Source organism: Nocardia sp. PLKS1-43 (assembly GCF_059510335.1).
The window spans coordinates 56,873-113,136 of sequence record NZ_JCAJZQ010000018.1; the positions used below are offsets into that span (position 1 = coordinate 56,873).

54 protein-coding genes and 3 pseudogenes (2 of these 57 running past the window's edge) are annotated in these 56,264 nt (G+C 66.9%); 37 read left to right on the forward strand and 20 right to left on the reverse strand.

Annotated elements, in window-relative coordinates; all coding sequences use genetic code 11:
* The 6 genes from AC5WS7_RS37590 to AC5WS7_RS37615 form a co-directional block, all read right to left on the reverse strand.
* Positions 1-701, reverse strand: partial view of an SAM-dependent methyltransferase gene (locus AC5WS7_RS37590; protein ID WP_495959417.1) — the 5' portion only. Its footprint begins 106 nt before the window's first position; only the first 701 of its 807 coding nucleotides appear in the window; its start codon is at positions 699-701; its stop codon lies off the left edge, out of view.
* Positions 698-1,060, reverse strand: coding sequence for a hypothetical protein (locus AC5WS7_RS37595; RefSeq protein WP_495959418.1), 363 nt, complete (start codon positions 1,058-1,060; stop codon positions 698-700). The genes AC5WS7_RS37590 and AC5WS7_RS37595 overlap by 4 nt, the downstream gene beginning before the upstream one ends.
* Entirely contained in the window at positions 1,057-1,725 is a 669-nt protein-coding gene (locus AC5WS7_RS37600) for an HAD family hydrolase (RefSeq protein WP_495959419.1), read from the reverse strand. Before AC5WS7_RS37600 ends, AC5WS7_RS37595 begins: the two co-directional genes overlap by 4 nt.
* A gap of 200 nt (positions 1,726-1,925) precedes the next feature.
* The gene (locus AC5WS7_RS37605; protein WP_495959420.1) at positions 1,926-3,080 is read right to left on the reverse strand and encodes a cytochrome P450 family protein; all 1,155 of its coding nucleotides are present in this window, start codon (positions 3,078-3,080) and stop codon (positions 1,926-1,928) included.
* Positions 3,081-3,222: 142 nt separating this feature from the next.
* Entirely contained in the window at positions 3,223-4,317 is a 1,095-nt protein-coding gene (locus AC5WS7_RS37610; protein WP_495959421.1) for a methyltransferase, read from the reverse strand.
* Positions 4,318-4,469: 152 nt separating this feature from the next.
* The gene (locus AC5WS7_RS37615; protein WP_495959422.1) at positions 4,470-4,691 is read right to left on the reverse strand and encodes a hypothetical protein; all 222 of its coding nucleotides are present in this window, start codon (positions 4,689-4,691) and stop codon (positions 4,470-4,472) included.
* 78 nt (positions 4,692-4,769) lie between these two features.
* Here AC5WS7_RS37615 and AC5WS7_RS37620 point away from each other — a divergent pair, with 78 nt between their 5' ends.
* From AC5WS7_RS37620 to AC5WS7_RS37630, 3 genes are read left to right on the forward strand one after another with little or no spacing between them, the layout of a single operon-like run.
* Positions 4,770-5,315 (forward strand): hypothetical protein, encoded by a 546-nt coding sequence (locus AC5WS7_RS37620; protein WP_495959423.1) that lies wholly within the window; start codon positions 4,770-4,772, stop codon positions 5,313-5,315.
* Entirely contained in the window at positions 5,312-5,851 is a 540-nt protein-coding gene (locus tag AC5WS7_RS37625) for a DUF6879 family protein (protein ID WP_495959424.1), read from the forward strand. Before AC5WS7_RS37620 ends, AC5WS7_RS37625 begins: the two co-directional genes overlap by 4 nt.
* Entirely contained in the window at positions 5,848-6,699 is an 852-nt protein-coding gene (locus AC5WS7_RS37630) for a helix-turn-helix domain-containing protein (RefSeq protein ID WP_495959425.1), read from the forward strand. The genes AC5WS7_RS37625 and AC5WS7_RS37630 overlap by 4 nt, the downstream gene beginning before the upstream one ends.
* A gap of 17 nt (positions 6,700-6,716) precedes the next feature.
* Here AC5WS7_RS37630 and AC5WS7_RS37635 read toward each other — a convergent pair whose 3' ends face one another.
* The gene (locus AC5WS7_RS37635) at positions 6,717-7,943 is read right to left on the reverse strand and encodes a helix-turn-helix domain-containing protein (protein ID WP_495959426.1); all 1,227 of its coding nucleotides are present in this window, start codon (positions 7,941-7,943) and stop codon (positions 6,717-6,719) included.
* A 337-nt stretch (positions 7,944-8,280) separates the two neighbouring features.
* On the opposite strand from AC5WS7_RS37635, the gene AC5WS7_RS37640 reads away from it, so the two are divergent.
* The 3 genes from AC5WS7_RS37640 (at position 8,281) to AC5WS7_RS37650 (ending at position 10,459) form a co-directional block, all read left to right on the forward strand.
* A complete protein-coding gene (locus tag AC5WS7_RS37640) occupies positions 8,281-8,496 on the forward strand; it encodes a hypothetical protein (protein ID WP_495959427.1) in 216 nt (71 codons plus the stop codon).
* Positions 8,497-8,570: 74 nt separating this feature from the next.
* Positions 8,571-9,113 carry a hypothetical protein gene (locus AC5WS7_RS37645; RefSeq protein WP_495959428.1) on the forward strand — a complete coding sequence of 181 codons (543 nt, stop codon included), beginning with the start codon at positions 8,571-8,573 and terminating at the stop codon, positions 9,111-9,113.
* Between the two features lie 467 nt (positions 9,114-9,580).
* Positions 9,581-10,459, forward strand: coding sequence for a tyrosine-type recombinase/integrase (locus AC5WS7_RS37650; protein WP_495959429.1), 879 nt, complete (start codon positions 9,581-9,583; stop codon positions 10,457-10,459).
* Positions 10,460-10,602: 143 nt separating this feature from the next.
* Here the strand turns inward: AC5WS7_RS37650 and AC5WS7_RS37655 are convergent.
* Positions 10,603-10,740 (reverse strand): annotated as a pseudogene (locus tag AC5WS7_RS37655) (alpha/beta hydrolase domain-containing protein); the annotation flags it as partial.
* A gap of 206 nt (positions 10,741-10,946) precedes the next feature.
* Between AC5WS7_RS37655 and AC5WS7_RS37660 the strand changes: the two are divergent.
* Together AC5WS7_RS37660 and AC5WS7_RS37665 are read left to right on the forward strand one after the other, a co-directional pair.
* Positions 10,947-11,207, forward strand: a pseudogene (locus tag AC5WS7_RS37660) (AMP-binding protein); the annotation flags it as partial.
* A 203-nt stretch (positions 11,208-11,410) separates the two neighbouring features.
* Positions 11,411-12,153, forward strand: a pseudogene (locus AC5WS7_RS37665) (SDR family oxidoreductase); the annotation flags it as partial.
* 343 nt (positions 12,154-12,496) lie between these two features.
* Here the strand turns inward: AC5WS7_RS37665 and AC5WS7_RS37670 are convergent.
* The gene (locus AC5WS7_RS37670; RefSeq protein WP_495959430.1) at positions 12,497-13,432 is read right to left on the reverse strand and encodes a TetR-type transcription factor C-terminal domain-containing protein; all 936 of its coding nucleotides are present in this window, start codon (positions 13,430-13,432) and stop codon (positions 12,497-12,499) included.
* A gap of 127 nt (positions 13,433-13,559) precedes the next feature.
* Here AC5WS7_RS37670 and AC5WS7_RS37675 point away from each other — a divergent pair, with 127 nt between their 5' ends.
* Both AC5WS7_RS37675 and AC5WS7_RS37680 read left to right on the forward strand, forming a co-directional pair.
* Complete coding sequence (locus tag AC5WS7_RS37675) at positions 13,560-14,768, forward strand: acyl-CoA dehydrogenase family protein (RefSeq protein WP_495959431.1); 1,209 nt, start codon at positions 13,560-13,562, stop codon at positions 14,766-14,768.
* An 11-nt stretch (positions 14,769-14,779) separates the two neighbouring features.
* Positions 14,780-15,787 (forward strand): phosphotransferase family protein, encoded by a 1,008-nt coding sequence (locus AC5WS7_RS37680; RefSeq protein ID WP_495959432.1) that lies wholly within the window; start codon positions 14,780-14,782, stop codon positions 15,785-15,787.
* Positions 15,788-15,915: 128 nt separating this feature from the next.
* Here AC5WS7_RS37680 and AC5WS7_RS37685 read toward each other — a convergent pair whose 3' ends face one another.
* From AC5WS7_RS37685 to AC5WS7_RS37700, 4 genes are all read right to left on the reverse strand, one after another.
* Positions 15,916-16,530 carry a TetR/AcrR family transcriptional regulator gene (locus tag AC5WS7_RS37685; protein WP_495959433.1) on the reverse strand — a complete coding sequence of 205 codons (615 nt, stop codon included), beginning with the start codon at positions 16,528-16,530 and terminating at the stop codon, positions 15,916-15,918.
* 286 nt (positions 16,531-16,816) lie between these two features.
* Positions 16,817-18,049 carry a cytochrome P450 gene (locus AC5WS7_RS37690; protein ID WP_495959434.1) on the reverse strand — a complete coding sequence of 411 codons (1,233 nt, stop codon included), beginning with the start codon at positions 18,047-18,049 and terminating at the stop codon, positions 16,817-16,819.
* The gene (locus AC5WS7_RS37695) at positions 18,046-18,276 is read right to left on the reverse strand and encodes a ferredoxin (RefSeq protein WP_495959435.1); all 231 of its coding nucleotides are present in this window, start codon (positions 18,274-18,276) and stop codon (positions 18,046-18,048) included. The genes AC5WS7_RS37690 and AC5WS7_RS37695 overlap by 4 nt, the downstream gene beginning before the upstream one ends.
* 1 nt (position 18,277) lies before the next feature.
* Positions 18,278-19,144: an SDR family NAD(P)-dependent oxidoreductase gene (locus AC5WS7_RS37700; RefSeq protein WP_495959436.1), complete on the reverse strand. Its 867-nt coding sequence runs from the start codon at positions 19,142-19,144 to the stop codon at positions 18,278-18,280.
* 438 nt (positions 19,145-19,582) lie between these two features.
* Between AC5WS7_RS37700 and AC5WS7_RS37705 the strand changes: the two genes are divergently transcribed.
* Positions 19,583-20,338 carry a 3-hydroxyacyl-CoA dehydrogenase gene (locus tag AC5WS7_RS37705; RefSeq protein WP_495959482.1) on the forward strand — a complete coding sequence of 252 codons (756 nt, stop codon included), beginning with the start codon at positions 19,583-19,585 and terminating at the stop codon, positions 20,336-20,338.
* A 242-nt stretch (positions 20,339-20,580) separates the two neighbouring features.
* Here AC5WS7_RS37705 and AC5WS7_RS37710 read toward each other — a convergent pair whose 3' ends face one another.
* Positions 20,581-21,750 carry a thiolase family protein gene (locus tag AC5WS7_RS37710; protein ID WP_495959437.1) on the reverse strand — a complete coding sequence of 390 codons (1,170 nt, stop codon included), beginning with the start codon at positions 21,748-21,750 and terminating at the stop codon, positions 20,581-20,583.
* Between the two features lie 195 nt (positions 21,751-21,945).
* Here AC5WS7_RS37710 and AC5WS7_RS37715 point away from each other — a divergent pair, with 195 nt between their 5' ends.
* Entirely contained in the window at positions 21,946-23,604 is a 1,659-nt protein-coding gene (locus AC5WS7_RS37715) for an FAD-dependent oxidoreductase (RefSeq protein ID WP_495959438.1), read from the forward strand.
* A 64-nt stretch (positions 23,605-23,668) separates the two neighbouring features.
* Here AC5WS7_RS37715 and AC5WS7_RS37720 read toward each other — a convergent pair whose 3' ends face one another.
* Positions 23,669-24,820 carry an acyl-CoA dehydrogenase family protein gene (locus tag AC5WS7_RS37720; RefSeq protein ID WP_495959439.1) on the reverse strand — a complete coding sequence of 384 codons (1,152 nt, stop codon included), beginning with the start codon at positions 24,818-24,820 and terminating at the stop codon, positions 23,669-23,671.
* 43 nt (positions 24,821-24,863) lie between these two features.
* Positions 24,864-26,033, reverse strand: coding sequence for an aromatic ring-hydroxylating oxygenase subunit alpha (locus AC5WS7_RS37725; RefSeq protein WP_495959440.1), 1,170 nt, complete (start codon positions 26,031-26,033; stop codon positions 24,864-24,866).
* A 122-nt stretch (positions 26,034-26,155) separates the two neighbouring features.
* On the opposite strand from AC5WS7_RS37725, the gene AC5WS7_RS37730 reads away from it, so the two are divergent.
* On the forward strand, positions 26,156-27,169 hold the full coding sequence (locus AC5WS7_RS37730; RefSeq protein ID WP_495959441.1) for a GNAT family N-acetyltransferase: 1,014 nt from the start codon (positions 26,156-26,158) through the stop codon (positions 27,167-27,169).
* A gap of 328 nt (positions 27,170-27,497) precedes the next feature.
* Here AC5WS7_RS37730 and AC5WS7_RS37735 read toward each other — a convergent pair whose 3' ends face one another.
* Complete coding sequence (locus AC5WS7_RS37735; protein WP_495959442.1) at positions 27,498-28,580, reverse strand: lytic transglycosylase domain-containing protein; 1,083 nt, start codon at positions 28,578-28,580, stop codon at positions 27,498-27,500.
* A 288-nt stretch (positions 28,581-28,868) separates the two neighbouring features.
* Between AC5WS7_RS37735 and AC5WS7_RS37740 the strand changes: the two genes are divergently transcribed.
* From AC5WS7_RS37740 to AC5WS7_RS37785, 10 genes are all read left to right on the forward strand, one after another.
* The gene (locus AC5WS7_RS37740) at positions 28,869-29,876 is read left to right on the forward strand and encodes an ABC transporter ATP-binding protein (protein WP_495959443.1); all 1,008 of its coding nucleotides are present in this window, start codon (positions 28,869-28,871) and stop codon (positions 29,874-29,876) included.
* Between the two features lie 584 nt (positions 29,877-30,460).
* Complete coding sequence (locus AC5WS7_RS37745; protein WP_495959483.1) at positions 30,461-31,255, forward strand: MlaE family ABC transporter permease; 795 nt, start codon at positions 30,461-30,463, stop codon at positions 31,253-31,255.
* 86 nt (positions 31,256-31,341) lie between these two features.
* Complete coding sequence (locus tag AC5WS7_RS37750) at positions 31,342-32,130, forward strand: MlaE family ABC transporter permease (protein ID WP_495959484.1); 789 nt, start codon at positions 31,342-31,344, stop codon at positions 32,128-32,130.
* Positions 32,131-32,134: 4 nt separating this feature from the next.
* Positions 32,135-33,223, forward strand: a complete 1,089-nt coding sequence (locus tag AC5WS7_RS37755) for an MlaD family protein (RefSeq protein WP_495959444.1) — start codon at positions 32,135-32,137, stop codon at positions 33,221-33,223.
* The gene (locus AC5WS7_RS37760; RefSeq protein WP_495959445.1) at positions 33,220-34,230 is read left to right on the forward strand and encodes an MlaD family protein; all 1,011 of its coding nucleotides are present in this window, start codon (positions 33,220-33,222) and stop codon (positions 34,228-34,230) included. Before AC5WS7_RS37755 ends, AC5WS7_RS37760 begins: the two co-directional genes overlap by 4 nt.
* Entirely contained in the window at positions 34,218-35,240 is a 1,023-nt protein-coding gene (locus AC5WS7_RS37765) for an MlaD family protein (protein WP_495959446.1), read from the forward strand. The genes AC5WS7_RS37760 and AC5WS7_RS37765 overlap by 13 nt, the downstream gene beginning before the upstream one ends.
* Position 35,241: 1 nt before the next feature.
* The gene (locus AC5WS7_RS37770; RefSeq protein ID WP_495959447.1) at positions 35,242-36,339 is read left to right on the forward strand and encodes an MlaD family protein; all 1,098 of its coding nucleotides are present in this window, start codon (positions 35,242-35,244) and stop codon (positions 36,337-36,339) included.
* Complete coding sequence (locus AC5WS7_RS37775) at positions 36,336-37,343, forward strand: MlaD family protein (RefSeq protein ID WP_495959448.1); 1,008 nt, start codon at positions 36,336-36,338, stop codon at positions 37,341-37,343. Before AC5WS7_RS37770 ends, AC5WS7_RS37775 begins: the two co-directional genes overlap by 4 nt.
* Positions 37,340-38,296, forward strand: coding sequence for an MlaD family protein (locus tag AC5WS7_RS37780; RefSeq protein ID WP_495959449.1), 957 nt, complete (start codon positions 37,340-37,342; stop codon positions 38,294-38,296). The genes AC5WS7_RS37775 and AC5WS7_RS37780 overlap by 4 nt, the downstream gene beginning before the upstream one ends.
* 57 nt (positions 38,297-38,353) lie before the next feature.
* Complete coding sequence (locus tag AC5WS7_RS37785) at positions 38,354-39,043, forward strand: hypothetical protein (RefSeq protein WP_495959450.1); 690 nt, start codon at positions 38,354-38,356, stop codon at positions 39,041-39,043.
* Positions 39,044-39,487: 444 nt separating this feature from the next.
* On the opposite strand, the gene AC5WS7_RS37790 is transcribed toward AC5WS7_RS37785, so the two are convergent.
* The gene (locus AC5WS7_RS37790) at positions 39,488-40,453 is read right to left on the reverse strand and encodes an esterase/lipase family protein (RefSeq protein WP_495959451.1); all 966 of its coding nucleotides are present in this window, start codon (positions 40,451-40,453) and stop codon (positions 39,488-39,490) included.
* Positions 40,454-40,619: 166 nt separating this feature from the next.
* Positions 40,620-41,219 carry a TetR/AcrR family transcriptional regulator gene (locus tag AC5WS7_RS37795; RefSeq protein WP_495959452.1) on the reverse strand — a complete coding sequence of 200 codons (600 nt, stop codon included), beginning with the start codon at positions 41,217-41,219 and terminating at the stop codon, positions 40,620-40,622.
* Between the two features lie 86 nt (positions 41,220-41,305).
* On the opposite strand from AC5WS7_RS37795, the gene AC5WS7_RS37800 reads away from it, so the two are divergent.
* From AC5WS7_RS37800 to AC5WS7_RS37825, 6 genes are all read left to right on the forward strand, one after another.
* Positions 41,306-42,490: an aromatic ring-hydroxylating oxygenase subunit alpha gene (locus AC5WS7_RS37800; protein ID WP_495959453.1), complete on the forward strand. Its 1,185-nt coding sequence runs from the start codon at positions 41,306-41,308 to the stop codon at positions 42,488-42,490.
* 6 nt (positions 42,491-42,496) lie between these two features.
* Positions 42,497-43,270, forward strand: coding sequence for an enoyl-CoA hydratase/isomerase family protein (locus AC5WS7_RS37805; RefSeq protein ID WP_495959454.1), 774 nt, complete (start codon positions 42,497-42,499; stop codon positions 43,268-43,270).
* Positions 43,267-43,911 carry a hotdog domain-containing protein gene (locus tag AC5WS7_RS37810; RefSeq protein WP_495959455.1) on the forward strand — a complete coding sequence of 215 codons (645 nt, stop codon included), beginning with the start codon at positions 43,267-43,269 and terminating at the stop codon, positions 43,909-43,911. The genes AC5WS7_RS37805 and AC5WS7_RS37810 overlap by 4 nt, the downstream gene beginning before the upstream one ends.
* A complete protein-coding gene (locus AC5WS7_RS37815) occupies positions 43,908-45,158 on the forward strand; it encodes a CaiB/BaiF CoA transferase family protein (RefSeq protein ID WP_495959456.1) in 1,251 nt (416 codons plus the stop codon). The genes AC5WS7_RS37810 and AC5WS7_RS37815 overlap by 4 nt, the downstream gene beginning before the upstream one ends.
* Positions 45,159-45,357: 199 nt before the next feature.
* On the forward strand, positions 45,358-46,899 hold the full coding sequence (locus AC5WS7_RS37820; RefSeq protein WP_495959457.1) for a class I adenylate-forming enzyme family protein: 1,542 nt from the start codon (positions 45,358-45,360) through the stop codon (positions 46,897-46,899).
* A gap of 271 nt (positions 46,900-47,170) precedes the next feature.
* Complete coding sequence (locus AC5WS7_RS37825) at positions 47,171-47,929, forward strand: SDR family oxidoreductase (protein ID WP_495959458.1); 759 nt, start codon at positions 47,171-47,173, stop codon at positions 47,927-47,929.
* A gap of 71 nt (positions 47,930-48,000) precedes the next feature.
* On the opposite strand, the gene AC5WS7_RS37830 is transcribed toward AC5WS7_RS37825, so the two are convergent.
* Positions 48,001-48,837 (reverse strand): glucose 1-dehydrogenase, encoded by an 837-nt coding sequence (locus AC5WS7_RS37830; protein WP_495959459.1) that lies wholly within the window; start codon positions 48,835-48,837, stop codon positions 48,001-48,003.
* 120 nt (positions 48,838-48,957) lie between these two features.
* On the opposite strand from AC5WS7_RS37830, the gene AC5WS7_RS37835 reads away from it, so the two are divergent.
* From AC5WS7_RS37835 to AC5WS7_RS37870, 8 genes are all read left to right on the forward strand, one after another.
* Positions 48,958-49,767, forward strand: coding sequence for an enoyl-CoA hydratase/isomerase family protein (locus AC5WS7_RS37835; RefSeq protein WP_495959460.1), 810 nt, complete (start codon positions 48,958-48,960; stop codon positions 49,765-49,767).
* A 45-nt stretch (positions 49,768-49,812) separates the two neighbouring features.
* Positions 49,813-50,850 carry an LLM class F420-dependent oxidoreductase gene (locus tag AC5WS7_RS37840; protein ID WP_495959485.1) on the forward strand — a complete coding sequence of 346 codons (1,038 nt, stop codon included), beginning with the start codon at positions 49,813-49,815 and terminating at the stop codon, positions 50,848-50,850.
* Complete coding sequence (locus AC5WS7_RS37845; protein ID WP_495959461.1) at positions 50,847-52,334, forward strand: acetyl-CoA acetyltransferase; 1,488 nt, start codon at positions 50,847-50,849, stop codon at positions 52,332-52,334. The genes AC5WS7_RS37840 and AC5WS7_RS37845 overlap by 4 nt, the downstream gene beginning before the upstream one ends.
* Before the next feature lie 108 nt (positions 52,335-52,442).
* A complete protein-coding gene (locus AC5WS7_RS37850) occupies positions 52,443-52,757 on the forward strand; it encodes a hypothetical protein (RefSeq protein WP_495959462.1) in 315 nt (104 codons plus the stop codon).
* On the forward strand, positions 52,754-53,203 hold the full coding sequence (locus AC5WS7_RS37855) for a Zn-ribbon domain-containing OB-fold protein (protein ID WP_495959463.1): 450 nt from the start codon (positions 52,754-52,756) through the stop codon (positions 53,201-53,203). The genes AC5WS7_RS37850 and AC5WS7_RS37855 overlap by 4 nt, the downstream gene beginning before the upstream one ends.
* Entirely contained in the window at positions 53,200-54,381 is a 1,182-nt protein-coding gene (locus AC5WS7_RS37860) for a thiolase C-terminal domain-containing protein (protein WP_495959464.1), read from the forward strand. Before AC5WS7_RS37855 ends, AC5WS7_RS37860 begins: the two co-directional genes overlap by 4 nt.
* A gap of 15 nt (positions 54,382-54,396) precedes the next feature.
* Positions 54,397-55,842 carry an aldehyde dehydrogenase gene (locus AC5WS7_RS37865; RefSeq protein WP_495959465.1) on the forward strand — a complete coding sequence of 482 codons (1,446 nt, stop codon included), beginning with the start codon at positions 54,397-54,399 and terminating at the stop codon, positions 55,840-55,842.
* Positions 55,843-55,873: 31 nt separating this feature from the next.
* Positions 55,874-56,264, forward strand: partial view of a CaiB/BaiF CoA transferase family protein gene (locus AC5WS7_RS37870; RefSeq protein ID WP_495959466.1) — the 5' portion only. 2,027 nt of this gene lie beyond the right edge of the window; 391 of the gene's 2,418 nt are visible here — the first part of the coding sequence; it begins with the start codon at positions 55,874-55,876; its stop codon lies beyond the right edge, outside the window.

The following is a 56,264-nucleotide window of genomic DNA, read 5'->3' on the forward strand; positions in this document are numbered from 1 at the left end:
TCGACCAGCGCTTCGAGTTCATTCTCGGTGCGGAAGACGCATTGTGCTGTGCTGCTTTCGGTGTCGGTGCGCAGCTGCTGGATGAATGTCTCGTCGCTGTGGGCGGCTCCGTGGGTGAAGGCGATGTAGCTGCCCGGTGCCATCACCTGTGCGACGCGCGCGATGCACTCGCCGGGCTGCTCGTCATCCAGGATGTGGTCCAGGACACCGATGAGCAGAAGCGCGATCGGCTGGTCGAAGTCGATGCCCGCCTCGGTGTGTAACCGGGGCAGGAGTGTGTGGTCGGGGTCGCGGAAGTCCGCGAGCATCGGTGTCACACCTGCCACGTTCGTGTAGACCGCGTTGGCGTGGGCGTAGACGACCGGGTCGTAGTCGAGGTAGGCCATACGCATGTGCGGAGTGATCGGGGTGACCGCGTCGTGGATGCTGGGTGTGGTGGGGATTCCCGCGCCGATGTCGATGAACTGTCGTATCCCTGCTTGGGCGGCCACTGTGGCTGCGTGGGTGAGGAATTTGCGTTGGAACCAGGCCACGGTGCGGCTTTCCGGAGCGAGGGCGAGCATGCGCCCGGCGACGGCGCGGTCCGCGGTGTAGTTGTCCTTGCCGCCCAACAGGTAGTCGTGGATGCGGGCGGCATTGGGTTTGGTGGGGTCGATGCCTTCGGGTGCCGGCCGAGCCTGTCGAGTACTCGCGGGGCTCATCCGAGTGCCTTGGCTCGTATCCACGAGGTGAACGCGGGGTCCACGCGTCTGGTCGTCCCGATGTGGGGGCTGTCCGCGCCGGGAGCGGGGATCACCTCTGGTGTCGGGTTCATTCGTGCGTGCTGGTCGAGGAGCAAGGGCTGGCGGCGGGTGCAGGACAAGGACAGCATGCGCAGACCGAGGCTCAGGGGCGGCGCGGCCGGCAGGTGGATCACCGGGGCGACGCTGTCGCACTGGTGGGCGAGGTGCTCGGCCACGACTGCGGCTCCGGCGGCGGTGCGCGCGGGCGGGTGCGCCGAGGCATGGGTGAGTGTTGCCCGCTGGTCGGGGTGAGGAGATCGGTGCGGTGTGTGTGTCATCGATCCGCCAGGTTCGGGTCTGCTGGTATTCCGGCGGCGTGAGCGACGAGGTGGAGTCTGCGCTGGCGGGGGTCGGTCAGCGGCGGAACGAGCAGGGTTGGCATGCCGACCTGAACGGCTGCCCCTTCGCGTGCGACGCGGTCTCCAACCATCAAGGTCTGCGCGGGCTGGGTGCCGAGCGTCTCGAGCATCAATTCGAAGATGCCCGGATGCGGTTTCTGAACTCCGCGCTCACCGGACAGCACGAACGCATCGACGAACTCGGCCACCCCCGCGTCGGCGAAGGTAGGCCGGATGTCGACGTGGATGTTGCTCAGAACGCCTATCGCGCAACCATTTCCGGCCACAGCGGCGAAGGTGTCGATGACATCGGCGGCGAAGATGTTGCTGCTGGTGTCCGAATCCACCGCGAACAGCGCATCAGCCAGCTCATCGTCCAGCCCGGCATCGGCGAACACCGAGTACAGGGTTTCCCGATGTCGCGCGGGGCTGGTATTGCCCGTCGGGTCCTGCAAGCGGTTCGGTTCCCCGGCTGCGGTGTGAATGCGCTGCCACAACAGTGCGGACGCCTGGTCACCGTAGTCGCGTCCGGCCCGCCGGAGTGCTTCGCGTGCCCATTCGTCGCCGACGAACTCTGTGGTGAGCGTGCCCCGAAAATCGAACACGACCGCGCGAATACCGCTCGCGCGGCTGGCGTCCTGGGACGCGAGGCGGGGTGACCGGTCTCGGGTGGCGTTCGGCGGGGTTCGGGGTGTCACAGAGCGTGGCCTTTCGATCGCTGATTCGATGCTCGGTGTCGGTCGAGGGGTAAGTGGGCGACCGCACCCCTGGTAGATTCGCCTCGGGGCGCCCGGGCCAGGGATGCTCATGTCGTCGCCGGCACTGCGGGGAGGATGGGAGGTGCTGGTATTCGGGGCGGCATCGTGTACGGGGGGAAGGTGACGTGTAGTCCTTCCAGGGCTCGCTGGAACGATCCCGAACGCCACGTCGGCTCACCTGCGGGTTGGATGTCCGGGAGAACGTCGAGCAGTTGTTCGACCGCGTCTTGCGCGATCAGGTAGGCGATCGAGGTGGCCGGGCACATGTGCGGGCCCGCTCCCCACGCCACGTGCGCACGATTCCCGATCCGATCGCCCTGAATGGCTGGGTCGTTGTTGCACGCGGTGATACCGATCAAAACCGGCTCGTCCACGGGCAGCCACACATCGTCGAACAGGGTCGGCGTCGTCGGATACCGAGCGCAGAAGGCCCGCATCGACGGGTCGTAGAACAACTCCTCGTCCAGAGCGTCGCGGACCAGCATGCTCCCGCCCAGCACCCCACCGCCGAACCTGCCGTCGACCATGGTGCGGCACAGCGTGTTGGTGATGAGATTGACCAGGGGTTGGATGCCCGCGCCGTAGCAGGACATGAACGCGCCGACCAGTTCGGGATCGGTGAGGTGGTGGGGGTGGCGGATCATCGCCGAGGCGATGTCGTGGCCGAGGTGACCGGGTTTGACTGCGGCGAACTGCTCGAAGGCTGTTTTGGCTTGGGTTGTGCCGCGCACGGATTCCTCGCCGATCGCGTTGAACCGCAGCGTCATGCCCTCGGCGATCTGTGCGGCGAGATCGTCAGGGCACCCCATCAATCGGTTCAGGACGGTGAACACGAGCGGGAACGAGTAGTCGTACAGCAGGTCGGCTTCACCGTGCGCGCTGAAGGATTCGATCAACGACAGCGCCGCGTCTTCCACCTCCGCGTGCAGACGATTCGGATCGACACGATCGAGCGCGGCCTTGATCGGCTGACGCACCCGCTTGTGCTCCGGGCCATCACAAAACCGGGTCGAGGGGTAGTAGCCGAGCATCGCCAGGACCGGCTCCGAGGGCGGGATCGTCTGCTGCCATCGCCGGGGGTCTGCCGGGAAATGCTCGGGGTCGTGCAGAATTTTCAATGCTGCCCGATATCGGACTGCCATCGTGGCGTTGATGCCCGGTGCGAGTTCCACCGGCACCAACGACTCCCCGGAGTCATACATTTCCTGATAGTAGTGGTGCGGGTCGGCCGCGAATTGGTCTGTGTACAGCTTTATTCGGGGGACACCACCGAAGGTGAATGCCGTCATGAATTCTCCAAAACTGACGAGAATCGAGGAAATGATCCCTTTACGAAAAGGGCTTTCAGGCTGCTTCGGCTTCGATGATCGACAACGTACCGAGAGCCGGTGGAGTGAGGCGGACGATCCGCAATCCTGCCGCGTCGAGGAGGTGTTCGAATTCTTGTGTGGTGCGTTCGCGGCCGGTGACGATGGACAGCATGACGATGTCCAGCACCTTGGATTGATCGGGTTCGTTGCCGGGCGGCACGATCATGTCGTGGATGATGACCCGCCCACCGGGAGCCATGGCGCGCCGACAGTTCCGCAGAATCTCAAGGCAGCGCTGGTCGTCCCAGTTGTGCAGGACGTACTGGATCATGTACGCATCCCCGACTGGCATTGAATCGAAGAAGCTGCCGCCCACCACTTCCCAGCGGCTCGCATCATCGAGTTCTCCCAGTCGGTGCTTCGCGACGACCACGGGAAGATCGAACAACACGCCGTGAAGCTGCCGGTGTCGTTGCAGGATCATCAGCAGCAGTGAGCCCTGGCCGCCGCCCACATCCACCACCGTGCCGGTCTCGGGTAGCCGGCATTCTCGGGCGAAGTTCGCGCTCTCGATCACCGAGTACTGGCCCATGCCCGTATGGAACTCCGCGCCGTCGGAGGGGTGTGAGGCGAAGTAGTCGAACAACGACTCACCGAACACTCGATTCACCGCGGGCTCACCGGTCATCACCGCCTGCAGGAGTTCACCACCCGCACGGTAGATGGCAGGTGTCGTGGCCGCCAAGATCCCTTCGCGCACCGAGAATCTCGCATCCGAGCGCAGCGACGCCCCGCGTTCCATCAGCACGAAAACCCCGGATTCGGACTCCCGGAAAATTCCGCGGGTGGCCAGCAGCCGCAGCACCCTGTACAGCGCGTGTTCATCGGCGCTGACCCGCTCAGCCAAATACCCGACCCGCATCGGCCCGTCCGCCAGCAGATCCGCCACTCCCAATTGCGCCACCACGCGCAGGCAGCAGGCGTACACGTAACTGTTCGCTTCGGCGGTGAGGAACCTCGCGGACTGTCGATCCTTCGCCAACTCTTCGGCGAGGGCTTGTCGCATCCCTGGGACCGGCGTCGAATTGTGCAGCAGCCCGCCACAGAGCGGTCCCGAGAAGATACCCATATCGCTCATTCCTTCCAAAAGACATTTCGCGCAGCGGCAAACCGCCCCGGCAACACGCCGCTCCGGGGTGTTCGAAGGCAGCAGACATCAGCTCCCGACGACCACCAGGCGCGCGGGAATTGGGTTACTGCGCAAGATATTTCGGTGTTCCCCTACGGGGCGTCGGACGGGCCGTTCACGGTCGCCAGCCCCCACCGGATGGCCTCGGTGGTCGCGGAGGCGAACTCCTCGACACTGTTGATGACGCGGCCTTCGTGAAGATCAAGGCCGAACGACGTCGCGGCCGCCCCGGTGGTCTCGGCGATCAGGGCGTGCGCGGTGGCTTCGATCGCCTTCTTGTGCTCGACCAGAACCCACCGGTTCACCGCCGGCACATGAACCACCCACCGGACGCCGCAGCAGTGGACCCACACCAGGTATCGACGCACAGCCCTTCACTCCCCTCACCGCAAATGGTTGATGAGCGCTCAGCACCAGAAACAAGCCAAATATGCTGTCCCGAGCCGACTTTCACTGGTGCCGAGCGCCTGACCATCGACGCTAAAGGGTCGGCTCGGTGGGCGGCCATGTTTTTGCTCGGATTTGCTTCTGGCGTGCCCGATCCGTTGACCAGTGGCGATGAGACCAGCCACGATGACATCGTTCGAGCAAAATCGCGCATCATGAGATCAAGGACGGTCGCCATGCGTTTACGATGCCTCGGTGTTGGCAGTCAGAATGGAACGTGTCCAACGCTTTTCGCGTCTGATCGGGAAACGTACGTCATCCAGGGGTGGCGTACGGAGCCAGACCACACAGTGATCGAAATCCCGCACATGCTGCTGGGCTTTCTGGAATACGGCACCTGCCTGGGCACGCCACTCACCGATACCGGGCGTGGCACCTTCACACTCAGCGGCACCCCGGTGACCGATCTGGAAGCGCTGCAGCAGATGGATCTGCCTGGTCACGAAACCGCCATCGAAGTGCCGATCGGAAAGGAAATCCGCCCCGTATGAAGCTGATCCAGGGCGAGGACTTTGTCGACCTCTTCCGCGCTGGTGACTGGCAGCGGGCCTTCCACCTGGAAACCCAGGACGAGTACCTCGTCGCCGACGAGCACGAACCGTTCCGCAAGTTCCTGGCCGGCGAGCCCGACGACTACGAATGGTGCCGTTCCTGGGACGACCTGATCCGCGACGTCACCAGTCGCGGCAAGCACGTGCACAGGGTTCGGCTGGTCAGCATTCCGCACGTGGACTACACCCGGTTCGGCCTCACCGTAGCGCCGCTGAACATCAAGGCGGGTGAAGAGATCAAGTGGCTGCCGCGGCCCTTGGTCGATCCGGCCGAGCTCACCAGTGACGATTACTGGCTGTTCGATGACTGTCTGGTCGTTTTCGTCAGCTTCAAAGACGACGGTGACTTCGGTGGGTTCGCCGTTACCGAGGACCCGGTGATCGCGGCTCACCTGGTGGCGGTGCGCGACAAGGTGTGGAGCGCTGGTATCCCGCACGCCGACTATGTGGGAAGCGACTACGCTGCTGCCAAGTGACCAGCTCCAGCGTTCGTGATGCCAGAGAGGCGTTAGGCGGTCGTCTGCGCGACATCCGCAAAGACGCGGGCCTCTCTGGCGTCCGATTGGCCGAGCTGGCCGGGTGGCAGCCCTCGAAAATCTCGAAGATCGAAAGCGGCAAGCAGACGCCGACAGAAGCCGACATCCGCATCTGGTGCCGCCACTGCAAAGCCAGGCAGCAGATCCCCGACCTGATCGCCACCCTGCGCAACGTCGAAGCCGCCTACGTCGAGTGGAAACGCATCGCCGGAATCCGGCGCAAGCAACAGCAACTGCACACCCTCGAAGAGGGCACCCGTCTGACGCGCTGGTTCGAACCGGTCATCATGCCGGGCCTGCTCCAAACCCCGGACTACATGCGCGCCATGCTCACCAAAGTCGCTGCGTTCTACGGGCACGACGAACCCGTCGACGACGGGATCGCCGCCCGACTGGAACGCCAGCACGTCCTTCGACATGGCAACCATCGCTTCAATTTCGTTCTGGCCGAACAAGTTCTGTACACCACCGTCGGCTCAGACGACGTGATGATCGGTCAGCTCGACCACCTGCTCAGTGTGATGCGGCTGCCGAATGTCGTGGTTAGCGTTATCCCGCAGATGTCGGCCTACCAGGTGCCGACGACAAATTTCGTCATCTTCGACCGCAACGTCGCCAGCGTCGAAACGATCTCGGCCGAGCTGACCATCAGCCAGCCGCGGGAACTAGTGCTGTACGAGCAGGTATTCCAGACGCTCCTGGACCAAGCGGTCGTTGGTGAGACGGCACGGGCTCTGATCGGTAAGGCGATGGGGCGGCGACAGCCACGTCCCCGTAGTGAACCATGACCCGCCGCCCTCGACGGTCAGCTGATCGCCATCAGCTCCAGGAACTTCCCAACTTCCGGCACTTGGGAGTGCGGTCGCGCGGTCTCGGCGATGGTGCCAAGTTTCTGTTGCACCCGGGTCGAACCAATCTGGCTGATCGCGTCGAAGTGCTCGTTCAGGACGTGGCAGCCCTCGGCGATCTCGTTGGCATTCACCAAGTTTCGACCGAGCAAGACGTGCCACTCAGCTTGTTCGCGCGGCCATGCGTCTGAGCCGTCGATTGCTTCCTGAATCTGTTTCGACGCAGCACGGTGCTCACCCAGGTACATGTGCATCAGGCCCGTCATGCCGCTGAGCAGCGCATCTGGTAAATAGACCCACTCTGGGTCGAATCCTCTCGCCGACTCATACGCCCGATGCGCCCGACTGAGCGAATTGGTAATGGCGGACTTATTGAGGTTTGGATCCTGCATGCCGAGCGCGTCGGCTTCTCGAATCGCCATGAGCGCGCGAAGTTTTGGGCCGCCATGACTCATCGCCGTGCGTGAGGCGGTTTGTGCGTACTGCACTGCGCGACTGGTGGCGGCGGGAGTACCGCCGTTCCACTCAGTCAGCAGTGAACTGGCGTTGCTCAGGGCATGGGCGACGGCAATGTCGTCCCCGGCAGCGGTCGCGGCTTGAGCTGCGTCGGCGTAGTAGCGACGTGCTTCGCCCAGTCGACCTGCGTCATAGTGCACCCAACCAGCGGCGGTCATCATCTCGGCGGCGGCGCTGGTGAGGGTTTGCCCGACCGCGTCGGTGTAGGTGCCGTTGTCGAGCAACTGCTCGGCGTAACGGACTCCGTTGGCGGCGACACGGCACAATCGGTCTCCGCCAACGAGCAGGTCAAGCACATGAATTTCACTGGTGCTCGCAGTAATCTCGGCGACCTCGGCGGCCCCGACATGGACGCTTGCGGTTCGTGATGCGGCAGCAGCGTGCCCAGCGACCCCGGCTGTCACGGCAGTTCCGGCACCGAGAGCGCTGGCTCGTAGGACATTGCGACGATTCACATCTGCCTCCTTGTCCGACTCCACCACCAGTATGGCAAGCGGAACGTGCAGTGCCTTGGCGATCCGACGCAATACGCGGACATCGTGGATGGCGGCTCCGTCGTGTTCGAGTTGCGAAATGACAGGCTGGGTGTAGCCGAGGATCGCGCCCAATTCGGCTTGTGTCATCCCGAGCGATTTGCGGATCCGGCGGATGACCTCGCCGGTCGTCATGTGCATGCTGCTGCCCCTGCTTCTTCGAGTGAACGTGCATCTGCAAGATCGACTGGCAGCTCGGGACATGTTGCCAGGCAAAGGATTTAGCCCTTTACGGCACTATATATGGCTTTTCGTATATTTCAGAAGTCTCGGTTATATGCGTCCGTAATCGGGCGATAGCCCGCCGTACGGTCGCCCCTGGTACCCGGTACCAAGCCGACGCCGCACCCCCTTTTCATTACCGGGTGGGCGGCGCACCCGCCTCAATGCCGTGACGGGTGGCGAAAGCCCTTGGTGCCGGGTGCCTTCCCTCGAGTCGTTTGCCTCATCGAAAAAAAGAAGGTGCTCCCCGATGTCCTACGCGAGCCTCGCGATCCACCAGACGATCGTGCTCTCCGAACAGGAAACCCACGCCGCTCCCAAGACGCCGTTCAGCGTTGAACGCGCCCACACCATCGTTCAGTTCCATATCGCGTGCCGGGCGATTCGCTGCCCGCGCAAGGCTGCCGCGCTCCACGTACTGGCCGGGGCCGGCCGCTTGGTGCCCTCCGCGAGCCATCCGCGGTGAACCTGGTGCACGGATCGCCGGAATACGGCACGCCGGAGCATCATTCGAGCGCAGCCAGTGACGGGGAGTCGCCCATGGAGATTCCGGAGTGGGCGCCGCTGGAGCCGCTGCCGTCGGCGGAGACGCTCCTGGCCACCATTTCCGGCGCGCAGCCGGTGATGGCTGGTGACATCCTGAACCCGGCCTACGACTTGGTGGAGTGCCAGCGAGACTGCCGACTGGCCATCGAGGTGCTGGCGAATACGGCGGCGTCGTACGCCGAGCTGTGCGCGGCGGCCAAGACGTTGGTGACAGCGCAAGCGGACATCGACATGCTGATAGCGGTCATCGACGACGTTGTGCTCGCGCGAATGATGCAACGACGCAGCGCATTGGCGCGAGCACAGGTGTCGATCCCGGTGCAGCTCGCGCAGCTGCCGCGGACCGCAATCCACACCGAATCCATCGGGGAGATCGCGGCCAAGATGGCTGATTTGTGGGAGCGGGCGGTCGCCACCGGTGACGACCCGACGGCGAGGGCACGGGCCGCGAAGCACCGGCTGGCCGAGCTGTGTGCCGGGTACGACGACTTGGCCGCAGAGGTCGAATCCGGCAACCGAGTACTCCCGGGGACGTGAGATCCCATGCGGCCGGTCACCCCGCCCCATCCACCGCGGCGCATGCGTCATCTGCACATCGAATCCGGTTCCCTCACCCTGGATTACCAGGCCAGCGAAGAGCAAGCCCAGAACGTCGCGGACGAGCTGGCGCATAGTTTTTCGACGTTGGAGCTTCGCGTCACGGTGGACGACGAGATGTATCCCGGTCTGCCGTCGCTGCCGTGCGCGGACTGTGGGACTGAGGCTGAGGGGGTGACGCACGGCTCCCGTGTGCCGAACTGCTTGCCGCCGAAAGCTTCTTTCTTCCTCGTCTTTCCTCTTCCGAACTTCTTGCCCGAAAAGAGGATCTGCATGCCCGAAGACACGTTTCGGCCCCTGCGGGGTGTCCAACACACACAATCTGCTACGGCGCTGATCCCACTCAGCAGGCCCGCAACCACATCACCCCCTACTTCGGCGGACGCTCGATCGTCGGTGCCTGCACCGTGGACACGGCGCGGGACTACCTGGAATGGCTCAACAGCTGCGGCCTGGACCCCAGCTGCCAAGAAGTGATCTTCGACCACCTGGTGACAATCATGGACATCGCCGTAGCCGAACGCACGATCCCGGAAAACCCGTGCCGATCGAAGCTGATCGAACGCCCACGCGACACCAACAGGAAAATCATCCCGTGGACCGAAGACCGCATGAACGCGATCTGGACAGCATTACCCGAACGCAACAAAATTGTCATTCCCCTCGGTGCGGGCTGCGGCATGAGGATGGGGGAGATCATGGGATTCTCCCCCGATGACATCCGCCGCAAGGAAGGCATTTTTGTCGTGCAGCGGCAGATTCGGCGGTTGAACGGTGGATGCGTGCTTTCACGGCCCAAAGGCGGTAAGACACGCATCGTTCCGATGGCCGAGAACATCCTCGACGAAATCGACACCTACCTGGAGAGGTTCGAACCGGTCACCGTCACGTTGCCCTGGCGGTTTCTGGACGGGCGCCCGGTGTCGGTGCGGGTGTTGATGTCGCGGACAGGTGATTTGCAGCCGATGTACGGGTACCTGTTCATGGCGGTGTGGGACGCGGCGTTCCGGCGTGCGGGACTGACCAAACGCGACCGCGTCGACGGAATGCACGCGCTACGGCACTACTACGCGTCCTCCTGCCTGGCCGAAGGAGTCTCGATCCTCGAGCTGGCGAACTATCTGGGCCACAGCGATCCCGCGGTCACCTTGCGCCACTACGCACCCTGGCCTGTTGTTCGACTCTCGTGCGCAAAGGAGTGCCCAGGAAGCTGTGCTGTACCCAGGCCGCAGCGTCGCCCGACAGCCAGTGATCGGTGTGGGCGAGGTCCGCGACGGACCAGGTGACATGCGTATCGGACACGGGCGCAACCGGTCTGGCCGATTCCTCGCTCCTCACGGTGATGGTCGGGGCGCGGTAGGTGGCGGGTTCGGTGTTGTGCCCCGTCGGCGTCGATGACGAATGCGTCGAAGATCGCTGTGGCGCGGTCGGCTCCGGAGGTGAGGTAGTTGTCCATCGCGACGCCGGATTGGGATTGGCCGACGGCGATGACGTGCCGGGCGAGGAGACCATCCAGCGGCGCGACGTTCCGAGGGTGCCGAACAGCCTGCGCGGCTTGGGAATAGATGTCGTCGGCGTACTGGTCGCCGGTGTCGACGAGGCGTGTCCGTCGGTGATCGCCTGCAGTGCTGAATACCTCAGCGACGGTGTTGAACTCGCGCTCGGCGCCTCACCGCCGACCAGGCTGCTGGTCTTCGACTTCCACCCGGATGTCGCGCCGACCGCGAAGCATTCGACACGGCGCGTACACGGCTGGCCGACGCCGGCAGCTCGGTGGCGCTCGACACCCTCGCCGAGTCCATCGCCCGCGGCGGCACACTTCCGCCGCCGCCGGGCCCGCCCGTCGACGACGACCGCCTCGCGGTGATTCTCTACACCTCCGGCAGCACCGGCAGTCCGAAAGGCGCGATACAGCCCGAGAGCCTGGCGAACCGTGTATGGACCACCGCTGCCTCGATGATGGCCTCGCTCGGGTTCGCCTTCCCGTCGATCACGGTGAACTTCATGCCGATGAGCCACACCGGCGGGCGCGGCCTGCTCTACGCCGCGTTGGGTGTCGGCGGCACCGCCTATTTCGCCGGGAAGAGCGACCTGTCCACACTGCTGGAGGAACCTGTCGCTCTTTCGCCCCACACAGCTGAATTTCGTTCCGCGAGTATGGGGAGATGGTCCATCGCGAATTCCGCAACAGGCTCGGGCAGCACGGACCCGGTGCCGGTGCGGAGGTCGCCCCGTAGGAGTTCACCGAGGACGCCGATATCCGGAAGGTCGGTGCGGAGCGCACGCTCAGCGGTATCTACGCCAGCGGTTACGGCAGCAGCAAATGGGCAGGCGAGGTGCTCCTGCGCGAGGCGCACGATCTGTGCGCGTTGCCGATCGAGGTATTCCGCTGCGACATGATCCTGGTCGAGCCGACCTACCACGGCCAGCTCAACGTCCCCGACATGTTCACCCGGCTGACCTTCAGCGTCGCCGCGACCGGCCTCGCCCCGGAATCGTTCTATCTCCCCGCCGCGAGCGGGCGGCGGGCCCGGGCCCATTTCGATGGTCTGCCAGTCGATTTCATCGCCGAGTCGATCGCGGAGCTGAGCGCCGACCTGTCCGAGGGATTCCGGATCTACCACGTGCTGAACCCACACGACGACGGCATCGGTGTCGACGAGTACGTGGACTGGATGGCGGAGTCGGGGTGGCCGGTCCAACGGATCAGCGATCACGACCGCTGGTACGAACGTTTCGAGACCGCGATGCGCAACCTGCCCGACAAGCAGCGTCAGGTGTCGCTGCTGCCCAACTACCGGTACCCGCTTCCGGCGGCCGGGGGTCCCCGGTACCCGTGGATCGGTTCCGGGCCGCGGTCGCGGAAGCCGGTATCGGTGGCGGCGACATTCCGGGCATCGTCAGGCCGATCATCGAGAAGTACCTGACCGATCTGGAACTGCTGGGCCTGCTGGACCCGGCTCGCCGAGCGCAGGTCTAGCTGCGGCCTTCTCGGCGTCGGGAGAGAGTCAGGAAGATCAGCGCATCCGCAGCGGCGCAACGCATTCGATTCGAAGGTGCTGGTTGCGCGTCTTGCACGGGATGTGTTGGAGGAGCGCAGGATTCGTAAACTTGCTGGGCCCGGCATGCTCCGGCTGATTTGGATTCGCGGGGCGCGGATGATCACGGCGAGCTGGGACGGGAAGTCCGCCGCTCAGATCGCGCATGAGGTGCGGGCGGCCGGCGCGCCCGAGGTGCGCATATCCGCGGTGACGGCTGCCCCGACCGGATCTTGGATCGATAGGACACCTGTTCGAAGGTCGGTAGCAGAGGTGCCATGATTCCTATACTCGCTGCGGCTGATCACCCGGCCCGCCGCAGGGTGGCTGTTCGCGCTGCGGGGCCGGGGCGCCGAGCCCGAGCAGGCCGAGCGCGAATCCGGCGTACCGCATGGCGATCTGCTCCGGTGCGGTGGGGCCGTCGAGCCGGAACCATTGCGGCAGTGCGGTACACATCGTGGCGATGGCCCGGCCCGCGGTCCGGGTGTGTTCCTCGGGCAGGTCGTATTCCCGGACCGCCTCGGTGATCGCCTCGTCGAGCAGATACTGGATCTCGTTGCGGGACGCGGCGATTCGTCGGCGATTCGGCGCGGTGAGGCTGCGCATCTCGCTGGCGCCGATGAACGCCAGCTCGCGGCGGTGGGTGTGGAACAGCGCGAGGGCCTCGACGGTGTTCGCCACCCGGTCCAGTGCCGTCGGGCCCTGGTCGCGCGCGGCGCGCACGCGCCAGTGCAGCTCGGTCATGGTGAGGTCGAGAGCCCGCACGAGCAGTTGCTGTTTGTCGGGGTAGTGGTGGTAGACGCCGGGCACGCTCATCCCGGCGCGTTCGGCGATCGAACGCATCGTCGCGCCGTGGTAGCCGGTCTCCACGAAGGAGTCCACCGCCGCGGACAGGACGGGATCCATTGCCAGCGGCGGGAATTCGCGCCAGTCGGCGGCCTCGGGCCCGGGGGCGGTGTGGTGCTGGGCGTTCGCCGGTCGATCACGCCGGGGTGTGGCGTCCGCATCCCCGATGAGCCACGCGAGCGTGGTGTCCAGCGCCTGCGCCAACGCTCGTAGTCGCGGTACGGAGACGCCGGTGCGGCCGTTCTCGATGGCGCTGAGTGTGGCCGGGCTGACGTCGATGCGTCGCGCGGTCTCGCGCAGCGAGACACCGGCCGCCGCCCGCGCGGTTCGCACCCGGGCGCCGATGTCGGCCCCGGGGCGGTCCGAAGGATCCATATGTTCAGAATAACTGAACAGGTCCGAACACGTAGAATTCGGCTTTGACAGAGATAGGGAACCCGTGTCACTGTTTCTGACAACCCCCTGCCGAGCGTACGTTCGGCATATCAGGCGAGGAGTGATCGTGGCGATCGAGCTATCCCATCCACCCGAGGTCCAGGACCTGGCCCGGCGCACGCGCGAATTCGTCCGCGCGAGCGTGCTTCCGGTCGAGGACGCGCACGGCGGTGACATCACCGCGGCGGGCGGCGACGAGGTCCGGGCGCAAATGCAGGAAGCCGCTCGCGCGGCGGGTGTCTTCGCCCCGCACGCACCGGTCGAATTCGGCGGTCACGGTCTGGGCATGTCGGATCGAGCGCCGGTTTTCGAGGAGGCCGGATATTCGTTGTTCGGCCCGACCGCGCTCAATATCGCCGCGCCGGACGAGGGCAATGTGCACATGCTCGCCCACATCGCCGATCCGGAGCAGAAACAGCAGTTCCTCGCGCCTCTGGCCCGCGGCGACGTGCGCTCGGCGTTCGCGATGACCGAACCGGCGCCCGGGGCGGGCTCGGATCCCTCGGCCCTGGCGACCCGTGCGGTGCGCGCCGAGGGCGGCTGGCGGATCAACGGCCACAAATGGTTCATCACCGGCGCCGACGGCGCGGGCTTCTTCATCATCATGGCCCGCACCTCCGGTGAGCCGGGCCAGCGTGGCGGGGCCACGATGTTCCTGGCCCCGGCCGACACCCCCGGCATCCGGGTCGAGCGCCACATCGAGACCTTGGACCGGTCGATGATCGGCGGGCACTGCGAGGTGTTCTTCGACGACCTGCTGGTCCCGGATTCGGCTGTGCTGGGCGCGGTGGACCGTGGTTTCGAGTACGCGCAGGTGCGCCTGGGCCCGGCCCGGATGACACATGTGATGCGCTGGCTCGGCGCCGCGCACCGCGGCCACGACGTCGCGGTCGACCATGTCGCGCATCGAGAGGGCTTCGGGTCCCGGCTGGGCGATCTGGGCATGATCCAGAAGATGATCGCGGACAACGAGATCGATATCGCCGCCACCCGCGCGCTCCTGACCCGCGCGTGCTGGGAACTCGATCAGGGTGAGTCCGCAGCGAACGCCACCTCCATCGCGAAAACCTTTGCCGCCGAGGCGATCTTCCGGATCGTGGATCGCAGCGTGCAGATGTGCGGCGGACTCGGCGTGTCCGGGGATCTGCCGCTGGCGCGGCTTTCGCGCGAGGTGCGTCCGTTCCGCATCTACGACGGCCCGTCGGAAGTTCACCGTTGGGCCATCGCCAAACGCGCTGTCGGTGCGGCTCGCCGCGCACGACGGGACGCCGAATGACACTGCCAGGTATGAATGTGGCTGCGCTGGAACGTTTTCTGCGGGAGCAGGGCGTCGAGGTGCAGGGTGAGCTGCGGGTCGAGCTGATCAGCGGCGGCCGCTCGAATCTGACGTTCGCGGCGCGGGACGACATCTCGCAATGGGTTGTGCGACGTCCCCCGGTCGCCGGGCTCACCCCGTCCGCGCACGATATGGCCCGCGAATACACCGTCACACGGGCGTTGCAGGGCTCCGCCGTGCCGGTGGCCGAGACGGTCGCCTTCGACGCCGAGGGCACCGCGCTCGGCGCTCCGATGACCGTCGTGGAATTCGTCGACGGCGTGGTCGTCCGCGACCAGGACGACCTGGCCGCATTCACCGACGACCAGGTCGCGGCCTGCGTGGGGGAGTCGGTGCGGATTCTGGCCGCGCTGCACGCGGTGGACCCGGACGCGGCCGGACTGGGCTCGTTCGGGCGGCCCGCCGGATTCGTGGCCCGTCAGGTGAAACTGTGGGCCTCTCAATGGGATCGGGTCAAGACGCGAGAGCTGACCGACGTCGCCCGGCTCGCCGAGTCCCTCGCCGCTGCGCTGCCGCCCGAGTCGCCCGGCGCGATCGTGCACGGTGACTTCCGCATCGACAACACCATCGTGGACCCGGCCGATCCGGCCCGCATCCGCGCGGTGGTGGACTGGGAGCTGTCCACGCTCGGCGACCCGCTGACCGACGTCGCGTTGATGTGCGTGTACCGGTCCCCGGCATTCGACCTGGTACTCGGGACGCAGGCCGCGTGGACCAGCCCGCGTCTGCCGGACGCCGACGCCCTGGCTCAGGCCTATGCGGTCGCCTCCGGCCGGGATCTGGACCACTGGGGTTTCTATCTCGCGCTGGCCAATTTCAAACTGGGCGTGATCGCCGAGGGGATCACCCATCGCGCCGTGCAGGGCTCGGATGCCGGATCGGGCGCCGCGCGGGCCGCGGAATCGACTCCGGAATTCATGGCGGCGGGGTTGCGCGCATTGAGCAGCGTGCCGAACTGAAACCAGGCCGCGTCGGGTGGCAGCGGAAAGCGTTGCCCGACACGGCCCTTCGTCTTGCTGCGCTATCGACGACGCCCGCCTGCCCGGATGAGTCCGGACAGGCGGGCGAGTCGTTTACCGCGGGCGTCTCAGGCGGTGGCCTGCGGCAGAAATGCCGGGAGGATGAACGTCTCCAGGAGTTTGCGGTGGGACGGATCCTTCGGGTCGTCGAAATCGAGGCGGCCGACCAGGATCAGTTGCACCAGAGCGAGCCATTCGCAGGCTTCCTCGTTGGTGATATCGGTGCGCAATTCACCGCGTTCACGCGCGCGATCCAGAATGGGCGCCCACATTTCCAGCGTCAGTGTGCTGGCCAGGCGGGAGGTTCCGACGACGGCAGCGGCGAGGTCCATATGTTCGGGGCTGACGATCAATCGGATCAGCGGATCCTTGCGGCCGCGGTCGACGAGGAATATCAAACCCTCGACGATCTGGTCTCGGAAGTGCTCCCGCTCCAACACGAATTTCGTGCCGGTGACGAAGAGTTTCCGAGCGCGCAGCCGGATCAGTTCGGCGATGAGCGTGTCCCGATCGCGAAAGTATCGGTAGATCGTCGGTCGTGATACGCCCGCGGACTTGGCGATATCGTCCATTGTCGTCTTCGCGACACCGAAATGCAGGAAGGTCGATTGGGCGGCTTCGAGTATCTGCCCGCGTGCTTCCTCGACGTCCCCACTCAGGACGTTGCTGTTACGACGAGCCATTCTCTTTTCCTGCCCTCCACGGATTTCTGCTTTGTATGCGATACTCGGCAACACCATGGACAATACTCGTTTTTCGTTGTTCGTTCGACGTCCACCGTGGGCGCGGCGCGGCGACGAGCGGGTGGAGTCGTGAAAACCGTTGCGGGTGAACGGATCCGGAGCGGCCGTGACCAGTGTCGATCGTCCGTCGTGGCTGGTGTGCCGGTTCGAGAGCACGGTGAGGACTCTCACATCACCGAAGCCGGGCCGGGTGCGGGTCGATGGGACTGACCCGCACCCGGACCGTTCACGCCGTCGGGGTGAACGTGATCGGCAACCGCGCGCACCCGCGGACCTGACTGGCGTGCATGACCGGGGGATCGTTGTCGACCAGATCGTAATCCGGTATGCGCCGGTGGATTTCCTCCAGGGCCAGACGCAGTTCGATGCGTGCCAGATGCGAGCCGAGGCAGCGATGCGCGCCCGCGCCGAAGGACAGATGCCGGTTCGGGGTGCGCTCGAGCAGAAGCTCGTCCGGGTCGTCGAACTCCTCGCCGTCCCGGTTGGCCGAGCAGAGCATCAGGATCAGCTGATCGCCCTCGGCGATGGTGACCCCGCCCAATTCGATCGTGCGGGTGGCGCGACGGCCGGGGATCACCGCGGCCTCGATGCGCAGGATCTCCTCGACCGCCGAGGGGATCAGGCTCTCGTCGGCGATGAGCTGTTCGCGCTGCTCGCGGTTGTGCGAGAGATGGATGATGCTCCACGCCAGCGAGCCCTGCACGGTGTGCAGGCCGGCGATCAGCAACAGGAAGAACATCCGGTTGAGTTCCTCGTCGGTCAGCAGCCGGGTGCCGCCCTCGAGCGCGACCTCGGTGTGGATGATCTGCGAGGTGACGTCGTCGCGCGGGTTGGCCTTGCGCTCGTTGATGATGTTCTGGAAATAGCCCAGCATCTCGAACGCCGCTTTACCGCGCGCCGCATTGGACTCCTCCTCGGTGGCTCCGGGGATTCCGGTGAGAAGTACATCGGTGGCGTGGGTGAACATCGGCGCGTCCGCCAGCGGCCAGTCCATCAGGTTCAGAAATACCCGGGTGGGCAATTCATGTGCGAAGTCGGCGATGAATTCCGACTTTCCCGTGGCGGCGATTCCGTCGAGGAGCTCGTTGACCGTCGCGCGGATGTCGTCCTCGAGCGCCTTCATTCGATTCGGGCTGAACAACGGCTGCAAGGCGAGACGATAACCGGTGTGTTCCGGCGGATCGAGTTCGAGCGGAATGAATTTGCCGAATCCGGCGGTCTCGGACGTCAGATTGTTGGGGTGACTGGAGAATGTCTCGGGGTCGCGCAGGACCTCGTGAATCTCCTTGTAGTGGGTGACGATCCAATGGCCGCCGTGAGCGGTGGAGTACACGACCGGGCCTCGGCGCGCGAGTTCGGCGACCCGATCCTGCACGGTGTCTTTCGGAAATGCCAGCGATTGATCGTAGATGTCGAAGTCGACTACCAGGTCCTCGGAGACCTCTGCGGTGGTGGTCATATGTTTTCCTCGGATAGGGGAAGGGCACTGGTGAGTGTCAGCGCACGCTCGGGGCAGGCTGCCGCCGCCCGGCGTGCGGATTCGAGTTGAGACTCGGGGACCGGACCGTCGCCGACGACGGGATTGCCGAAGTCGTCGGGCTCGAGCAGGTCCGGCGCGGTGGCGTAGCACAGGCCGTGGCCCGCGCACGCCGTCCGGTCGACGTTCAGGTGAACGGGCTCGGTCATGTCACAGATCTCCGGGCGAGCCCTTGTCCTCGGCGAACCACATGCCGACGCGGGCCAGGGTGCCGCCGTCGGTCGAGGGCATCACGACGCCGGACAGGTACTGCGAATCGTCCGAGGCCAGGAACAGCGCCACCTTCGCGTTGTCCAGCAGCGACGGCGGCCGGTTCAGCTTGAGCGGGATCGGCGAGATCGACGCGTCCCAGGGGCCCATGACCTGCTCGTAGGACTGGCCGACGACCGGGGATCCCGGCGGCATAAGGAAGTTCGGCGACATGCCGTGGGTGGGGCAGATGGCGTTGACGCGAATGCCGTACTTGCCCAGGTCCAGGCTCAGCCCGCGGACCAGGCCGTTGACGCCCGCCTTGGTGGCCGAGTACATCGCGATGTTGTGGTAGGCGACCAGCGAGGCCGCCGAGGACGTCGCCAGGATGGTGCCGCCGCCGTTCTCGCGCAGATAGGGGACAGCGGCCTTGGCGGCGTAGACGACGCCGCTGAGGTTGATGCCCAGCACGTGCTGCCAGTCGGCGTCGGTCAGGTCCTGGAATTCGACCTCCTCGCCGCCCGCGACGGACGGGACGCCGCCGCGGGAGACGACGCCCGCGTTGGCGAACATGATGTCCAGCTTGCCGAAATGCTGCACCGCGGCGGCGACCGCGGAGTTCACCTGCTCCTCGACGCTCACGTCGGCGGTGATGGCGATGGCCTTGCCGCCTTGCTGCTCGACGAGTTCGACGGTTCCGGCGGCGCGCTCGGGGTCGATGTCGACCACGGCGATGGACGCGCCCTCCGAGGCGAACAACTGGGAACACTGACGGCCGAAGCCGGAGCCGGCTCCGGTGATGACGGCGACTTTGCCTTCGAGCTTCATTGTGGGACTCCGATTTTCCCTCGAGATGCGGCCGGCGCGGGGCTGGGCCGGTACGGACGGAGACGCAGCGGATCCGGCGGGATTGGATGCCGTGTGACCTGTCCGCCCAGGAGGGGACAGAGTGCTGTGCCTCACACCTGAAGCTACGCTAGGAGACGAATGACGTCAATCGTCATTTGTCAGTCGACCTTCGAATCATGACTTTTGATCTTTGTCGGGCCGGTGATCGAGCCGGGCTCCGGCATCGCTCGGCACGTCCGCCCGAGCCTGTTCGGAGGCCTGGGATCGACGCTCGGTCGGCCGGGCGGCGAGGGTGTCGTAAACCGCATCGCCGCTGGTGATCGGCTATTCTTCCGCCCCGGGGCCTGCCGCCTTAAATCTACAGACTATAGGTATAGTGCGTATGTCGGGGGCATAGAGAGGAATGACTGGACGGACATCAAGAGCGCGGTTGCCGTGGTGACCGGCGGTGCGTCGGGCCTGGGCCTGGCGACGGTGAAGGAATTGCACGGCCAGGGCGCGGAGATCGTGATCATCGACCTGCCCTCCTCCAACGGCGAGTCGATCGCGAAGGAGCTGGGCGAGAACGTGGTGTTCGCGCCGGCCGATGTGACCGACGAGGGGCAGGTGGCCGCGGCGCTGGATGCCGCGCAGGCGCTGGGCACGTTGCGGATCGCGGTGAACTGCGCGGGGATCGGTAACGCGATCAAGACCGTGAGCAAGAAGGGCGCGTTCCCGCTGGATGCGTTCACCAAGGTGGTGTCGGTGAACCTGATCGGCACGTTCAACGTGATCCGGCTTGTCGCGGAACGTATTTCGGCTGCGGAGCTGGATGGTGAGGAGCGTGGTGTCATCATCAACACCGCGTCGGTCGCCGCGTTCGACGGTCAGATCGGTCAGGCGGCGTATTCGGCGTCCAAGGGGGGCATCGTGGGGATGACCCTGCCCATCGCACGCGATCTGGCGAGCCTGAACATCCGGGTCGTCACCATCGCCCCGGGCCTGTTCCGTACCCCGCTGTTCGAGGCGCTGCCCGACGAGGCCCTCGTCTCGCTGGGCGCGCAGGTGCCGCATCCTTCGCGTCTGGGTGATCCGGTCGAGTACGCGGCGCTGGCCCGGCACATCGTGGAGAACCCGATGATCAACGGTGAGACGATCCGCCTCGACGGCGCGATCCGCATGGCGCCCCGCTGAATTCACGAAGGCCGCGTCTCGCGGTCTGTTGCGCGCCGAGTTCGGCCCAGCGCCCGATCCGTGTCGACATACGGTCGATACGGATCGGGCGCTGAAGCGTCCTGTGTCGAACCGGATGTGCGAAGAAACCTCACGGTCGCACCGCGTTCAGTGGTCGGAATCGTCGAAATATCCACGGCCGCACCAATGTCGCTCGGTGCGGGGCGCCATCGAATTTTGGCGCCCCGCACGTTCGACCGGTCCTACAGCCGTTCGATGATGGTGGCGTTGGCCATTCCGCCGCCCTCACACATGGTCTGCAGGCCGTAGCGGCCGCCGGTCTGCTCGAGGTGGTTGAGCATGGTGGTCAGCAGCCGAGTGCCCGAGCCGCCGAGCGGATGGCCCAGCGCAATCGCGCCGCCGCGCGGGTTCAACCGCTCCGGATCGGCCCCGAACTCGTACTGCCAGACCAGCGGAACCGGAGCAAACGCCTCGTTGACCTCGTAGGTATCGATGGCATCGATGCTCAGACCGGCCTTGTCCAGGACCTTGCGGGTCGCCGGGATGACACCGGTCAGCATGAGCAGCGGATCGCTGCCGCTGACCGCGAAGCTGTGGAACCGGGCCCGCGGACGCAGGCCCAGCGCCGCGGCCTTCTCCTCGCTCATGATCAGCACGGCCGACGCGCCGTCGGTCAGGGGTGAGGAGTTGCCCGGGGTGATGCGCCAGTCGATCTCCGGGAACCGCTCGCTGAAGCGCTCGTCCTGGAACGACGCCTTCAACCGGGCCAGGCCCGCCACGTCGGTGGATGGCCGCACGGTCTCGTCCACGGTGGCCTGCGCGTCCGGGCCCACGGCGACCGGCAGGATCTCGCCGGAGAAGTCGGCCGCCGCCGCGCGGGCGTGCGAGCGCGCGGAGAACTCGTCCAGGGAGGTCCGGTCGAACTTCCACCGGGCCGCGATCAGCTCTGCCGAAATCCCCTGTCCCACCAGACCTTCGGGATACCGGGCGGTGACCCCGGGGCCGAAGGCGTCCTTGCCCATGCTGGGGGTGCCCATCGGCACCCGGCTCATCGATTCCACACCGCACGCGATGGCGATGTCGTAGGCCCCGGAGACGACGCCCTGCGCGGCGAAGTGGGCGGCCTGCTGGCTCGAGCCGCACTGGCGGTCGATCGTCGTGGCGGGGACCGACTCGGGGAATCCGGCCGCCAGGACCGCGTTGCGGCTGATGTTGAGCGCCTGTTCGGCCGCCTGTCCGACGCAGCCGCCGATGACGTCGTCGACCAGTGCGGGATCGATTCCGGTGCGATCGATCAGTCCGCGCAGTACGGCCGAGAGCAGTTCGGTCGGATGTAGTCCGGACAATTGTCCGCCGGGCTTGCCTTTCCCGGACGCGGTACGGATCGCATCGACGATCACTGCGGTTGTCATGGGTGATTTCCTCTCTTCGGGGTCGCCGGAATCGTCTCCGGCGCAAGGGGTGTGGTCAGTAGGGCGCCGGGAAATATCGCTCCGGTATTGTGTGTGACCCACGACGCAGCGTATAACAATGGACAAATAGCGTCATATGTAACGGCAGTCTCCCCCTGGGTCGGGTCGAGTAGTAGCCGTGGATCCGGAGGAACCGTGGCACACGTCATCACGCAGCCCTGCTGCAACGACGCCGGATGCGTCGAGGTATGTCCCGTCGACTGCATTCGCCCGAGGCCGGGCGAGGAGGGTTACGGACGCGCGGAACTGCTGCACATCGACCCGGTGACCTGCATCGACTGCGGTGCCTGCATCGATGAGTGCCCGGTGGACGCGATCGTCCCCGAGGGCGATCTCACGCCGGAGACCGAACCGTATCGCGAGGTCAACGCCGCCTACTTCGGCAGCGAACGGCCCGCGCCCCCGCCCGCGCCCGCCGAGCCGCGGCTCGAGGTGGCCGATCGCGGGCCGCTGCGGGTCGCGATCGTCGGATCGGGCCCGTCGGCCTGCTACGCGGCCGAGGAGCTGGCCGCGCGTCGGGACATCGACGTGGAGATCACCATGTTCGAACGGCTGCCCACCCCGCTGGGGCTGGTGCGCTACGGGGTCGCGCCCGACCACCAGCACACCAAACAGGTCGCCACCGCCTTCGCCCGGACGCTCGGCAGAAAGCAGCTGAAGCTGGAGCTGAACGTCGAGGTCGGCACGCATATCAGCGCGGCCGAACTGCTCGATCATCATCACGCGGTGATCTACGCGACCGGCGCCTCGCACGGGCGCACCCTCGGTATACCGGGGGAGCACCTGGCCGGTGTGCACACCGCGACCGACTTCGTCGGCTGGTACAACGGCCACCCCGATCACGCGGACCGGGTGTTCGACCTGTCCGGCGAGCGCGCGGTGGTGATCGGCAACGGCAACGTCGCACTCGACGTGGCCCGCATCCTGGTCACCGACGTCGCCGCGCTGGCGCGCACCGATATCGCCGATCACGCGCTGGATGCGCTGGCGGCCAGCCGGATTCGCGAGGTCGTCGTCGTGGGACGGCGCGGCCCCGAGCACGCGGCCTTCACCACGCCCGAACTGCTGGGCCTGGGACAGGTCGGGGGAGTGGATGTGCATATCCGCGAGGCCGATTCGCCGCTCGACACCGACGGGCTGGACTCGGTGATCCAGCACAAGAGCCGCGTCGCCAGGGAATTGGCCCAACGCGCCGCGAACTCCGGCGATCGTCGCATCGAGTTCCGATACTTCCTGCGTCCGAACAGCTTCCGTGGCACACACGCGGTCGACGCGGTCGAGTTCACGCGCACCGATCAGGGGCAGACCGGCGTGGCCGAGGTGCTGTCCTGCGGTGTGGTGTTCGGCTCGGTCGGCTACCGCGGGATCGCGGTGCCGGGCTTGCCCTTCCGCGAATCCGACGGGACGATCCCGCACCGCGACGGGCGCGTGCTCGATGCCGAGGGAACCGATCCGATACCGGGAACCTATGTGGCGGGCTGGATCAAACGCGGCCCGTCGGGGGTGATCGGCACCAACCGGTACTGCTCTCAGGAGACCGTGCGCGCCCTGCTCGAGGACTTCGCCGCCGGACGGCTCCGGACTCCGGACCGCTCGCGCGCGGAACTGGACGCGGTGCTCGAGCAGCGGCGGCCCGAACGCCTGGGCGCGCGCGAATGGAAGACCATCGACGCGGCCGAACGCCGAGCGGGTCGCGCGGGCGGTCGCCCCCGGGTGAAATTCGTCGGCATCGGCGAGATGCTGTCCGCCGCCGGTGTGCACGCGGGCGCGCCCGCGTCCGGCGAGCGCGGGTGAGGATACGAAAGACATTTCGGCACAGGGGGAATGGCCGGCGCGGGTGACCGCGCCGGCCGAGTCGTCAGGAACGCATGAGATCGCGATGGATGATCTCTTTCATGATCTCGTTCGTCCCGCCGTAGATGCGCTGGATGCGGGCGTCGATGTACGCCTTCGCGACCGGGTACTCCATCATGTAGCCGTACCCGCCGTGCATCTGGACACCGGCGTCGATCACCTTGCCCTGGAGCTCGGACCCCCAGAGCTTGGCCTTGGCCGCGTCGACCGCGGTCAGGGTGCCCGCGTTGTATTCGCGCACGCAGCGATCGATGTAGGCCCGGGACACCTCGATCGAGGTCTGCAGTTCGGCCAGGGTGAACCCGAGGCCCTGGAACTCGCCGATGTGCTTGCCGAACGCGCGGCGGTCCTTGACGTAGTCCAGCGTCCAATCGAAGACCGCTTCGGCGGAAACCTGTCCGGCGATACCGATTCCGAGACGCTCGAGCGGCAGGCTCTGCATCAGGTAGCCGAATCCGCCGCCGATCTCGCCCAGCAGGTTCCCGGCCGGGATGCGGACGTTGTCGAAGAACAGTTCCGCGGTGTCCTGGGCGTGCAGGCCGACCTTGTCGAGTTTGCGCCCGCGGCTGAAGCCGGGGGTGCCGTCCTCGACGACGAACAGGCTGAACCCGCGTGAACCCAGGTCACGATCGGTGACCGCGAAGACGATGACCAGATCGGCCAGCATGCCGCTGGTGATGAACGTCTTGGAACCGTTGATCACCCACTCGTCGCCCTCGCGGACCGCGGTGGTCTGCACCGCCCGCAGGTCGCTGCCCGCGCCCGGCTCGGTCATCGCGATCGCGCCGATGGTCTCGCCGGTGACGAAACCGGGCAGCCAGCGCTTCTTCTGCTCGGAATTCGCGTGCCGCAGCAGGTAGTTCAGCACGATGTCGTCATTGGTGGAGAAGCCCGACTGCAGCGCCGAGGCGCCGACCCGGGCGATCTCGGTCTGGATCACGAACCGGAACCGGTAATCGGTCTCGCCGGGTCCGCCGAACTCCTCCGGGACCGCCAGGCCCAGCAGGCCCTGCTGACCTGCAGCCAGCCAAGTGTCGCGGTCGATGAGGCGGTCGGCGTCCCACTTCTCCATCTTCGGGATGACGTGGCGTTCCACGAAACCGCGGACGGTCTGCCGGAACAGTTCGTGGTCGCTCTCGAACAAATCTGATTTCACTGCACTCCTCCTGTGCCCAGGCGGGTAAGCCTGCGCCGCGTGGTCATTTCTGCGTCAGCAGTCTCTGGGTCTCCCGGCGGAAGACCTGATTGGCAACTTCGTTCTGGCCCAGCACCATTCGGCCCGCGCTAGCGCTGGTCATACCGCGCTGGGAGTCCCGCAGCAGCGGGAAGTCCTCGGCGTGCAGCACATCGAGCAGGATCTGCCAGTTCTTGGCCCACAACCGGGTCCACTTCTCCTCGGTCATGGTGGTCTGCTCGACCGGTGGGACGATCAGGCGCATCTCCATGCGGCTGCGCTGCGGTTCGGTGGGATGCGGCCGGAAGGTCAGCAGCTGGAAGTGGTCGGGCTGGCGCAGCAGGGTGCTGTTGGGCAGCAGGAAATGCGTCTCGGTGACGTCGTTGGCCAGGCTGCGGTCACCCGGATCCTCCTCGATCCAGCGGTCGATTGACTTACGCGGGGCGATGAACCGGCAGTGCCGCCCGAAATCTTCGAATGCCATCACATTGGTGTGGATGTGCTTCGCGGCGGTGTTGGGGTGCGCGTACTGGATGTGATAGCCGTCCAGGAAGGCGTCCTGCATGATCTTCCAGTTGACCGGCTCGTCGAAGCCCTCGGCCTGCACGCAGACCTTCGAGCCCAGATCGTAGGTGGCCAGGATGGCGTCCATCTCCGGGCCGAGCCAGGCCGCGACGTCGATCTCGGCGCTGGCGTCGTCGACCACCCAGATGAAGCCGTGGCGTTCCTGCGTCGGCAGTTCGATCAGGCCCAGCGTCTCGCGCTCGGCCTCGCCGAAGGTGTTGTCGCGGGTGATGGTTCGCAGGCTGCCGTCCATGTCGTAGGACCAGCGGTGATACGGGCAGGAGAACAGCCGGCACCGGCCCTTCTCCTCCTTCTCCAGCAGGGCCCCGCGGTGACGGCACAGGTTGACCAGGGCCTTCACCCCGCCGTCGCGCTGGCGGACCACGATGACGTTGTTACGCGGCATCTGCAGGGTGAAGAAGTCGCCGGCGCGGGGGATTTCGGAGCCGTGCGCGACGATCGAGGGCACCCGGCCGAAGATCAGGTCGCGTTCGTGCTGGGCGACGGTCGGGTCGGTGAACTCCCTGGGCTCGAACCAGGTGACATGGGCGAACTCGTCGGTCGTGTCGTTGCGCAGGTGTGTCAGCGCGCGACGAATCCGTTCCTCGCGCGGGGCGCCAACCTCGGTCATGGGCTGTCTCCAATATCGAATCGCATGGTCCGAGGTGCATTGATGCACTCGGTGTAACGTCCTGAGCTGTAAATATAGCTTCTTAAATCTAACTCATGTAGATTTAACTGTAAACCGGCCGCATGCAGAAAGGGCAGACGATGATCGACTACACCTGGTGTCGGCGCCTCGGCGACGAGGATCGGGTCGAGGCGGCGGCGCTGGTCGAGGCCGCCGCGCGGTACGACGAGGAGGCCGGATTCGCGGTCGTGGAGCAGCGCGACATCGAGTCGGTCTCGAGCGAGGAGCGGTCGGTCTGGCATCTGCCGATCAAGGCCCGGCGCGATCTGAGCATCCTCGACGACGCGCCGATGGTGCTGGTGGCCTATCTGCATCTGTCGATCGATGCGCAGGGGCAGGGCACCGTGCGCTACACCGTGCATCCCGACTACCGCTCACGTGGCATCACCACTCTGCTGGTGGAGGAACTCGGCCTGGACGTGGCCGCCTCCGAGGGCTGGTGCGGGCGGGGTGCAACGTCGTTGCGCTGCTGGGCCTACGGTAGCCATCCGGCGTCCGAGCGGCTGACCCGCCGCTTCGGCATCGCGCCGATCGCCCGGCTGTGGACGATGGCGCGGCACCTGGCCGGGCCGTTCGCCATGCCCCTGGACCCGGCCGTAATCCCCGGCGGGATATCGATCGAGGGCCCGAAGGAGCTCACTGACGATGCGACTGTGGCGAAGGTGCGCGATGTGCTTGCGCGAGAGGGGTTGACCCAGGCGCAATTCGAGCAGTTCCGCACCGCGTTCGCCGACCGCACCGGCCGGGTGGTGATCGCCTCGGCGGGCAGCGACCGCCCGGCGGGCGCGGTCTGGTTCGAACCGCGGCAGGTGCGGTATCTGGAGTTGCGCGCCGCGTGGGTTCGCGCGTTGATCGTGGTCCCGGAGATCCGCGGCGGCGGCCTCGGCGAGGCGCTGATCACCACCGCCCTGCGCGAACTCGCCGACGCCGGAGTGCAGGTCGTGCTGATGCGGATCGACCCCGACGATCACGGCGCGGTCCGCCTGTGCCGCATGCTGTCCTTCGAGCAGGAGGAAGCGCACGCGTGCTACCAGATCGGGGAGTGGGACGAGGTTCCCGCCTTCTCGGGCAGGTGAGTTCGGTCTGCGCGCTCGGGTCGCGATGATCGGCCCGGCTCGTGCGCCGGTTTCGTAACCAGTGCGGGCGGTGGCCGATATGAGGGGGCCACCGATCCGGGCGGCATTCGCGCACGCGGTGCGCGAATGCCGACGCGCGTACACGGTGAATCCCGCTGGCGCAGAACATGTCCGGGCATTGCCGATGCGTTGTGAACGCCCGCGTCGCGCGACCGGGCGGCCACGGCGATCGGCACGCGGAACGACTCTGCGGGTACGTTGTCGAGCGGGTCGGCCGACCGCCTCGACGGGCCGGCCGCCGGGTGCTCGATCCGCGCTCGGGGCCGGATTACCGAGCCGGGGGAGGACACAGAATGCCGCACGGGATCGGGGGCAGTCCCGGGATGTAGATCATCGGCGCGGGTGTCGGCATGGGTGCGGGTGCCGGTGCGGGGAATGCGTTGCCGGGGTTGGGGTTCGAGGTGACCACCGCTTGCACATGGTCCTCGGGTGACGCCGCCGCGTGGTCGTCCGGGCCGGGGATCGTCGTCTCGGGCACGGACGGAACGACATCGGCGGGACGGGCTTGCGTACCCGCGTAGATCCGCGACCAGGTCAGCACGTTCGACGCATACGCCATCGAGTGGTTGTAACGCAGGACCGCGTTGAGGCGCTGTTGCGGATCGCTCAGGTTCGCGCCGTCCGCGCACAGATATCGTCCGGCGGCGAGCGCGGCGTCGTAGACGTTGTTCGGGTCGGCGACACCGTCGCCGTTGCCGTCGGAGGCCCAGTGTTGCCAGGTGCCCGGCAGGAATTGCATGGGCCCGATCGCGCGAACGTAACTGCCCGACGCCCTGATGATCTCGTTTCCGGGCAGGGTCCCGTCCAGTGCCGGTCCGAGAATCGGCGAGATCGTCCGGCCGTGTGCGTCGACCGAGCCCGAGCGCGCATGGCCGGATTCGATCCGCCCGATGCCGGCCAGCAGATTCCAGGTCAGACCGCAGCCGGGCCGCGTCTGCCGGAGAATCAACTCGGCATTGCGGTAGGCGGCCAGCACCGGCTCGGGGATCGCGGCAGCCGCGCTGCCGGGCACGGGTGTGGCCCCCTCGGCCGCGGTGGCCGCGACGGGCTGTGCCGGTGGTGCGTCATCGGGCGGGGTACTCGGTTCCGGCACGGCCGGATGCGGGCGCAGCGCCGGAACGACCGCGGGCACCAGCGCGGGACCGCTCCGCTCCGCGCGCAGATCGCGTTGCAGGGCAGTGAATTCCGTGCTCGCTGTGCTTCGGTTCGGTGGTGGCGCGGACTCGCCCCCGGCGCTCGAGGATCCCGCGACCAGCAGTCCGGTGACCGCGAGCGCGGAGACCAGGGCCGCCGGGCGTGCGGGCGTGGATCGATTCGTACTTCTCGACTGCGCACGACGATGTGATCGCATCGGATAACTCCCTGGGATCGCAGATTCGCCTGTAGGCCAGCATGATTCGGGCAGCTGCGCCGCCCGGCTCCGCAGAGTTGGTAGCCCGGGCTTGTTCAAAAGCCTTCGCTGATCGAAAGCTGAGAGATATCGTTGCACGAAATGTGTGATCCGTCTAACGTCTGACGTCTATCGTAGTTTGTATCACAGCTCGCTCATGGCTCCGACCGCTCTGCCGGTGGCAGCGTAGCGGGCTGGTTGTTCGTCGGCGCGCTGGTCCAAGCGTGCAAGCTCGGCCGAGGAGAGAACATGGGTGTCGAAGTCAGTACCACCGGAATCACCAAAAGCTTTGGTGCCCAGACGATCTGGCGTGATGTCAGCCTGACGTTGCCGCCCGGGGAGGTGAGCGTCCTGCTCGGTCCCTCGGGTACGGGCAAATCGGTGTTCCTCAAATCGCTGATCGGCCTACTGCGCCCGGAGTGCGGTGCGATCCACGTCGACGGTACCGACATCATGAAGTGCTCGACCTCGCAGCTGTACGAGATCCGCAAGCTGTTCGGCGTGCTGTTCCAGGACGGGGCGCTGTTCGGGTCGATGAGCCTGTTCGACAACGTCGCGTTCCCGTTGCGCGAGCACACCCGCAAGAACGAGTCCGAGATCCGGCGGATCGTGCTGGAGAAGCTCGAGCTGACCGGTCTGCTCGGCGCGGAGGACAAGCTGCCCGGCGAGATCTCCGGCGGGATGCGCAAGCGTGCCGGGCTGGCCCGGGCTCTGGTGCTCGATCCGGAGATCATCCTGGTGGACGAGCCGGACTCGGGCCTGGATCCGGTGCGCACCACGTACATCAGTCAGTTGTTCCTGGACATCAATGCTCAGATCGATGCGACGTTCCTGATCGTCACGCACAACATCAATCTCGCCCGCACAGTGCCGGACAACATCGGCATGCTGTTCCGTCGTGAGCTGGTGATGTTCGGCCCGCGCGAGGTGCTGTTGACCTCCGACGAGCCGGTGGTGAAGCAGTTCCTCAACGGCCGCATGGTCGGCCCGATCGGCATGTCCGAGGAGAAGGACGAGGCCCAGATGGAGCGCGAACAGGCGCTGGTCGATGCCGGGCATCACGCGGGTGGGGTGGACGAGATCGAGGGGATCGTCCCGCAGATGCAGGCGACACCGGGGATGCCGTTCCGGCAGGCGGTGACCCGCCGTCAGAACCGCGTGCGCGAGATGCTGCACACGCTGACCCCGGCGGCGCGGACCGCGGTGGAGGCGAGCTTCGGTGCGGAGCAGACGGTCCCGGACCTGGCGGATCGCTGAACCTCCAGCGGACTGCTTTACAAAAGACGATTGACGTAATGCGTAAAGCAAAGTATGTTCTATGTGAGCCACGACACGTGGCGCGCCACAGGGAGATTCGGATCACAAGCGATGTGCCGGGTCGGTATTCCGGGAGCGCCGGTGGCTCCACTGCTCGCCGTACTGCGCGAGCGAATGCGGTCTCGTGAAATCGGAGTATCGAACAATGACGCTCGAAGGCAATGTCGCCGAACCGATCGGGAATACTGCGATCGTTCTTCCGGCCCTCGAATCTGCGCGGGGCCAGGCGCCGAAGACGCGGCGCACGAGAAATCGGCATTCGTCTCTTTAATCCATTACATAGCAAGCAATTTCACCATCGGTGACGTTTCGTCGCACCGTTGGGAATTCCGCACACCGTCAGCACCAGAAATCGGTTACAGCGGCGCAGCTGTCGCATGCGCCGACATCCATGGAGGGAGGTGCCACCGATGAGTATCACGCAGGCACCGATGATCGCCCACGCAGTATCCGGCCCCGGCGGTCCATCGCACAATCGTCTCGACGGGTCGTCACCGGCGACGCCGTCCCGGACACAACGGGTAATGGCGCATCTGCGGCGAGCGCCGCGCGACAGCCTGGCAACCCTGGGCCGGTCCGCCCATCTGACCGCCGCGGTTGTGCGCTACACGGTCGTGGACACCGTGCGGCTGCGCATGCCGGTGTACGAGCTGGTCGATCAGATGTGGTTGCTGCTCAAGGTCACTGCGCTGCCCGCGCTCCTGATGGCGATACCGATCGGTGCGGAGGTGTCGGTCGAGGTCGGCGGCATCATGAATCAGGTCGGGGCCAACTCGCTGGCGGGTGCGGCCAGCGGCCTGGGAGTCGTCGGCCAGGGCGCGCCGATGGCGGCCGGTCTGCTGATGAGTGGCGCGGCGGCCTCGGCGATCGCCTCGGACCTGGGCGCGCGGTCGATCCGTGAGGAGATCGACGCCATGCGGGTGATGGGCGTGGACCCGGTCGAACGCCTGGTGATGCCGCGCTTCGTCGCGATGATCGTGATCGCTCCGGTGCTGTGCATCATCATCGTCGGCGCGGGCGTGTTCGCGGGCCTGGTCATTTCCGCCAACGTGAACAACGTTGTGCCGGGCAGCTTCTGGCAGTCCTTCGGTGCTTTCGCCACCCCGACCGACCTGGCGTTCTCGGTGCTCAAATCGCTGGTCTTCGCGGCCATCGTGGTGCTGATCGCGAGCCTGCGCGGCCTCGAGGCCAAGGGCGGTCCGAAGGGTGTGGCGAACGCCGTCAACGCCTCGGTCGTGTTGAGCGTGTTCTGCATCTTCATGACGAATCTGCTGATCAGTCAGCTGCAGATGATGTTCTTCCCGGCCCGATTGGCGTGATGATGAGTACATCTTCGAACTACTCGAATGCGTTGCCCGCCTTGGCCGCTCGACCGCTTCGCGCCCTCGGGCGCAGCGTGAGCGACATGGTCGGGGAGATCGGCCAAGTAGCCGTGTTCATCGTCAAGACCGTCGCGCTGCTGCCGGTCACCGTTCGCCACTATCGCAAACAGACCGTCAAGACGATGAACAACATGGCCTGGGGCAGTGGCTCACTCATCGTCGACGGCGGCGTGGTCAGCCTGATGTTCTTCCTCGGCGTGGCCGTCGGCGCGGTGGTGGCGATCGAGGCGTTCATGGCGTTCGATCTGCTGGGCTTCGGCGCGTTGACCGGAATCATCGGATCCTTCGGCAACATTCGCGTGATCGCTCCCATCATCACCGGCATCGGCTTTGCCGCCCAGGCCGGCTGCCGGATGACCGCCGAGATCGGCGCGATGCGCATCTCCGAGGAGATCGACGCGACCGAATCCATGGGGCTGCGGGCGATTCCGTTCGTCGTGGGCACCCGGCTCATCGGCGGCATGCTCGTGGTGCTGCCCGGATATCTGATGGCGCTGGTGGTCGCCTTCTTCACCGGCGGGATCATCGTCAAGGTCTTCCATCACCAGCCGCACGGCACCTACGACCACTATTTCGCCCAGTTCCTGAGCTGGCCGGATCTGGGCGCATCGGTGATCAAGGCGGTGTCGTTCTGCGCGGTGGTCACGCTGATCCATTGCTACTACGGCTATTTCGCCTCCGGCGGGCCCGCGGGCGTGGGCGCGGCGTCGGGGCGCGCCATCCGGGCGAGCCTGGTGGCGATCGTCGTGCTGAATTTCGCGATGACAGTGGCGATCTGGGGCCTGAGCCCCCTGCTGGTTTTCAAAGGATAGGGCGATGGCCAAGACACGCAATCAGGATTTCCTGCGCGGCACCGACCGCGATCAGAAACGTATCGTGAATATCGCGGCCGCCGGGGTCGCGGCCACGGTCGCCGTCGTGCTGGCGGCGACGATGTGGGTGTACCCGACCTACCACGAGCCATCCGGCTTGGCGCTGAATGTCGAAGTGCCCTATGTCGGTCCGGGCGTCGGTACCGGGACGAAGGTGATTCTGCACGGCGCGGAGATCGGCCAGGTCACCGGCCTCGAGAAGACCGATCCGGGCACGGTGCGGATGAGTCTGCAACTGCGCTCCGATATTTCCGCACGCCTGACCGATGACTTCGACCTGGATTTCCGCCCGGAGAACTATTTCGGCATCAGCGCGGTCGATCTGGTCGCGCACCCGGAGGGAAATCGGCTGGTATCCGGCAGCACGCTGGACAAGACCCCCGCCGGTGACTTCACCATGTCGACGATGCTGGAGAAGGGCTCGGTCGCGGTCGACGGGACGCTGACTCAGTCGATGGTGACCACGCTGAACAAGGTCGTGCGGTACACCGACGGGCTGACGCCATTGATCCAGTCGGGAATCATCTTCGCCGATCGGGTGGCCGCGACCCAGCAGACGATGCCGACCGAACTGATGCGCCGCGCCGACGACATCCTCGCTGTCCTACCGGCTTTCGGTGATCAGGCGGTGGACGCCCTCTACAACGTGTACAACAGTTCCTACAACCGTCGGCCGGACGGCTCGGTCGGCGTGGACGACGCGTTCATGGACAAGACCGACGAGGGCCTGGGCCTGGCGGCCAACAGCCTGTTCGGCAAGGCGGGTCACCTGCTCGCCTCGCACGGATCGCAGTTGACCCCGGTCACCAGCCTCGTGCAGGCGATGAGCGATGCCATGCCGCACATGCTCGGCGGCGGCAAGGCTCCCGACAAGCTGATGACACTGATCGACCGGTACAACGCGGCCTTCCACGGCAGCAACGGGCACAAGACGCTGAGTCTGCGCATCGTCGTCGACGATCTGCCGATGTTCGCCACGCCGCTGGCGCTGACCGGAATTCCGACCACACCGGCCGGGGAGGCCCACCGATGAGCCCGCGCACCAAACTGTTCGTCACGCTGGGCAAGCTCGGCGTCGCTGCGGTCGTGGCGGTCGTGCTGTTCTCGATCATCCTCAGCGCCATCAAGAATCCGGTGCACGGTGACACCGACAGCTACACCGCCGAGTTCACCGATGCTTCCGGTCTGCACGTCAACGGCGATATCCGCACGAAAGGCGTTCGGATAGGCAAGGTTTCGGCGATCAAACTCATCCGGAAGAACGGCGCGAGCATCGCCGAGGTGAGTTTCTCGCTCCAGCACCCCTACCGATTGCTGGACAACTCGGTGCTGGCCGTGAAGTACCAGAACCTCACCGGAATCCGGTACGTCGATCTGCAGGAGCCGGACCAGCCGGGCCGTCCGGTCAGCCAACTCGGCACCAACCAAACCCGGCCGTCGTTCGACATCACCCAGTTGTTCAACGGCCTGCAGCCGGTGCTGAGCACAATGAGCACCAACGAGATCAATACGTTCATGCAGAACGCGATCACCCTGCTGCAGGGCGACGGATCGGGCCTGGCGCCCATGCTCGACAGCGTGCAGCGGCTCACCGATCTCGCGCACGACCGCGAACAGGTGATCTCCGTGCTGGTCGCCAACCTCTCGCGGATCTCCGACTCGATGGGCGGAAAGTCGCCCGAGGTCATGGAATTCATGAAATCGCTGAGTTTCCCGATCGCCAAGGCGATGACGGTGCTGAGCCAATTCCCGAAGACCGCGAAATTCGGGCCCGAATTCCTCACCCCCGTGCACCAACTGCTCATCGAGCTGGGCATGGCCCGCGGCGTGGACGTGGACAAGATACTGACCCACGCGTTCGCCTCGCTGCCGCAGGCCGCGGAGGCGCTGCGGCTGCTGCCGGTGACGCTCGCCGGACTGCAACTGCCGCAGACCTCGGCCGCGCCCTCGGCGATGAACTGCAGTCACGGGGTCGCCCAATTGCCCACGGAGGTCAAGGTTTTGCTGAACGGGAGCGAGGTCGTGGTATGTCGGAAGTGATGACGAGCGAGCCGCGGCGCGGCGCGCTGGGCGCTCTGGTGCGGCGGGTCGCCGCGAGCGAGATCCTGCTCGGGACGGTGGTCGTGGTCACCGCGGTCGCCGCCCTGGGCGCGACCACCCTGTTCTACATCCATCCGACCGGGCAGCGCACCGTGTCCTTCCAGACCACCGATGCCTCGACGCTGTCGACCGGTGAGGAGGTCCGGGTCGCCGGGATCACCGTCGGCAAGCTGACCAAGGTGTCGTTCCAGCCGGATACCGTGTTGGTCGAGGCGCAGGTCTCCGACGATACCTTCATCGGCGACGATTCCCGTGTCGAGGTGCGCATGCTGACCCCGGTCGGTGGCTACGCGGTTACCGTTGTGCCACTGGGTGATTCGCCGCTGGGTTCGCGGGTCATCCCGGTCGACCACGTCAGTGTGCCGTATTCGATCGGGGACGTGCTCCAGGCCGCACCGCATGTGACCGACCAGGTGAAGGGCGGTCCGGTGGACGCCAATATCGACCAGGTGGCCCAAGCGCTGCAACACAATTCGACGTCGGTCGGATCGTTGATCTCCGGGATGAACAGCATCTCGGCGGTGATGGACCGCCAGCGCACGCAGGTCGAGCAGATCACCGGCCTGGCCTCGGAGTACATGAAGACGTTCAACGGCAGCCGGGATTTCGTGTTCGACCTGATCCGGCAGATTGATCTGGTCGTATCCACGTACAACAACGCGCATGTCGGTTTCAACGAAGCCTACGCCCTGCTGGGTGACGTCCTGATGCGGGTGCAGCCGGAGATGAAGTTCTACCTGGACCACAAGGACCAGGTGCGCGGCGCGGTGGACCAGGTGCGCAAGTCGATCGAGAGCTTCCAGGCGAACATGGGCCCGGCCATCGACAAATTGCAGGGACTGCGCGCCCAGCTCGCGGCGTGGCTGACCCCGCAGGGGTTGGCGACGATCACCGGGGGCACAGTGCTGGCCTCGAATATCTGTGTTCCTCTTCCCGGGCGGACGTGCTGAGATGACAATTCGCAGGAAGTATCTGATCGGTACCGGTGGGGTGCTGGCACTCGCGCTGGTCGGTGGCCTCGGCTTCGCGGTCGTGGATCCGGATGGCTCGCAATCGCATTCGGGGTTCTGCGCGCAGATGCCCGACGCGGTGGGCCTGTACGCCGGTAATCCGGTGACGCAGATGGGATTGCAGGTCGGTCGCGTGGACCGGATCCAACCGCGCGGCGACCACGTCGAAGTGAGCTTCACCCTCGACGGCGGCCGCAGGTTCCCGGTCGATGTCCGTGCGGTCACCCGCTCCAAGTCGATCCTGGCCGACCGCAGTGTGGAGCTGGTGGGCAACTACAAGGCCGGCCCGGAACTCGCTGCCGGGCAGTGTATTCCGGAGGATCACAGCTTCACCCCCAAGAGCATCTCCGAAATCGCGGGCTCGGCAGCGGATTTCATCAACGCGCTGAGTCCGAACGACAACCGGGAGAGCTTCGAGAAGGCCGTGTCCGGAATGGCGGAGGCACTGCGCGGGCAGGGTGACAACGCGCGGTCGATGATGCTGCACGCCTCCGCGGCGTCCCAGAGCCCGGACCGGCTGATGGCCGACATCGGCTCGATCATCCAGAACATGGCTCCGCTGACCGACGCCGCGTTGCAGCGGTGGCCCGCGATGAAATCCATCCTGGATCAGATGCCCGAGGTCGTCGGCGCGGGGATCGATCTGTGGCCCGGCGTGGTGGACGTCTGCATCGGCGTCGGCTGGCTGGTGAACGTGCTGCACGACGTGCAGACCAACTACGGCGACCTGCTCTGGCCGCTGTTGCAGGGGCCGGTCGCCGATGCCGTCCACCTGGCCGCCAGCCGCTCGAAAGACATTGCCGGACTGCTGGATTCGATTCCATCGATCGCCGCGACGCTGCGGCAGCAGTCGAACGGCAACGGCGGGATGGTGATCGACTACCGTCCGCCGACCGTCCAGGTCGATTCCCCGGTGGCTCCCGAGTTGTGCGAGGAGGCGAACCGTACGCGTCCCGGCAGTTGCTCGACGGTTCAGGGGCATGTGCGGGTCCCGGTCACCGGACTGCTGGACATGACGCTCGCGAAAGGTCAGCGATGAAGACGACCACACGATGGAAGACCGGCGCGGTGGCGACGGTGCTCGGGTGCAGCCTGCTGGCCACCTGCGCGTGCTCGGCGGTGGGCCCGGATGATCTGCCCTCGGTCCGGGGCGGCGTCGGGGCGGGCTATCAGCTCGGGATGCAGTTCGCCAGCACCATGAATCTGCCCACCGGCGCCGATGTGATGATGGACGGACTGCGCGTCGGGCAGGTCGAGAAGCTCACTGTCGCAGGGAAAATCGTCGACGTCAGCGCCGAGGTGAAGCAGGGGACCAAGATCCCCGCCGACGTGCGCGCGGTGATCCGCCAGAACACCCTGCTGGGCGATACTTACATCGCGCTCGATCACGGGGCTGTCGTGCAGGGTCCGTATCTGCCGCCCGGCGGCACGGTGAGCGTCGATCACACCAGCTCGCCGCCGCAGCTCGAGGACACCATGGCGGTCATGGCGTATTTCGTCAACGGCGGCAGCATCCAGCAGATCGAGAACGCGATGACCGGGATAAACACCGTCATGCCCAAGCCGCGCAACGTGCAGCGGCTGGCGAACGTCGTAGCCGGGGACATGCACGATCTGTCCGGTGACACCGGTGAGATCGACCGGATGCTCAACGGTTTCAGCGCGACCGGCGCCTCGATCGACGCCAGGGGGCAGACCCTGGCGACGCTGTTCGCGCAACCGACCGTGCACTACTGGCGTCGCACGGCGGTCAACATCGTGTCCTACATCAGCCAGATCCTGCCCTCGGTCGGCAGCGTGTACGAGGGCGGCCTGTGGATGGTGCCCATGCTGAATTCCCTGGCCGAGACCGGTGCGGTCGGTCGCGGCATCTGGGACCGCGCGCCCGCGGATACCGCGAAGGTGTCGGATTTCCTGCGCACCACGTTGCTGCCGTTCGCGCAGAATCCCTCGGTCGACATCCGGTCGATCGAGACGGACAAGGGCGATCAGATCGTCGGGGACGTGCAGAATCTGCTGCGCATGCTGGGAGCGGTGAAATGAGCCTGAAGACCGTCGCATCCGTCGCGGGCATGGCGGCACTGGCCGTCTCCTCGTTCGTGTACCTCAACCACATAGGCCTCGACACCGGTCTGCTGCAACACGTCCGCACGGCCAGCATGTCGGTTCCGGACACCAACGGCCTGGTGGTCGGGTCGCGGGTGCTGTTGCGCGGCGTCGCGATCGGGCACGTCACCGGTATCGACCCCACGCCGGACCACGTGAAGATCGCTTGGAACTACGACGACGGCTACCGCATCCCCTCGGAGAGCAGTTTCCGGGTCGACAACCTCTCGGCACTGGGCGAGGCATATCTGGCGGTGCTTCCGGCGACCGAATCCGGCCCGTATCTGACCAATGGGGCCACCGTGCCCACCGCGCGCGTGGTCGTGCCCACCACCTTCCAAGAATTGTCGGCCAGGCTGACCCGGATGCTCGAGCAGATCGAGCCCGATCGGGTCCGGGAGATCTTCCGGACCGTCGATGTGGCGCTGCCCGATGATTCGTGGGTCCTGAACGACCTGTCGCGTGCGGGCCAGCTGCTCGCCCAGACCCTGACCCGGCGATCGAACGATCTGACGCAGTTGCTGACGAAGTTGCAGCCGCTGCTGGAAGGCACCGGCACCGTCCCCGCCGACCTCGCCGGTGCCACACCGCAATTGGCGCAGTTCGGGTCGGGATTCAACGATGTGCTCAGCGGGATCGACTTCGCCGCGTCCTTCGGCCCGCTGACCGGCATCCGCGACGGGGCCGCCCCGCTGATCGATCAGTTGCAGGCGTTCCTGGACAAGAGTTCCGGTGACCTGCACACCCTCGGCGTGGACCTGCTGCCCGGTGTGCGGGCCGGGGCGACGTCGATGTCGACCGTGGATGTCGGGCGCCTGCTGGACAACGCGATCGCCTCGACCTCTTCGGGCGATGCGATCACCGTGCACCTGCGACCACCGGGGAGGTAGCCCCTGCTCCGCGACGATAGCGATTTTCCTGACCATCCCCGTTCGAAGAAGGCTTTCATGAACCACTCCACTTCCGTGCTCACCGGCCCCGAATCCGCCACCGATCCCGACACCGAATCATCCAGCGGCACGACGGAATCCGCGCCCGCCGCGGACGAGTCGCGCCGTCGTTCGGCGGCGCTGTCCGCCGCGCTGCGGCGTGGACGACGGACGGGGAACTCCTCGATCCAGCTGAAAACCGTTGTCGTCGGCGCGCTGGTCCTCGCGCTGGTGGCCGCGGTCGCGGTGCTGGGCTGGCAGCTGAGCGACAAGTCCGATCAGATCGCCGCCGGGCGTGCGGAGCAGGCGGGGACCGCGCACGCCGAACAGGTCGCACTCGACTACGCCACCGCCGCCGCGGAGATGAACTTCCAGGATCTGGCCTCCTGGCGCTCGCGCCTGACCAAGGGCACCAGCCCGGAACTGTCCAACCGGCTGACCCAGGCGGCGGGTTCGATGGAGCAGATCATCACCCCGCTGCAGTGGGTGTCCACGGCCAAACCCGTTGCGGCCAAGGTGCGTTCGGACAACAACGGCATCTACTCGGTGGACTGCTTCGTCAGTGTGCTGACCAAGAACAGCCAGGCGCCCGAGGGCATCCAGTCCACCGCGACCTATTCGCTGACCCTGGACAGCCACGACAATTGGACCATCACCGACATCGGCGGCATCGGCAACGCCCTGGACGGCGCCACCGCCCCGAAGTGAATCCGCGGCGGTAAGCCGTGTCGGCAAGGCGTGCTCGCGGCCGGAATTCGTGCCATCGGCGGTACGGATTCCGGCCGCGGGCGTGTCGACGACGGATCCCGAGTCCTGGCGCGTTGGGGGCGGGTAACCGGGATGGGCTGCCGGCCCAGCCGCGACCCCGGACACGATGTGGGACAGGGATTTTCAACCCCCGTCGCTCATGAACCAGCGCATGAACGGCTCCCGGCTAGAACCCGTCGACGCTGATCGGAACGATGGCGAGCAGCTCACCGAGTCTCGGACATCTGTGCGCGAATCCCGGTTCCGTATCCGGAGTTCCCGATGTAGGTAGCGGACTGCGAGCTGTCGTTCACGATGCCGCATCCAGGGAGCCCAGTTCGGAGCGGCTCGACACGGGTGGGTGAGCGCGTTTTCGGACGACCCGGGAAATCGAACAGTGGCGATTCAGTTGACCAGCGGCAGGACCACGTGACAGGTCGGCGGCGCGGGGTGCTGCGGGTCCAGTGCGTTGAGGACCAGTTGCAGGGTGATGTCGTCGTAGATCACCGAACCGTGGAAGACCTGGTCCTGCGGGCAGGTGTCCTGGGTGATGACGTTCGTGACGTTGGGCGCGGCGGGCAGGCGGGCCTCGTCGGGGGTGACGACCAGGTCGGCGCGGGAGGTGATGCTCACGTATCGGACGCCCGGGCGGGTGAAGCCGTCGCGGGACACTTCGCGAACGAAGGCCGAACCCGCCGCGCCGTCCGCGGCGGCCGGCAGAACCGAGCCGAGTGCCTGCGGGCCGCCCGGGAGAGCCGACAGTTCGGCCAGGACGCCATAGCCGCTCAGACCGCGCACCGGCGAGTCGAGGCTGATCATCGCGTGCACGTGCGGAACGCCGCCCAGCACGTTGAGGTAGTAGAGCGGCGCCAGACCGCCCTCGGAATAGCCCACGAGATCGACCTGATCGGTGTGCGTGGCCGCACGAACCCGATCGATGAACCGGCCGATCTCGGCGGCGGAGGCGCGCATATCACCCATCTGGTGGAACGGTCCGCCCGCCGGGCCGCCGTAATCCAAGCCGAAGACGCAATAACCTGCCGCGTGTAGCCGGGGTGAGTACATCGCCCAGTTCGCGTAGGCGTTCAGGAATGCGCCGTTGATCAGGATCAGTGGCCTGGGATGGGCCGAGGCGGGGCGGCAGCCGAAGTCGTTCATGCCCGGCGGTAGCGCCTCCGGAGCGACCACCGAATAGGCCACGGCCGATTCCCAATTCGATTGCGGTGGACCGTATTGCGGCGATTGCGCGGCAGCGGGCGATGCGGCGGCCCAGGTGCTCGCGGCCGCGGCTCCGATCGCGAGCGCGGCGCGCAGGCGGGTGCGGCGACCGGCGGCTCGGCGGCAGGATCCGGTGGTGCGCTTCGGCGTCATGACGCGACTCCCGGGAGTGAAGTGACGCAGTGGTGGCCGACCAGGTTGGTTATCCTATCGATCATAGGTTAGTGAGCGTACTTCCCGGGTGACGGCCGCGGGCCGTATTCGCTCGATCGGGGATATCGATCCGGCCGCGCCGGCCCGTCGTAGCTTCGCGAACGGGTCAGGGGAGCAGGGCCGGAAGCAGGAACGTCCGCAGTCGCGCGCGGACCGTGTCCAGGTCCTCGGCCTCGCGGGTCGAGCCGCGTGCGATGTAGTAGATCTCCAGTTCCGAGATCCACTCGCACAGCAGCCGGATGTCCAGATCCGCGCGAATGTCGCCCGCGGCGCGCGCCCTGGTGAGAATCGGCTCCCACAGTTCGTAGGTCAGCTCGACCGCGCGGCCGGTCTCGGTCAGCAGGCGCGCGGCGAGCACCATTTCCGCAGGTGAAACCAGTCGGTGCATCATCGGATCGCGACGGCCGCGGCGCACGTCTTCGCAGATGCCCTCGACGATGCGCTCGGAGATGGTCGGGTGTCGGGCGATGAACTCGCGGGCGGAATCCATGTTCGCGCGGGCGCGCCGGACCACCGATTCGGTCACCAGCGCGTCGCGGTCGGCGAAGTAGCGATACACCGTCGCGCGCGAACTCGACGCGGCCTTGGCGACGTCCTCCATGGTGGTGTTCGCGATGCCGAGGCGGGCGAAACAGGACTCGGCCGCGGCGAGGATGGCCGATCGAGTATCGGCCGGGAGCTCGATATGCGCGCCGCGTGCAGTCACCGAAGCACGATACCAAGTAGTCGGGAAATCGAAAAGCTTTAGATAAGACACTAGACAATCATTGTCTCGTGTGCCACTCTCGGATAATGGAGCGCGACGAGAAGATCAGGCTCACGCAGCGGCTCATCGCCCACGTGGACAACAACACCACCGACTACGCGGAAGACCTTCTCCGCGTGTCATTTTCGGTATTCGACGATCCCGAGCTGGCGGACAAGGAGCGAGCGGTGGTGCGGCGATTCCCGCACATCGTGGCGCACGTCGACGAGTTGCAGAAGGCCGGTGACTTTCTGACTACCGGTCTGATCGGGACGCCGCTACTGGTGGTCAAGCAGAGCGACGGCAGCGTCAAGGCGTTCTCCAACGTCTGCCGACACCGCGGGTCGAAGGTCGAATTCTCCGAGTCCGGCTGCAAACGCGTGTTCGCCTGCCCGTATCACAACTGGTCCTACGGCAAGGACGGCTCGCTGCGCGGGATGCCGCACGCCGAGGGTTTCGACGGCATGGACCGCGGTGAGTACGGCCTGGTCGAATTCCCCTGCGAGGTCCGGCACGGGCTGGTCTGGGTGGTGCCGACCGTCGGCGAGTCGCTGGATATCGCCGCGGTGCTGGGGGACAAGCACGACGCGGAGGTCGCCGACACGGGCATGGGCGGGTCCTACCAGGTGCGTAAGGAGACCTGGCGGCTGGGTATGAACTGGAAGATCGCCGTGGACGGGGTGCAGGACTCGTATCACCTGTGCCAGTTGCACACCAAGACGGTCTGCAACTACCTCGAGGGCAATATCACCGCCTTCGATCCGGTCGGCCGTTCGTGGCGACTCGTGGTGGCGCGCAAGGCGATCACCGAGGTGCGCGACGCCGACCCGGATTCGTTCGACGTGCGGGACTACTCGCTGGCGAACTACACGGTCTATCCGGGCACCATGCTGGTGACCGAGCCCAACCACTTCGAGATCTGGACGATCGTGCCGGACGCGCAGGACCCGAACGTCAGCTACTGCACCATCCGCCTGCTGTCCCCGAGCAAACCGCAGACCCCGCGCGAGGAGCGGATCCTGCAGAAGAACTGGGACCTGCTGATGGAGACGCTGCACGCCGAGGACTGGTTCGTCACCAAGACGATCACCGACAACGCGGCGCACGGTCAGGTCGGCGAGCTGATCTACGGGCGAAACGAATTGCCGGGACAGGTTTTTCACAAGATGGTCGCCGACGATGTCGCGCGGCTCGAGTCCGAGCAGGCCGCCGAGCCGGTCGCGGCTCGGTAGCGGGTCATGGCCGAGGAACTGCGCCGGGACAGCCCGGCGCCCGGCGTGCTCCGGCTGACGCTCGATCGCCCGCACGCGCACAACGCCATCTCGATCGCCCTGCAACGCGCACTGGACACCGCGATGTCCGATGCCGCGCAAGAGGATTCGATCCGCGTGGTGATCCTGGCGGGTGCGGGCGAGCGGGCGTTCTGCGCAGGCTACGACCTCAAGGAGCTCGAGGCGATGCCGCCCGAACTCGCGCGGGCCTCGATGGCCGAGCGGGAGGACATGCTGTGGCGGTATCTGAGCTTCCCCAAACCGACCGTGGTGGCTGTCCACGGTCTCGCCTACGGCGCGGGAACCATGTACGCGGCGTGTTCGGATCTGCGCGTCGGTGGTCCGGAGACCACCATGGCGGTCAGTGCCGCCAGATACGGCGGCGTGAATCTCAGCTGGCTGCTGGACACTCTCATCGGCGGCGCGCACACCCGTGACCTGCTGATGACCGCACGGGCGGTACCCGGCGCGGAGGCTTACGGGATGGGCCTGCTCACCCGGTACGAGCCGGATGTGGGTGAGGCGGCGGTGCGAATCGCGAAAGAGATTGCCGCACAACCGCCCGAGGGGCTGCGGGCGATCAAACAACTACTGCTCGAGGGCCCCGGCCACAGTCTGCGTGCTCGGTACGAGCACGAGAACGCGGCCGTGCGCTCGACGCTCGAACAGCAGGCGATCGGCGATATGTTCTCGACCTTCTTCGCGAACAGGCCGGCCGCGAAGACCACGGGTGAGGTATGAGCGCCGATATCTGGAATCCGACCTGGGCGGACCCGTTCGTCCCGACCATCGCCGCGCAGGACGAGTACACCGAGTTGATCGAGGCGCTGCGAGCCGCTCAGGAGGCGGTCGCGCGAAGCAAGCCGACGCCGCGCGCGGCTGCCGAGTCGGCCGCGAGACTGCGTGAGATCGCCACGGCCATGGCCGAATTCGAGGTCGACGAGGACGAGCAGATCTCGGGTAAACGCTGGGAGTGCGCCGGGCACGGCCAAGCCCTGGCCCCGCCGATCCAGCTGGACCGGATCACCGACACCACCGCGATCGGCCGGGTGCGGGTCGAGCGCTTCCACTCGGGCCGCTACGCGATGAACGGCGGTGTGGCCCCGCTGATCTTCGACGAGATCATGGCGCGGTTGGCCAACCATCACCGCCCGTGGGCCCGCACGGCCCGGCTCGAGGTCTCCTTCCGCGCCCCCACGCCGCTGCACACCGAGCTGACGCTGAGCGCGCGCCTGGTCGAACAGCAGGGCCGCAAGCGGTTCATGCACGGGACGCTGCACCACGGCGACGTCCTGCTGGTTGAGGCCGAAGGATTGTGGATCGAGCTGAAACCCGAACAGACGCACAATATTTCGAAGGAATTGAAAGAGGTCGTCGGATGAGTGGATTCTCCCTGCTGAACGGCGTACGCGTGCTCGAGGTGGCACAGCTGGCCCCCGCCTCGCTCGGCGGCCACCTGGCCGACCTCGGCGCGGAGGTGATCAAGGTCGAATCCGGACCGCTGGGCGATCCGGTGCGCGTCGGCGGCGACCGCGCGATCGGCGAGCCGGACGGCCCGTCGTTCATGCACCTGCGGTGGAATCGCGGGAAGCGGTCGGTCGCCCTGGATCTGCGCTCGGACGAGGGTAAACAGGCGTTCCTGGACCTGGCCCGATCCTGCGACGCGGTGATCGAGGGCATGCGCGGCGGCTATCTGGACTGGCTCGGCATCGGATTCGATCGGCTGCGGGAGGTGAACCCCAAGATCGTGCTGTGCACGGTGTCCGGGATGGGCACCGACGGCCCGTATCGCAGCCTGGGCACCGGCGGACCGGTCTTCGACGGGTATGCCGGTCTGCGCGAGGTCGGCACTCCCGACGAGCCGCCGGTGTCCGGGATCGCCGGTTCGACCAGCCCGCCGATCGCGATGTACGCACTCGGGGCCTACGGGGCGATGGGCCTGCTGGCGGCGCTGCACCGCGCGAACGCCACCGGGGTCGGCGCCCGGGTGGAGGTTTCCGGTATCGACGTGGCGGCGGCCTGGATGCCGGATCTGTCCGACGCGGAGTTGAACCGGGAACGCTCGATGCACCGGCCGACCTGGTTGCCGGACGGGCGGCTGCCGGACTGGCCGCGGCTCGAGGCGTACCGGACCAGCGACGGCAAGGCCGTGCTGTTCGGCTCGCACGTGGAGAAGTTCTGGCGGAACTTCCTGATCGCGGTCGGCCGCGAGGATCTGGTCGAGGTGGATCTGACCACCGCCGACGAGGGCGCGCCGCAGCGGGCCGAGCACGTGTGGCGGGAGTTGCGGGAGATCTTCGCCCAGCGCACCCGGGACGAATGGGTGGAGCTGTTCCTCGAGCACGGCATCGCCGGGGGACCGGTCAACACCGTGACCGAGATGCTCGACGATCCGCACTTCCGGGCCAGGGACAACACCTATCGCGTCGACTACGCGGGGGTGGGCGAACTCGAATTCGTGGTCAGCCCGGTGCGGGTGGCCGGGGAGAAGTTCGCTCCGGCACTGCCCCCGCGGGCCGGGGCCGACACCGCGCGGGTGCTGCGCGAGGTCGCCGGTTACGACGACGCGCGCATCACCGCTGCGGCCGATCGCCAGCTGTATGCGAAGGACGACGGACCCACCGGCTGAGCTGCCGTGGGGGAGAACGACACTCACGCGAAAGATGTTGTGTGGGTGTCGTTTTCATGCACTCTGGCAGGTTGTATGGGGGGCTTGCCGGGGTATTGCGGAATAAATCTAAAGCTGTTAGGTTTGGCGACACGCAGTGAGGGCGGTCACATCCGCCGGTGCTCGCGGCCGAGCAGTCGGCCAACGAGGAGGAATTCGAATGAATCTCGCGGATCTGACGCGGTACTGGGGTAAGACCCGCTCTCAGCAACAGGCGATCGTGTTCGGCGACACCGCCGAGACATGGGGCGAACTCGACGCGGTCACCGACGCTATCGCTCGCGGACTGGCCGCGCGGGGCGTCGGCAAGGGCGACCGGGTCGCGGTCATGATGCTCAACCGGCCCGAACTGGCCCACGTCATCCTGGCCACGCTCAAGCTCGGCGCGATCAGCGTGCCGCTGAATTTCCGGCTCACCGCGACGGAACTCGCGCCGATGGTGGTGGATTCGGCTCCGCGCGTGGTGATCGTCGAAGACGGGTTCGCCCCGCTGCTCGAGGTCGCTGCCGAGCAGATCCCGTTCGAGATCTACGCGATCGGCGGCAGTGCGCATCGTCCGTACGACAGCCTGATCGATTCCGGCGTCGCCCCGCGCGTGCACATCGTCGGTGACGACGCGGCCTTCATCTGCTACACCTCCGGCACGACCGGGGTGCAGAAGGGAGCGGTGATCACGCACCGCAGTGCGATGGCCCCGGGCGTCGCGCAGACCGTCACCCAGGGCTTCACCGCCCGCGACCGGGTGCTGTGCGCCGCGCCGCTGGTCTACACCGGATCGGTGCTGTCGATCTTCATGCAGCTGGTCGTCGTCCCGGGAGCCACGATGGTGCTGCTGGGCGAATACGATCCGGTGATCGCCCTGGACACCATCGAGCGTGAGCAGATCACCGCGGCCACGGTGGTACCAGTGATCTGGGAGCGGATGACCACCCTGCCCGACTTCAGCCGGCGCAAACTCGCGAAGTTCACCTTCGCCGGAACCGGCGGAGCCCCGGTCGGCGTGGACCTGGTGGAGTTCTATCGCGAACACGGCATCCCGCTGACCCAGGTGTACGGGCTGACCGAGGCGTCGGGCATGGTTTCCTCACTGACCTACGACGAGGCGCTGTCGCGCCCCGGCTACGCCGGCCGCGCGCTGGTGGGCACCCAGGTCAAGATCGGCGACCCCGGCGTGGACACCCCGGCTGGTGAGGTGGGCGAGATCCTGGTGCGCGGCGAGCACGTGATGCGGGAGTACTGGAACAAGCCCGAGGCGACCGCGGCGACGCTGGTGGACGGCTGGTTGCGCACCGGCGATCTGGGCCTGCAGGACGAGGGCGGCTTCCTCAAGATCGTCGATCGCAGCAAGGACATGCTGATCTCCGGCGGTCTCAACGTCTATCCCGCCGAGATCGAGAAGGTGCTGCACCGCATCGAGGGCGTCGAGGACCTCGCGGTGATCGGTGTGCGGGACGACCGGTGGGGCGAGGTACCCATGGTGGTCTTCCACAGCGGGCGCCCGGCCGCGGACGTCGTCGCGGACATCGCGCTGCTCGCCGGGGAGGAACTCGCGAAGTTCAAGCGGCCCAAACACGCTGTCGCACTGGGGGAGCCGCTGCCGCGGACGTTCTCCGGGAAGATGGCCAAGCCGCTGCTGCGCAAGCAGTTCCCGCAGGCTCCCGCCGACGCCATCCCGGTCAACGGGGTCGCCGCGACCGGCTAGGAGTGCGATGGCGTTCGCGTCGTTCCGCCGTGCTCGCGGCCGGAATCCGGGTACCCCGATACAGCGGGATCCCGGCCGAAAGTATGCCGGAACGATGAATGCTCTTGCGGTAAAGATGGATTCGCGGCTGCCGCGGATCTCGTAGAACTCGCCGACCCGGGTGGCCTCCGTTGCCGCCCGGGTCGACGGCCGTCCGGAAGGACAACGACAGGAATGAGGTCCAGGAAATGACTATCGATATGCCCTCGCGCGATCGGAAGTGGTCGCTGCGATGACGAATTCGATTCCGGACGAGCAGGATCGCGTCGCGGTGGTCACCGGCGCCGGGCGGGGGATCGGGGCCGCGATCGCGCGCCGCCTGGCTGCCGACGGATTCGCGGTGGCCGTGAACTATTCGACGAGCGAGGGACCGGCGCAGGAGGTCGTGGACAAGATCGTCGCCGGCGGCGGCCGGGCTGTGGCGATCCGCGCCGACGTCGGTGATTCCGCCCAGGCCACGAGCTTGATCGAGCAGGCCACCGCCGAACTCGGCGCACCGACCGTGCTGGTCAACAACGCCGGAATGAACCTGTTCGGTTCGGCGCGGCAGCAGTCGCCGCAAGACTGGGACCGGGTGATCGGCGTCAACCTCAGCGGCGCGTTCTACTGCACCCACGCGGCCCTGCCCGCGATGTACGAGAAAGGCTGGGGCCGGGTCGTTTTCGTCACCAGCCCGTCGGGCGGGCGACGGCCCTCACCGGGGATGAGCGCCTATGCGGCCGCGAAGTCGGGCCTGGCGGGGATGACTCGGGCGATGGCGCAGGAAGTGGCGCGGCGCGGCGTGACGGTCAACGCGGTCATGCCCGGTTTCGTCGAGACCGACATCATCGCCTCGGGCGGATCGAAGGCGGCGGAGACCCTGTCCGCGACCTGGCCGAGCATTCCGCCCGAATCCATCGCGGCCACGGTGTCCTTCCTGGTGAGTGATGACGGGAAGCACGTCTCCGGTGAGGAGGTCGGCGTCTGGCTGGGCGGGCCGGTCGGCATCTGAGTCCGGCCGCCCGGTGCGGGGTGGGCGATCGCGAATCGCGACCGCCACCCTCCGCGCCGGGCGCGGCGCGCTCAGTCCGGGCGGCGGCTGCTCGCGGTGGCGTCGGCCTCGGCGCGGTAGTTCGACGGCCAGCCCCTGCCGAGGGTCAGCCCGCCGTCCACGACGAGGTTCTGACCGGTGACGAACGAGGCCGCGTCGGAGACGAGATAGGCGATCGCCCCGGCGATGTCGTCGCCCTCGCCCGCTCGCGGAATCGGCTGGAAGGTGCGCAATCCCTGGCGGACGTTGTCGATGCTGGCATCGAGGGCGTCGCCCTCGAGACCCGCGCCGTGCCCCTGGATCCGGGTGGCGACACCACCGGGTGTCACGGCGTTGACCCGGACGCCCAGCGGTGCGAGTTCCCTTGCGGCACTGCGGGTCATCTGCAGGATCGCGGCCTTGGACGCGCCGTAGGGATGCGGGCCGAATCCGGTCCGCACGCCCGCCACCGAGGAGATGTTCACGATCGCGCCGGAGCCCTGTTGGCGCATGACCCGGACGGCGTGTTTGGTGCCCAGGAACGCGCTGCGGGCCAGGACCGCGAACGTGGCGTCCCATTCTTCGAGCGTGATGTCCTCGATGTAGGTCCACGCGCCGACCCGCCCGGCGTTGTTCACCATGGCGTCCAGCCGTCCGAACCGCTCGGTCGCGATACGGATCGCCGCGGCGAAGTCCTCCTCGCGGGTGACGTCGGCGTGCTGGTAGAGGCCGTTCTCGCCGAGTTCGGCGGCCACGGCCTCGCCGCGGGCGTCGTCGACGTCGGTGACCACCACCCGCGCGCCGGACCGTGCCAGCAGCGCGCACGTCGCGGCACCGATCCCGCTCGCGCCGCCGGTCACCACGGCCACCTTGCCATCCAGTTCCATCATCTTCACCAGTCTTTCGATTCCGCTCCGACCTTGAGTTATTAATCTAAAGGTATTAGCTTTATGGTCTACGGTAAAGCCCCTTGGGCAACCCGTCGCCGACGATTCGAGGAAGTCCGACACATGTCCGATGTGATCCAGACCGAGCGTCCCCGCCCCGGCATCCTGCTGATCCGGATGAACCGGCCCGACGCGCTCAACGCGATGAACGCCGAACTCATCGAGGCGCTGCACACCGTGCTGGCCGAGGTGCGCCACGATGCGGAGGTCCGGGCGATCGTCCTGACCGGCAACGGCCGCGCCTTCTGCGCCGGGCTCGACCTGCGCGGCTACGGCACCCCGCCCGACGCGTCCGAGGGGGAGGGCCGAGCCCAGGCGGGATTACGCGTGCAACAGCACATCGCTTCGCTGGTCGAGGCGTTCCGTGGGACGCGCGCGCCGGTGATCGCCGCAGTCAACGGCGCGGCGGCGGGCGGCGGCATGGCGCTGGCGCTGATGACCGACATCCGGATCATCGCCCAGGACGCGAAGTTCCACGCCTCGTTCATCCAGCGCGGGCTGTCCAATTGCGATATCGGCGTCAGCTGGCTGCTGCCCCGGATGATCGGATTCGCCAGGGCCGCGCAGATTCTGCTCACCGGGCGTTCGGTCGACGCCGCGGAGGCCGAGCGGATCGGGCTGGTGTCCTCGATCGAATCGGCTGACAACCTGCTCGACGTGGCGCTGGACACCGCGGAGGCGATCGCCCGCAACAGCCCGTTCGGGGTCTGGATGACCAAGGAGGTGATGTGGTCCAACCTCGAGGTGCCGAGCCTGCGCGCGGCGATCGACTTGGAGAACCGGACCCAGATCCTGGCCTCCACCACCCGCGACCATCGCGAAGCGGTGCACTCCTTCCTCGAGAAGCGCCCGCCGGTCTACCGCAATCACTGACAGGACAACAGCTTTGACGACAGCAACGAACGGCGGGTGGATACGGTGAAGGTCGGTGTGATGGCCGGATACTGGGGTTCGCACCCGCCCCGGCGGATGGAACAGACCATCGCCGAGGCCGAGGCGTCGGGCGTGGACAGCTTCTGGACCGCGGAGTCCTACGGCTCGGACGCGCTCACGCCGCTGGCCTGGTGGGGCGCGCGGACCAGCCGCATCGCGCTGGGGACCTCGGTGTGCCAGATCTCCGCGCGCACGCCCACGGCGCTGGCGATGGCCGCCCAGACCATCGACCATCTCAGCGGCGGGCGGCTGATCCTGGGCATCGGCGCGTCCGGGCCGCAGGTGGTCGAGGGCTGGTACGGCCAGCCCTATCCGCGTCCGCTGGAACGCACCCGCGAATACGTCTCGATCATGCGGTCGGTGTGGCGGCGCGATGAGCCGGTCACGTTCGAGGGCAAGCAATTTCAGCTGCCCTACCAGGGTGGAACCGGTCTGGGCAAGCCGCTGAAGTCCATCGTGCATCCGCTGCGCTCGGATATCCCGGTCTACATGGGAGCCGAGGGACCGAAGAACGTCGCGCTGGCCGCGGAGATCGCCGACGGCTGGACGCCGCTGTGGTTCTCGCCCAAGACCGACGACTTCTACCGCGCTGCCCTGGCCGAGGGGTTCGCCCGCGAGGGCGCGCGCCGCACCGCCGCGGACTTCGAGGTGGCGAATGTGTGCTGGCTGTCCGAGGACGAGGACGTCGAGCGCGCGGCCGCACGCCTCAAACCGGTCGTGGCGCTGTACGCGGGCGGCATGGGCGCCAAGGGGGCGAATTTCCACAACGACGTGTTCGTCCGGATGGGCTGGGGCGAGGCGTGCGCCGAGATCCAGCGGCTCTATCTGGCCGGACGCGCCGACCTGGCCGCCCAGGCGGTGCCCACCGCGATGGTGGAGGACGTCGCGCTCGTCGGTCCCGTCGACAAGATCTGTGCGGACATCGTGAAACGCTGGAAGCCAACGGTTCTGACCACGCTCATTCTCGGCGGCTGGCCCAAGCCGCAGTCGCGGGAACGGATCCTCGAGGCGGTGCGGTCATGAGCCTGGATCCCCGGACCCCGATCCTGGTCGGCGGCGGCCAGATCAACGAGCGGGACGGCGCGCGCGAACCGGTCGCGCTGATCGCCGACGCGGCCGCCCGCGCCGCGGCCGAGGCGGGCAGTACCCGTCTGCTCGAACTCGTGGACTCGGTGCGGATCGTCGGGCTGCTCTCGTGGCGGTATCGCGATCCGGGCGCGCTGGTCGGCTCCTGGATCGGGGCCACGCCCCGGCACACCGGCTACACCGGCAGCGGCGGCAGCACGCCGCAGGTGCTGGTCAACCAGGCCGCGGAAGATATCCAGGCCGGGCGCAGCGATGTCGTGCTGATCGGCGGCGCGGAATCCTGGCGTACGCGAATGGCCTTGCGCGCGCGGGGATTGCGTCCGCACTGGACGGTGCAGGACGAGTCGGTTCCGGCGGCGCCGATGCTCGTCCCCGAGGTCCCGATGCAGTCCGACGCCGAGCGGCGCGCCGGGCTGGACCGGCCCGCCTACATCTACCCGCTGTTCGAACAGGCGTTGCGCATCTCGGCGGGACGCTCGATCGATAAGCACCGCGGAGTGATCGGCGCGCTGTGGGCCCGCTTCAGCGAGGTCGCCGCGACCAACCCGTTCGCGTGGACCCAGCGGGCCTACACCGCCTCGGAGATCATCGCCCCCGGCGAGAGCAACCGGCAGATCACCTCGCTCTACACCAAACTGCTGAACTCGAACAACATGGTCGAGCAGGGCGCGGCGGTGCTGATGTGTTCGGTGGAAACGGCTGAGCGACTGGGGATTTCGCGGAACAACTGGGTGTTCCCGCAGGCGGGTACCGAGGCGCACGACACCTACGACATCGCCGAACGCGGTGCGCTGGACCGTTCGCCCGCGATCCGGCACGCGGGTGCGCGGGTGCTCGAGCTGGCGGGTGTCGGCATGGACGATATCGCCCACATCGACGTGTACTCCTGCTTCCCGTCCGCGGTCCAGGTCGCCGCGCAGGAACTGGGCCTTCCCACCGACGATCCCGACCGCCCGCTCACGGTGACCGGCGGACTCACCTTCGCCGGCGGGCCGTGGAACAACTACAGCACGCATGGGATCGCGACGCTGGCCACCCGGTTGCGGCAGTCGCCGGGCGACTACGGACTGCTCACCGCCAACGGCGGCTATCTGACCAAGCACGCGTTCGGGGTGTATCGCACCGAACCGCCCAAGGAGGCGTTCCGCCGCGTCGACGTGCAGGAGCAGGTGGACCGCGAACCCACCGTCCGCGCGCATCCGGACTACGCGGGCCCGGCGGTGTCCGAGTCGTGGACGGTCGTCTACGACCGATCGGGCGAACCGGAACTCGGGTTCCTGGCCGCGCGTACGCCCGACGGCGGACGCACGCTCGCCTCGACGCGTGACGCCGACGCTCTCGCCCGGCTGGCGAGCACGGAGGAAGCCGACGAGCCGGTCGTGGTCGGGGCCGAGGGCGAGTTCCGATTCGCCGAGGACTGACCGGGTATCGCACCTGGTCACGGTCTGGGATTGACCGAATAAACCTAAAGCCTTAAGGTAAAAATACCGGCGACGCACGCCGTCACCTGGGAAGCGAGGAGAACTCGAATGTCTGATCAAGACTTCCGCGAACTGTACGAGCGGCACGTCGGCAAGGTCGCCAGCGGCGATTTCAAGGGCGCCCTGGCCGATATGGTGCAGGAGAACATCCCCGCGGTGTTCGAGGGCGTGACCGTCCCGCGCGGCACGGTGAACAGCTTCCGGATCCAGGACGTGCGTGCCGAGGGCGGCAAGCAGATCGGGGAGACCGTCTACGACACGCCCAAGGGCGTGATCGGCCTGCGCTCGATCTGGGAACTGCACGACGGCGTCTGGAAGGCCGCCGGGCTGCAGAACTTCCCGGTGTCCGGGGAAACGGCATGAGCGAGACGCCGACCCTCGAACTATCGTGGGGGCCCGCCGCCGACGGCCTGGACCAGCCCTACTGGGACGGCCTGGCCGAAGGTGAGCTGCGGTTGCAGCGGTGCGGCAACTGCCGGGAGTGGATCTGGGGCCCGCAGTGGATCTGCGGGACCTGCCACACCTTCGATCCGCTCTGGGAGCGGGTCGAGCCGGTCGGCACCGTCTACGCCTGGGCGCGCAGCCATTACCCCTTCATCACCGAACTGGCCGACCGGGTGCCGTACGTGACGGTGCTGGTGGAACTGCCGGGAGCCGGAAACCGAAGGGTGCTGGGCCTTCTTGTGGACGAAGCGCCCGAGAACGTGCGGATCGGCGACAGCGTCGCCGGACATATCGAACTCGATCCCGGAGCGACGTGGCCCCTGCTGCGGTGGCGCCGCGTCGATGCGGAAGGAGTGCGGGCATGAACCCGACGTTGCGCGGCGCGGCCGCGGTGGTCGGTACAGCCGAGTTGCACTACAAGCGCGGCCAGGCCCCGCACGGGGAGCTGCGGATGACCCTCGAGGCCATCGTCTCGGCCTGCGCGGATGCCGGAATCTCGCCGAGCGAGCTGGACGGCTTCGTCTCGTACGCGGGCGGCGGGCATGACGGCGCGATCCTCGGCGGTGCGCTCGGCGTGCGGGACGTGCGCTGGTCCAACATGATGTGGGGCGGTGGCGGCGGCACCGTCGCGGCCGCGATCAACAACGCCGCCATCGCGATCGCGACCGGCCAGGCCGAGACCGTCGTGGTGTATCGCTCTATGGCACAGGAGAATACGGGCCGCCTCGGTTACGCCAAGTATTTCTACGGGCCGCACTATCTCGCGCACGGCATCGGTTCCCCGGCACAGATCTGCGCGCTGCGCACCCAGCGGCTACTCGAACACGATGGCGTGCCCCGCGAGGCGATGCGTGCGCTGGTGCTCGCCGCCTACCGCCACGCGCAGAACAATCCGACCGCCGCGGGCTACGGCAGGCCGCTGGACGCGGAGAGCTACGAGTCCTCGCGCATGATCACCGAACCGTTCCACCTGTTCGACTGCTCACGCGAGAGCGACGGGGCGGTCGCGCTGGTCCTGGTTTCCGGTGAACGCGCCCGCAGCATCCGCCCGGACGCGGCGTACGTGCTGGCCGGAGCCCAAGGCGCACCGGGCGGATACTCCTCGCTCATCGATAATGACGATCTCTACACCAGCGCCGGATTCGCGGGCCGCGCCGGACGACCAGGAGTCGCGGAGCGGCTGTGGTCCGCGGCTGGGCTGACCCCTGACGACGTCGACGTGGTCCAGGTGTACGAGAACTTCAGCGGCCCCGCCATCGCCGCCCTGATCGACCACGGCTTCGCCCCCGCGGGCCCGGCGGCCGGGGAGATCCTCACCGCCGACAACCTCACCGCCGGAATCGGGAAGCTCCCGGTGAACACCAGCGGCGGCAATATCGCCGACAACTTCGTCAACGGTATGGGACTGGCCGTGGAAGCGGTCCGCCAGATCCGCGGCACCTCCACCAATCCCGTTCCAGGAGCACGACTCTCGCTGTTCATCGGCGGCCCGATGGCCCCGCTGGTCAGCTCCACCCTGTTCGGGCACGAAGACACCCTCTGACCCCGAGGACCGACAATGGACACCACACACGACCGGCCCACCCTGTTCATCGACGGGAACTGGACCACGCCGACCACGAACGCCGCGTACGACGTCATCGAGGCCGCCACCGAGAAGACGCTCGGCACAGCGGCATTGGGCGCCGACGCCGACATCGATGCGGCCGTGGCGGCCGCGCGCCGGGCGCTGGTCACCTGGCGTGCCCTCGACGACACCGAGCGCGCCGATCATCTCGATCGCTTCGCCGCCGCGCTGAAGTCCCGCGCCAAGCAGACCGCGGCGCTGGCCAGCCGCGAGAACGGCATGCCGATCTCGACGTCGATCAGCGTCAACGGCTACGCCCCCGCGCTGATGATCGGCTACTACGCCCGCCTGATCCGCGAGGCGACGCGGGATGATGTGCGGCCCAGCGTATTCGGCGGCCGGTCGGTCGTGCGCCGGGAACCGGTCGGGGTGGTGGCCGCCATCACGCCGTGGAACTATCCGCAGTCGCTCGCGGCCATGAAGCTGGGACCCGCGCTCGCTGCGGGCTGCACCGTCGTGCTCAAGCCTTCACCCGAAACCGCCTTGGACGCTTACGTTTTCGCCGAGGCAGCGGTCGAGGCGGGACTCCCACCCGGTGTGCTGAACATCGTGCCCGCCGACCGGGAGGCCGGGGCGTATCTGGTCGAACACCCGGGCGTGGACAAGGTGGCGTTCACCGGATCCACCCCGGCCGGGCGGGCGATCGGCGAGGTGTGCGGCCGGTTGCTGCGTCCGGTGACGCTGGAGCTCGGCGGCAAATCGGCGTCCATCGTGACCACCGACGCCGATCTCGACGAGTTCGCGGCCAAGCTGCTCGAGGTCTCGCTGGTGAACAACGGCCAGACCTGCCATGCCGGCACCCGGATCCTCGCGCCGCGTTCGCGGTACGACGAGGTGGTCGAGGTCGTCACCGAGACGGTGCGCTCGCTGAATATCGGCGATCCGCTGGACCGGGCCACCCAGATCGGCCCGCTGGTCAGCGCGGCGCAGCGCGAGCGCGTGCTGGGCTACGTCGAGTCCGGGCGCGCCGACGGCTACCGGATCACCACCGGCGGCGGCGTTCCCGAGCAGCAGCCGGTGGGCTGGTACGTCGAGCCGACCGTGTTCGAGGGGGTCGACAACGCCGCGCGCATCGCGCAGGAGGAGATCTTCGGCCCGGTGCTGACCATCACGCCGTTCGAGACCGAGGACGTGGCGATCGCCATCGCCAACGACTCGCTGTACGGCCTGGGCGGCACGGTGTGGACCACCGACGAGGAGCGCGGTCTGGCCATCGCCGATCGCGTCGAGAGCGGCAGCTTCGGCGTCAACCACTATCTGCTGGATCTGGATGCCCCGTTCGGCGGCGTCAAGTCCTCCGGTCTGGGCCGCGAACTCGGACCGGAGGGAATCGCGCCGTACTACCGCACCAAATCGGTGTATTTCGGCACCCGCTGAAGCGCCGGACACCGACCGAACGGAGCCAACGATGACACTTCCGCTGGAGGGCACCCGCGTCCTGGACCTCACCGATGGTCTGGGCGAATCCTGCGGCCGGTATCTGGCCGATCTCGGTGCGGAGGTGATCCGCGTCGAACCGCCCGGGGGATCGCGCTCGCGCGCGAGCGCTCCGACGGTCGCCGGGACGAGTATCGCGTTCGCACTGCGCAATGCCAACAAACTCGGCATCACTGTCGACCTGGCCACCGCGGCCGGGGTCGAGCGGTTCCGGGAGCTGGCCCGCGGCGCGGACATCGTCGTGGAATCGGCCGCGCCGGGACGCCTCGCCGAACTCGGTGTGAGCGCGGCCGAGATACGTTCCGCCGTACCGGGTCTGGTATGGACCTCGATCACCGGCTTCGGGCAGACCGGGCCCTACC

Bases quoted from the DNA above. Each gene is read 5' to 3' on its own strand.
- AC5WS7_RS37680 (WP_495959432.1), top strand. From the start codon at position 14,780: ATGAATGTGGCTGCGCTGGAACGTTTTCTGCGGGAGCAGGGCGTCGAG.
- AC5WS7_RS37640 (WP_495959427.1), top strand. From the start codon at position 8,281: ATGTCCTACGCGAGCCTCGCGATCCACCAGACGATCGTGCTCTCCGAA.
- AC5WS7_RS37775 (WP_495959448.1), top strand. From the start codon at position 36,336: ATGAAGACGACCACACGATGGAAGACCGGCGCGGTGGCGACGGTGCTC.
- AC5WS7_RS37780 (WP_495959449.1), top strand. From the start codon at position 37,340: ATGAGCCTGAAGACCGTCGCATCCGTCGCGGGCATGGCGGCACTGGCC.
- AC5WS7_RS37785 (WP_495959450.1), top strand. From the start codon at position 38,354: ATGAACCACTCCACTTCCGTGCTCACCGGCCCCGAATCCGCCACCGAT.
- AC5WS7_RS37690 (WP_495959434.1), bottom strand. From the start codon at position 18,049: ATGACCACCACCGCAGAGGTCTCCGAGGACCTGGTAGTCGACTTCGAC.
- AC5WS7_RS37625 (WP_495959424.1), top strand. From the start codon at position 5,312: ATGAAGCTGATCCAGGGCGAGGACTTTGTCGACCTCTTCCGCGCTGGT.
- AC5WS7_RS37770 (WP_495959447.1), top strand. From the start codon at position 35,242: ATGACAATTCGCAGGAAGTATCTGATCGGTACCGGTGGGGTGCTGGCA.
- AC5WS7_RS37835 (WP_495959460.1), top strand. From the start codon at position 48,958: ATGTCCGATGTGATCCAGACCGAGCGTCCCCGCCCCGGCATCCTGCTG.
- AC5WS7_RS37820 (WP_495959457.1), top strand. From the start codon at position 45,358: ATGAATCTCGCGGATCTGACGCGGTACTGGGGTAAGACCCGCTCTCAG.
- AC5WS7_RS37725 (WP_495959440.1), bottom strand. From the start codon at position 26,033: ATGACCGAGGTTGGCGCCCCGCGCGAGGAACGGATTCGTCGCGCGCTG.
- AC5WS7_RS37750 (WP_495959484.1), top strand. From the start codon at position 31,342: ATGGTCGGGGAGATCGGCCAAGTAGCCGTGTTCATCGTCAAGACCGTC.
- AC5WS7_RS37845 (WP_495959461.1), top strand. From the start codon at position 50,847: ATGAGCCTGGATCCCCGGACCCCGATCCTGGTCGGCGGCGGCCAGATC.
- AC5WS7_RS37735 (WP_495959442.1), bottom strand. From the start codon at position 28,580: ATGCGATCACATCGTCGTGCGCAGTCGAGAAGTACGAATCGATCCACG.
- AC5WS7_RS37645 (WP_495959428.1), top strand. From the start codon at position 8,571: ATGGAGATTCCGGAGTGGGCGCCGCTGGAGCCGCTGCCGTCGGCGGAG.
- AC5WS7_RS37745 (WP_495959483.1), top strand. From the start codon at position 30,461: ATGGCGCATCTGCGGCGAGCGCCGCGCGACAGCCTGGCAACCCTGGGC.
- AC5WS7_RS37635 (WP_495959426.1), bottom strand. From the start codon at position 7,943: ATGACGACCGGCGAGGTCATCCGCCGGATCCGCAAATCGCTCGGGATG.
- AC5WS7_RS37605 (WP_495959420.1), bottom strand. From the start codon at position 3,080: ATGTATGACTCCGGGGAGTCGTTGGTGCCGGTGGAACTCGCACCGGGC.
- AC5WS7_RS37760 (WP_495959445.1), top strand. From the start codon at position 33,220: ATGAGCCCGCGCACCAAACTGTTCGTCACGCTGGGCAAGCTCGGCGTC.
- AC5WS7_RS37850 (WP_495959462.1), top strand. From the start codon at position 52,443: ATGTCTGATCAAGACTTCCGCGAACTGTACGAGCGGCACGTCGGCAAG.
- AC5WS7_RS37815 (WP_495959456.1), top strand. From the start codon at position 43,908: ATGAGTGGATTCTCCCTGCTGAACGGCGTACGCGTGCTCGAGGTGGCA.
- AC5WS7_RS37710 (WP_495959437.1), bottom strand. From the start codon at position 21,750: ATGACAACCGCAGTGATCGTCGATGCGATCCGTACCGCGTCCGGGAAA.
- AC5WS7_RS37700 (WP_495959436.1), bottom strand. From the start codon at position 19,144: ATGAAGCTCGAAGGCAAAGTCGCCGTCATCACCGGAGCCGGCTCCGGC.
- AC5WS7_RS37830 (WP_495959459.1), bottom strand. From the start codon at position 48,837: ATGATGGAACTGGATGGCAAGGTGGCCGTGGTGACCGGCGGCGCGAGC.
- AC5WS7_RS37765 (WP_495959446.1), top strand. From the start codon at position 34,218: ATGTCGGAAGTGATGACGAGCGAGCCGCGGCGCGGCGCGCTGGGCGCT.
- AC5WS7_RS37805 (WP_495959454.1), top strand. From the start codon at position 42,497: ATGGCCGAGGAACTGCGCCGGGACAGCCCGGCGCCCGGCGTGCTCCGG.
- AC5WS7_RS37865 (WP_495959465.1), top strand. From the start codon at position 54,397: ATGGACACCACACACGACCGGCCCACCCTGTTCATCGACGGGAACTGG.
- AC5WS7_RS37755 (WP_495959444.1), top strand. From the start codon at position 32,135: ATGGCCAAGACACGCAATCAGGATTTCCTGCGCGGCACCGACCGCGAT.
- AC5WS7_RS37610 (WP_495959421.1), bottom strand. From the start codon at position 4,317: ATGGGTATCTTCTCGGGACCGCTCTGTGGCGGGCTGCTGCACAATTCG.
- AC5WS7_RS37595 (WP_495959418.1), bottom strand. From the start codon at position 1,060: ATGACACACACACCGCACCGATCTCCTCACCCCGACCAGCGGGCAACA.
- AC5WS7_RS37620 (WP_495959423.1), top strand. From the start codon at position 4,770: ATGGTTGATGAGCGCTCAGCACCAGAAACAAGCCAAATATGCTGTCCC.
- AC5WS7_RS37670 (WP_495959430.1), bottom strand. From the start codon at position 13,432: ATGGATCCTTCGGACCGCCCCGGGGCCGACATCGGCGCCCGGGTGCGA.
- AC5WS7_RS37695 (WP_495959435.1), bottom strand. From the start codon at position 18,276: ATGACCGAGCCCGTTCACCTGAACGTCGACCGGACGGCGTGCGCGGGC.
- AC5WS7_RS37790 (WP_495959451.1), bottom strand. From the start codon at position 40,453: ATGACGCCGAAGCGCACCACCGGATCCTGCCGCCGAGCCGCCGGTCGC.
- AC5WS7_RS37740 (WP_495959443.1), top strand. From the start codon at position 28,869: ATGGGTGTCGAAGTCAGTACCACCGGAATCACCAAAAGCTTTGGTGCC.
- AC5WS7_RS37855 (WP_495959463.1), top strand. From the start codon at position 52,754: ATGAGCGAGACGCCGACCCTCGAACTATCGTGGGGGCCCGCCGCCGAC.
- AC5WS7_RS37800 (WP_495959453.1), top strand. From the start codon at position 41,306: ATGGAGCGCGACGAGAAGATCAGGCTCACGCAGCGGCTCATCGCCCAC.
- AC5WS7_RS37810 (WP_495959455.1), top strand. From the start codon at position 43,267: ATGAGCGCCGATATCTGGAATCCGACCTGGGCGGACCCGTTCGTCCCG.
- AC5WS7_RS37730 (WP_495959441.1), top strand. From the start codon at position 26,156: ATGCAGAAAGGGCAGACGATGATCGACTACACCTGGTGTCGGCGCCTC.
- AC5WS7_RS37860 (WP_495959464.1), top strand. From the start codon at position 53,200: ATGAACCCGACGTTGCGCGGCGCGGCCGCGGTGGTCGGTACAGCCGAG.
- AC5WS7_RS37825 (WP_495959458.1), top strand. From the start codon at position 47,171: ATGACGAATTCGATTCCGGACGAGCAGGATCGCGTCGCGGTGGTCACC.
- AC5WS7_RS37685 (WP_495959433.1), bottom strand. From the start codon at position 16,530: ATGGCTCGTCGTAACAGCAACGTCCTGAGTGGGGACGTCGAGGAAGCA.